Origin of the sequence: Magnetospirillum molischianum DSM 120, from assembly GCF_000294655.1 — a bacterium.
Lineage (GTDB): Bacteria > Pseudomonadota > Alphaproteobacteria > Rhodospirillales > Magnetospirillaceae > Phaeospirillum > Phaeospirillum molischianum.
Genome location: NZ_CAHP01000015.1, coordinates 55,809 through 113,479, shown reverse-complemented (window position 1 = coordinate 113,479; position 57,671 = coordinate 55,809). Strand labels below are relative to the sequence as shown.

Sequence of the window (57,671 nt, the reverse complement as noted above, 5' to 3'; positions counted from 1 at the left end):
GGGCCGAATGGCTTGTTGCGGTCCTTGTCCTTGGTAGACCACTCCTCGGTTTCGGGCACTCGCCACACGGCGGGATGGGCCAACAGCATCCGCCCAAGGCGGAATCGGGCCTCGACATCGCCGTGGAGAAGCGCGGCATTCCGATACCATTTCTCGGCCTCGGAGAACGAGGGCGCGACGCCGTTGCCGTGTTCGTAGGCTCCGGCGAGGGCTATTGCCGCTTTCTTGCTGCCGCTGTCGGCCAGTTCGGCGACCCAGCCAGCACCGTCGATACCGCCGACCGATGCGATTTGGCCCGAGACGAACAGATCGGTCCACCGCTTGCGCGCAGCCGTATCGCCCAGCTTGGCTGCGCGATACCACCATTGTCCCGCCAGTTCCAGGTCCTTGCGGACACCTTTGCCGTTTTCGCAGGCCTTGGCGGCCTCGGTTGCGGCGATGGCGCTGCCGTTGGCAGCGGCGAGGCTGAACCACGAAAACGCAGTCTTTTGGGCATCGACACCCCGACCCTTGCGGGCGGTGAGTCCAAGCTGATACTGCGCGTCGGCGTCACCACGAGACGCAGCGACGGCAAGTCCACCGCGTCCGCCGTCGGTGGCGGCCGGTGTCTTGCCGGTTTCGGCCGACGCCATCGTGGGAAGCGTGAAGGCGATCAACGCAGCGGCGAAGGCGGCGATCCTCATGAATGGCGACTTTCCATTGTCTTGGAACGGGGGCGCATGATTCCACTTCCCGAAGGTAATGGCAATCGGAGCTTGGCCGTGAAAACCGTATGGCTAGGGCACGACACACGTGCGTCTTTCATCCTTGGCCCGGTTAAGCCGAAAAATCCAGCCGATCCGGCATTCGTCGGTTTGCTAGAACAGGTCGGCAAGTTCAACCGGAGGAATCCCTCCCATTGACGGGAATAAAACCGAGGCGATCCGGGCGAAGCGGTCGGGGGCGTCCGTGGCGATCAGGGTCAGCCCACCAACTGCGCCTGCCGGGGCAGCCAACCCCGATGACAGCGCCTCGGCCAGCAATCCGGCGGTAGCCTCGGCGCAATCGACCAGCCGCACGTCCGGGCCTGCCAGACGTCCCAATGCCGGAGCCAGCAGGGGGAAATGGGTGCAGCCCAGCACCAGGCAGTCGGTCGCGGCGGCGTGGTCGAGCAGGGGGCCGAGGTAATGCCGGGCGACGGCCTCGACGATCGGACCATCGGTCAGTCCCTCTTCGGCCAGGGCGACGAACAGAGGGCAGGGGGTGCAGATCACATGTGCTCCGGCGCGTCGCCGGGCAATCGCCCGTTCATAGGCACCGGAGCGACAAGTTCCCTCGGTGGCGGCGACGACGATCCGCCCATGGGACGAGGCTAGGGCGGCCCCGGCGGCTCCGGCCTCGACAACGCCGATCACCGGAAGGCCGGGAAAGCGTGCGGCGATCGGCTCCAATGCGACCGCCGAAGCGGTGTTGCAGGCGACCACCAACGCCTTGATCCCGCGCCGGACAAGAAAATCGGCGGCCTTTAGGGCATAGCGCACCACTGTCTGCGGCGATTTTGTGCCATAGGGCTGACGGGCAAGATCGCCGATATACAGCAATTGCTCGCGTGGCATCCGTTGGCGGATCGCCGCTGCGACGGTCAGGCCGCCCACGCCGGAATCGAAAATGCCGACGGGAAGGGACGCCGTCTTGGCAACCGGAACCTGGGATATCATGGGAGCGATCCTGAAAACGGCGACAACGCGCGGTGCCGGAAGCGTTTACCTCGCTCCGGTACCGCTGCGCTACTGCTTCCTTAGGGCGTCAGGGTTGCGCCCCAGGCCCGACCGGCAAGACGATTGTGCCGGGGCAATTGTCGGAGCGGCTGGCCGAGTCCGGGCATGCGATCGGCGCTAGCGAGCGGTCGAGGCAGATGCGGACTTCGCTTATGGTCTTGCCCTTGCAGGTCGGAAAGATTGCCTGGGGCGGGGCCAAGAAATAACGCTTCAGGTCGGTGACGCGAATTTTGACCGGCGCGGTCGGGCGCAGATCGGCGGCGGTGCCGACGGTCTGGACTGCTTGGACGATTGAGGCGAAATAGTCGCGTGTCCGAGGGGTGGCGCAGACGCCGTGTTTGTTCCATTCATGGCGGCGCAGATCGGTTCCGATCATCAACTCGTCAAGTTGCGGCGGCACGGCGTCGGGTCGGAACGATTCGGCTCCGCTACAGCATTGCGGCCACAGCGCTCCGCCGCCCCGCGATGATGCCGAGCCAGGAAGGTATTGTGGCCATAATCCATGGACGACGAAGCCACGAGCGGGAGCGACGGTGCCGCACTGGTCTGGATTCTTCGCTCCGGCCGGGGTGGCGCAAAAGGACGGTGACCAGGACAAGCTGAGCAGATAATAATCGAACTGTCCGGTGCTGCCCCGCGCCGGGGCGCATGTTTCTGCTCTGACCTGCGGCGTTTGGCCCAGCAGCGCGGCCATGACGAAGACGAAGAGGAGAGTCCGTTTCATTGCTGTTCCTCTGGATGCCCTTCGTGGCAAGGTTAGCGGGTGGAAATAGATGAAGCGGGATCTTATACTGCATCCCTCTGGCGAGGAGAAAACCCCAATGGGGGAACAGGGTCCGGCCCATCTGCGCAAAATCACCAACGGTGTTCTCGACGCCTTGCTCCAGGCGGCGGAACGAACGTCCTCTGGGCGTCCGCTGTCGGTCGGTTTATTGGAGGAGATTGTCTCCGGACTGAAGGAGTCCGCGGCTTTCGACGATTTTTATCGTCGCTCCTATGCCGAGATCGCGGATATCGTTACCGCAGACGATCTGAATCAGCGCCGCGCCAACGCGTTCGGTCGCCTGATGATTCACTCGCTCGACCCGTTATTCGAGGCGGGGGAGATCGATCGGACGCTGATCGGCAACCTGTTTTCGTTTCTGCACATGGTGCTGGGGGAGGCGGCGGAAGCCAATGCCGCTCGCTGTCGCGATATCCTGAAGACGTTGCGGGACGAATCTGGTGCTTCATTCACTTGGGACTCGTTTTTCGACGATCCCGAGGTGCGGTTGGTCGAGTGGCAGGTTCTGCTGCACATCGCGGATCTGTTCAAACGGTTCGATGTTCGCAAGGAATGGTTCATCAAACTGATGCATCACAGGCAGAATACGGTCAGTGTCTCGTCGAACGCCTTTTACACCATCGAGCACGACGCGGTGGCCGAGCCAATCACGTTTGGCGAGCGAGAGTTCGGTCTGATCTTTCATGCTTGGTTCGATCCACTGGAAAACCTGTCTCCCCGCGACGATCAGGCCTTTCGCCGCGCCTTCGGTGCCGCGCCGCGCACCCGGATTGGTGCTTTCCTGACACATTTGGCAGGCTGCCCGGTTGCGCGCGCCGGGAGCGGGTGCTAACGTCCCGGCTCCGCCCGCCCTTCCGGAGTCGTCAAGGCCCATGTCCCTGGACATATCCGCCGTCCGTGCCATCGCCACCCTGGCTCGCATCGAGCTTGGCGAGGAGGAGCTTGCTCCTCTCGCCGGTGAGCTTTCCAATATCCTGAATTTCGTCGAGCAATTGTCGGAAGTAAACACCGACGGCATCGAGCCGATGAACTCGGTCGCCGATCTCGGTCTGCCGATGCGCGCCGATATCGTTACCGACGGTGACATCGCCGATCAAATTCTGGCCAATGCCCCCGAAGCAGCCGAGGGCTTTTTCACCGTACCGAAGGTGGTGGAATGAGCGAACTGACCCACCTGACACTGGCCCAGGCCCGCGACCGTCTGGTCAAGGGCGAAACCAGCGCCGTCGAACTGACCCGTGCCCATATCGCCCAGGTCGAAGCCAAACGGCATCTGAACGCCTTCATCACCGAGACGCCCGAACGGGCGCTGGCCGAGGCGGAAGCCTCAGACGCCCGTCGTCGGTCCGGCTCTGCCGGGGCGATGGAAGGGTTGCCGATCGGGATCAAGGATCTGTTTTGCACCGAGGGTGTCCGCACCACCGCTGCCAGCAAGATCCTTGACGGTTTCACCCCGCCTTACGAATCGACCGTCTCGGGTAATCTGAAGGCGGCAGGGGCGATCTCGCTCGGTAAGCTCAATCTCGACGAGTTCGCGATGNGGTCGTCGAACAAGACCAGCGCTTTCGGCCCGGCGATCAACCCGTGGACGCGCCGATCTGATCCTTCCGTTAAGCTGGTTCCCGGCGGTTCGTCCGGCGGTTCCGCCGCCGCCGTCGCGGCGCGGATGGTGCTGGGTGCCACCGGCACGGATACCGGCGGGTCGATCCGTCAGCCCGCCGCGTTCTGCGGCATTACCGGGATCAAGCCGACCTATGGTCGCTGTTCCCGTTACGGCATCGTCGCGTTCGCCAGTTCGCTCGATCAGGCCGGGCCGATGGCCCGCACCGTGCGCGATTGCGCGATCATGCTGGGCGCAATGGCGGGCTATGATCCCAAGGACTCCACCTCGGTCAATCTCAAGGTGCCGGATTTCGAGGCTGCTTTGACCGGCGACATTCGCGGTCTGAAGGTCGGCATTCCGCGCGAATACCGCCCCGATGGCTTGTCGGCCGAGATTTCCGAAGTATGGGAAAAGGGTATTGCGTGGCTGAAGGATGCGGGTGCCGAGCCGGTCGAGATCGGTCTGCCGCATACCAAATACGCTTTGCCGACCTATTATATCGTCGCTCCGGCCGAGGCGTCGTCCAATCTGGCCCGCTATGACGGACTGCGTTTCGGCCAGCGCGTGCCCGGCAAGACCCTCGACGAAATGTACGCGAAATCGCGTGCCGCTGGCTTCGGTCCCGAGGTGCGCCGCCGCATCCTGATCGGGACTTATGTGCTGTCGGCCGGTTATTACGACGCCTATTACGCCAAGGCGCAAAAGGTGCGGCGTCTGATCGCCGAGGATTTCCGCAAGGCGTTCGAAACCGTCGATGTGATCCTGACGCCGACTGCACCCAGCCCGGCCTTTGGCCTGGACGAAAATACCGACGATCCGGTGACGATGTGGCTGAATGACGTGTTCACCATCCCGACGTCGCTGGCTGGACTGCCGGGTCTGTCCTTGCCCGCCGGTCTGTCCGCCGATGGATTGCCGCTGGGATTGCAGTTGATCGGGCGTCCGTTCGACGAGGAAACCGTGTTCAAGGTCGCCGGGGTAATGGAATCCGCCGCCGGATTCGACCTGTCGCCGGAGGGCGTGTGATGGCTTACGTGATCCAGGGCGAAACCGGCGCGTGGGAAGTCGTCATCGGGCTGGAAGTCCATGCCCAGGTGATTTCCAACGCCAAGTTGTTTTCCGGTGCTGCCACCACTTTCGGGGCCGAACCGAATTCCCAGGTCAGCTTCGTCGATGCCGGGTTCCCCGGCATGCTGCCGGTGATCAACGCGGTCTGCGTCGAGCAGGCGGTTCGCACCGGTCTGGGGCTGAAGGCGAAGATCAACCTGACCAGCGTCTTCGCCCGCAAGAACTACTTCTATGCCGATCTGCCCCAGGGCTACCAGATCAGCCAGTTCGATAAGCCGATTGTCGGCGAGGGTGAGCTGGTCCTCGATCTGGCCGATGGTTCGACCAGCACTGTTGGAATCGAACGTCTGCATCTTGAGCAGGATGCCGGAAAGTCGATCCACGACATGCATCCGACCAAATCGTTCATCGATCTCAACCGTTCCGGCGTCGCGTTGATGGAGATCGTGTCGAAGCCCGATCTGCGGTCACCGGAAGAAGCGGGGCTGTATCTGACCAAGCTGCGCTCGATCTTGCGCTATCTCGGCACCTGCGACGGCAACATGCAGGAAGGCAGCATGCGCTGCGATGCCAATGTCAGCGTCCGGCCGGTTGGCTCGACCGAACTGCGCACCCGTTGCGAGATCAAGAATGTCAACTCGATCCGCTTCGTCCAGCAGGCCATCGAGTACGAAGCGCGTCGCCATGTCGAGGTTTATGAATCTGGCGGCGACATCCGCCAGGAAACCCGCCTGTTCGATTCCGGCCGGGGTGAGACCCGTTCGATGCGGTCGAAGGAACATGCCCACGATTACCGCTATTTCCCCGATCCTGATCTGCTGCCGCTGGTGATCGAGCAGGCGTTCGTCGATGGGATCAAGGCGGGCTTGCCCGAACTGCCCGACGAGAAGAAAGCCCGCTTCATGGCTGAATACGGCCTCAATGCCTACGATGCCGGGGTGTTGGTGGCGGAAAAGGCTTCGGCCGAGTTCTTCGAGACGGTGGCTAAGGGGCGCGATCCCAAGCTTGCCTGCAACTGGGTCATGGGGGATTTCTTTGCTGCCCTCAACGCCAGCGGTAAGACCATCGAAGATCCGCCGGTGACCGCCGCCAATCTGGGCGCGATGATCGATCTCATTACCGATGGCACCCTGTCCGGCCGTCTGGCAAAGGACGTTTTTGCCCTGATGGTCGAGACCGGGAAGGCTCCGGGTGTGCTGGTCGAAGAACGTGGCTTGAAGCAGGTTACCGATACCGGCGCGATCGAGGCCGCCATTGACGCGGTTTTGGCCGCCAACCCGGACAAGGTTCAGCAGGTCCGCGATGGCAAGACCACTCTTCTCGGTTGGTTCGTCGGTCAGGTGATGAAGGCCACCCAGGGTAAGGCCAACCCCGCCCTGGTTAACGAAATGCTGGCCAAGAAGGTTCAGGGTTAACCTGAATCGGTCAGAGTACGACGAGACGGGAACATCGGGCCGTAACGCCCGGTGTTCCCGTTTTTTTGATCAGGCCCGAACTCTGGAAAGGAAAGATTCGGCCTCGCCGGTCAGGTGATGGACCGCTTCGGTCAGGCTATCGGCGCTCCAGATGACCCTGACGGTGCCGGCACAGGCCATCGCGGAGGATTTCGATAGCGCGCCGACGCTTTTCGAGACGGTTTCGGCCTGACGGGCGACTTCATCGATATTGCCCGAGATTTCGCGAGTCGAAGCTTCCTGTTGTTGAACGGCGCTGGCAATCGCCGCCGACACTTCATCCAGGGTCCGAATGATTCCCACCACTCCTTCGATGCTTTGCCCCATGTGAAGAGACGATGCCTGGATCTCGGCGACCTGTCTGGCAATATCCTCGGTGGCCTTGGCGGTCTGATTGGCGAGGTGCTTGACCTCGCCGGCGACGACGGCAAAGCCCTTGCCCGCATCGCCTGCTCGTGCCGCCTCGATAGTGGCGTTCAAGGCCAACAGGTTGGTCTGAGCCGCAATATCGTTGATCAGCTTCACCACTTCGCCGATGGACTGTACCGATTGAGACAGTCCGGTCATTCGCTGCGCCGTCGAATCGACGCTGGCGACAGCCTGAGCCGATATTTGGTTTGATTGGGCAACCTGAACGGCGATTTCGTTGACAGCAGACGCGAGCTGACGAGTGGCCTCGGCGGCCATCGCGGCGCGTTCGTTGGTGACGCGGGCAGCCTCGCCGACAGCGAGAGAGGTGCCTCCAGTGCGTTCCGACCGATTGACCATTCTCTCGGCGATGACAAAGATACTGTCGGATGCGCCGCTGACCTCGGCGACCTTGGCATTGACGGTAGCCTCGAACGAGGCCGCCATCGCCCGCATTTCCTCGGCGCGTTGCTCTCTCTGCCGACGGTCGGTTTCTTTGGCCTCGGCTTCCATCCGGGCATTGGCGACCATCTTGTTCTTAAAGACATCAAGGGCGCGGGCGATTGCGCCGATCTCATCGGTACGACGGGTGCCGGAAACCTCGATTGCGGTGTCGCCATCGGAAAGCCGTTCCATCGTCGCGACGGTATCCGTGATCTGACCGCTGATCGAACGCCCAATCAAAGCAACGACGGTCAAGGCCAGCACGGCCAGAGTCGCAGTTGCCAAGATCACCGCCAGCTTAACCGAGGATTCCGTGGCGGCGGCATGCTCTTCGGTGGCTTTGCTCATGGTGTTCGCGGCGGTGACCACATCGTCGATCGCGGCGCGATGTTCGCGGTACAGCACGGTCATTTCGGCGAAAGTGTTCAAGGCTGCGGCGCGGTCGCCACGTTCCAGCGCGGGGAAGAAGTCGGCTTCGGCTCGTTCGAAGAAGCGTTGCGCGGGAACATAGGACCGTTTTAGCAGATCGTCGGCAATCTTGCTGTCCAGTCCGGCGCCTTTCCAGACGGCATGGCGCTCGTCGTAATCGCTGCGCAGGCGAACAAAATTGGCGTGAGATATCGTTAGATTTGGCGGCGGTATGTCCAGCGAGGTGGATGCCGTCAGATAGGCTTCGATGATGTATTCCGGCGGTGGAAGGATATCGGCCACCAGATCCTTGGCCAGCACGACGCGGGCATAGATCGGTCCGTTGACCTTGAGAATGTTGAAAGCGATCCACCATCCACCGGCAATTCCCGCCAGAGCGATGCTCATCACTGCGCCGAGAACGAACAGCTTCCCCCGGATGGACAGAGACATTTAGATTCCCCAGGCTGATCTATGTGGAGTGTGGTTTATACGAAATGTGTATCCCATTGTGGCAGAACAATAAGCATATTTCCGATTTTACCTATTCGGAACGGCTATCTCGAAATTGCTGGCGTGCGACCCAACGCGGCTATGGCTTCACCGGTGCGGTGAACCATTGACAGACGAGGAGGGCCGCAATCAAGGCTGACAGATCGGCCAGAAGTCCAACGGCTAAGGCGTGACGAATTCGTCTGATGCCGACAGCGCCAAAATAGACAGCAAGAACATAAAATGTGGTTTCGGTCGAGCCATATAAGGTGCCGAGCAATATCCCGAGATAGCCATCGGGGCCAATCGTCGGGTCCTTCATCTGGGCTGCCAGTAGTCCATAGGAACCTGACCCTGACAGCGTTCGCATCGCTGCCATCATCAGGGCTTCGGCGGGCAACCCCAGCGGCGCGGTGAGGCGGCCAAGCGGCTCCAGGATCGCGGCCAGCACGCCCGAGGCTCGGATCATCCCGACCGCCATCAGGATCGCCACGAGATAGGGAATGATTTTCACCGCCACGCCAAATCCGGCGCGGGCACCCGCGACAAAGGTTTCGTAAACCGCGACCCGCTTTATCGCGCCGTAGAGCAGAATCCCGGTCACCAGCCCCGGCAGCAGCCAGGGACCGATCACCTTGCCATACATTAGCAGCAGCGGAACCAGGGTGAGCACAATCGCGGCGGCGAGCGCGACCGGCCATATCCGTTCCGGGGCGAGCGCGGGCTGGGGCGGAGGAGGTCGGGAAAGATTGGCCGGAGAGGGCCAGAACCTTTGCAATCCGCGTGAGGCCAGTACCGCGATGATGGCGGCGACGATGGTTGCGGCAAGAGTTGGCCCGACCACAGCCGCCGGATCGGCCGCACCGGACGAGGCGCGCAGGGCGATAACCTTGGTCGGCAGCAGGGTAATTCCAGCCGTGTTGATCGCAAGAAACAGCACCTGGGCATTGCTGGCGGTGCCGGGATGGGGGTTCAGTCGCTCCAGATGCTCCATCGCACGGATGCCGAACGGCGTTGCGGCATTGCCGAGGCCGAGCAGATTGGCCGCGATGTTCATCACCATCGCCCCCATCGCCGGATGATCGGCGGGGATTTCGGGAAACAGTCGGGTCAGTAGGGGGCGTAATAGTCGGGCAGTGGAATCGAGCAGACCACCGACTTCAGCGACCTTCATCAGTCCAAGGAACAGCGCCATGATTCCGATCAGCCCTAGGGCGAGCGGAACAGACGCGGTTGCCGAATCGACGATCGCGGCAGACAGCGCTTCCATCGCGCCGCCCGCTCCGGTCGCTTCCGCCCAGGCGGCGGCGGCGAACGAAGCGGTGACCAGGGCGAGGAAGACGGCATTCATGGCGATCCGTCTTCCTCGCGTCGGACTCTGCTAACGGGTCAGCGGCTTGTACTTGAGCCGGTGCGGCTGATCGGCCTCGGTGCCGAGACGACGATGGCGGTCGGCTTCGTAATCCTGATAATTGCCTTCGAAGAAGACGACCTGAGAATCGCCCTCGAAGGCCAGGATGTGGGTGGCGATGCGGTCGAGGAACCAACGATCATGGCTGATGACCACCGCGCAGCCGGGGAATTCGGCCAGGGCGTCTTCGAGCGCCGACAGGGTTTCGACGTCGAGATCGTTGGTCGGTTCGTCAAGCAGGATGACGTTGGCTGGCCGCGACAGCATTTTGGCGAGGTGAACGCGGTTGCGCTCACCGCCCGACAGAACGCCGACCTTCTTCTGCTGATCGGGGCCTTTGAAATTGAACAATCCGGCATAGGCGCGGGCGTTGATCTTGCGCCGTCCGACGTCGATTTCTTCCTGACCGTCCGAAATTTCCTGGAACACCGTCTTTTCTGGGTCGAGCGAATCGCGGCTCTGATCGACATAGCCCAGCACGACGGTCTCGCCGACGGTAAAGGTACCGGCATCGGGCTTTTCCTGCCCGGTGATCATGCGGAACAGGGTGGTCTTACCGGCACCGTTGGGGCCGATCACGCCGACGATGCCGCCCGGCGGCAGACGGAAGGACAGGTTTTCATAGAGCAGGCGGTCGCCGAATCCCTTCGACACGCCTTCGACCTCGATGACCTTGCCACCCAGACGCGGGCCGGGGGGGATCGAAATCTGCGCCGCGCCGGTGGCCTTTTCTTGCGACTTGGCAACCAAATCTTCGAAGGCGGTGATGCGGGCCTTGCTCTTGGTCTGGCGTGCCTTCGGGCTGGCCCGGACCCATTCCAGTTCGTCACGGATCGAACGCTGGCGCGCGCTTTCCTCACGCTCTTCCTGCTGGAGCCGCTTTTCCTTCTGCTCCAGCCAGCCGGTGTAATTGCCCTCGTAGGGGATGCCGTGGCCGCGTTCGAGTTCGAGAATCCAGCCGGTCACGTTGTCGAGGAAGTAACGGTCGTGGGTCACGATCACCACGGTGCCGGAATAATCCTCAAGATAGCGTTCCAGCCACGCCACCGATTCCGCGTCCAAATGGTTGGTCGGTTCGTCGAGCAGCAGCATGTCTGGATGCGACATCAGCAAGCGGCACAGGGCAACGCGGCGACGTTCACCACCCGACAGCGTGGTAACATCGGCGTCGCCGGGCGGGCAGCGCAGCGCGTCCATCGCGATTTCGATGGTGCGTTGCAGATCCCATGCGTTGAGGTGATCGATTTTTTCCTGAAGCTCGCCTTGTTCGGCGATCAGGGCGTTCATCTCGTCGTCGGTCAGTTCCTCGGCGAAACGGGCCGAAACCTCGTCAAAGCGATCCAGCAGCGCTTTGGTCTCGGCGACGGCTTCCATGACGTTGCCCATCACGTCCTTTGCGGGGTCAAGTTGCGGCTCCTGCGCGAGGTAGCCGATCTTGACGCCCTCGGCGGCCCAGGCTTCGCCGCCATATTCCTTGTCGATCCCGGCCATGATCTTGAGCAGGGTCGATTTACCGGCGCCGTTCGCGCCCAGCACGCCGATCTTGGCACCGGGCAGGAAGCTCAGGTAAAGCCCCTTCATGATCTCCTTGCCGCCCGGATAGGCCTTGGTCAGGTTCTTCATTACATAGACGTACTGATAGGCGGCCATCGGCGCTCTCCGGTCGAGGACTAAGATATCGAGTTTGGGAAACAGTCAGTAGACAAGCCAGACCGCCCCGTCAAGCGTCGGGGCGGTCTGGAAGGTGCGTCCAGCTAAGGCGTGTCCAGCCCGACCAGCGAGTTGGCGAAGGCGCGGGCCTCGAACGGGCGCAAATCGGCGGCCTGCTCGCCGACACCGATGGCGTGGACCGGCAATCCGAACTTTTCAGCCAGGGCGACCAGGACGCCGCCGCGTGCAGTGCCGTCCAGCTTGGTCAGGACCAACCCGGTGACGTTGACCATCTCGCCGAAGGTCTCGACCTGGGAATGGGCGTTCTGGCCGACGGTGGAGTCCAGTACCAGCAGCACAGAATGCGGCGCGGTTTCGTCTACTTTCTTGATCGAGCGGACCACTTTGCCCAGCTCGGCCATCAGATCGGTCTTGTTCTGAAGACGTCCGGCAGTGTCGATGAACAGCAAGTCGTCGCCCTGCTGGCGCGATTGAGTCACCGCGTCGAAGGCGAGGGCAGCAGGATCGGACCCGGTATCGCGGGCGATCACCGGGCAGCCGGTGCGTTCCCCCCAAACCTTCAACTGCTCGACGGCAGCGGCGCGGAACGTGTCGCCAGCGGCAAGGGTCACGGTTCGCCCCGCCTGCTTGTGCTGCATCGCCAGTTTGCCGATGGTGGTGGTCTTGCCCGCGCCGTTGACACCGACCACCAGCACCACATGCGGCTTGCGCGCCGGGTCGATTTCCAGCGGCTTGGCCACTGGTTCGAGGATGCGGGTGATCTCATCGGCCAGAATGGTCTTGATCTCGTCGGCGGTAATGTCCTGGCCCAGGCGGGTCTTTGACAGTAATCCGGTAACCTTGGCTGCGGTGTTGACCCCCAGATCGGCGGTGATCAGCAGATCTTCGAGGTCCTCCAACGCTTCGTCGTCAAGCTTTCGCTTGGTGAAGAGGTCGCCCAATCCCTGGGTCAGCCGCGACGAGGATTTGGCCAGTCCGGCTTTCATCCGCCCGAACCAACCGTCGCCTTCGTCCGATGCGGGGGCGGGCGCTGTCGCCAATAATTCGTCGAGCAATTCCGGACGCAGAATGTCCGCACTCGCCGCGACCGTCCGATCGCTTGGCGCGGTCAGTTCCGGGGTCAAATCGTTCAGCAGCAGCAGATCGACCGGAACGCGGGCTTCGCTGCGGCTGGGGCGCAGGCCGACGACCCGGATGCGGCGATTGCCGTCGCGCAGGCAAAGATCCATCTCGAACGCCAGACCTTCGCCACGCAACCGACGCACCGCCAGATCGAGACGGGCGGAATCCTGGGGCGTCAGCCGGGCCAGCACGGCGGCGAAGCCGGGCAGGGTGGCGTCGGACAGATCAAGCAGAGTGTTCAGGCCGCGCGAACGGACCTCGCGCTCACCGATCCATGCCTGGATACCATCGGGTTCAGCCAGAACACCCTTCAGCAGGCGTTCGGTGCTGTCGCCTAATTGGGACAATTCGGATAGAGCGCGACCCAGCATCCGTCGGGTCGAGACCACCTGGAGCACCATCGGCAGCAGCGCCAGAACCGCACCCAGCGCCAGCGACAGCGGGTCGAGACGTCCAGGCTCGGCCAGCCTGGCCAGATCGGTCACAAGCTGGGCCAGCCGATCCGGGGCTGGTGCCGCGGCTTCTTGCGCCAGCGCGGCTCCCGGCAGCGCCAACAGCAACAGGCCCGCAACATATCCGCTCCACCGGCCCCCCGCCGGGTGGGAGTCCTCAATCCTATTGGTCATCTCACTTCCTCAGCGTTCAGAACGCCGCCTTCCACTCCGGTGATTCGTGTCCGCAGGACGGCTCCCGGCGCGGCGGTCGTCCCCCCCACGCGGACCGGCAGATAATACTCGCAATGCCCTTTGCCGTCGCGTTCGATCACTACGGATGCCTCGGCACCGACACGCGCGTGCAGAAGAGCGTCCATCGCCGCCTCGCCACGGCGGCGCAGGGCGGCGGCGCGTGCCTTGACCACCGGTCCGCTCACTCGCTTCATCGTGGCCGCCGGAGTACTGGGACGGGGAGAGAACGGGAAAACATGCAGGTGGGTGAGCCCGATCTCGTCGATGAGGGCCAACGAGGTGGCGGCCATCGTGTCGTCTTCGCCGGGGAAGCCCGCGATCATGTCGGCACCCAGCACGATGTCGGGGCGGACGGCGCGCAGGCGCGCGGCCAGGAGCAGGATATCGGCGCGGCGGTGACGTCGTGCCATCCGTTTCAGTACGGTATCGTCGCCCGCCTGAATCGACAGATGGGCATGAGGTAGCAATCGAGGCTCGCTGGCAAAGGCTTCAATCAGATCGTCATCGACCTCGACCGGATCGAGCGAGGACAGCCGCAGCCGGGGCAGGTCGGGCACGGCCGCCAGCAATTGCCTTACCAATTGCCCCAGCGGTGGACGTCCCGGCAGATCGGCGCCATAGGCGGTGACGTCAACTCCGGTCAGCACCAGCTCAGGCGTTCCAGCGGCGACCAGTTCCCGTGCCTGCTCGATCACCCGCTCGACCGGGACCGAGCGGTTGGGGCCGCGTCCAAACGGAATAATGCAGAAGGTGCAGCGGTGATCGCAGCCCTGTTGCACTTCGACAAACGCGCGCGCCCGTCCTTCGAAACCTGACACCAGATGCGATGCGACCTCTCGCAATTTCATGATGTCGCCGACGACGATCCGCTCTGGCGGTGGTTCCGCGAAGATATCCGGCTTCAACTTTTCGGCATTACCGAGAATCTGGTCGATCTCGGCCATCTCGCCATACACCTCAGGATGAGCCTGGGCGGCGCAGCCGGTCACAACGATACGTGCGCCGGGGTTCTCGCGCCGGGCCTTGCGGATGGCTTGGCGGGCCTGACGTTCGGCCTCGGCCGTGACGGCGCAGGTGTTGATGATGATCGTCTCGACACCGCTGTCGATGGCGCGCGCATGCTCTCGCATCACTTCGGATTCATAGGCGTTCAGCCGACAACCGAAGGTGAGAATGGTGGGGGGCTTGGCAGTCATGAAAGCAGGGCAGGGTCCAGAAGGCCGGTGAAGCTGGTCGCCACCGGTCCAGTCATCAGAACATGATCGTCGGGCAGCCATTCGATCTCCAGCGTCCCGCCGTCCAGGATCAGTTCAGCCCGGCGGGGCGAAAGACCGCGCCGTGCCGCCGCGACCAGGGTGGCGCAGGCTCCGGTACCGCAGGCTGGAGTGATACCGGCACCACGTTCCCATACCCGCATCCGAATACGCCCGCGCCCCGCTTCGGTGGTGGGAAGAATCGAGGCGACTTCTATATTGGCGCGTTCGGGGAATATCGGATGATGTTCCAGATCCGGCCCTACCGCAGCCAGATCAATTGCCTCGGAATCCTCGACGAAGAACACCGCGTGCGGGTTTCCCATGCTGACCGCGACCGGGTCCGATAGCGGGCCGACGCTCAGGCCGAGGTGAAGGGTATCGACCGCTTCGTTTAACGGAATTTCGCGCCAGTCCAGCCGGGCCGCTCCCATATCAACCGCAACCAGCGATGTCCCGCGCGATTCGGCATCCAGTAGCCCGGCGCGGGTCTCGATCACCACGCTGTCCCGGCCGCTTTCCGTCATCGCCAACCAGGCAACGCAACGGGTGGCGTTACCGCAGGCGGCGACTTCTGACCCGTCGGCGTTGAAGATCAACATCCGCACGTCGGCGGTGTTGTCACTTGGCGTCGCGATCACGATCAATTGGTCACAGCCGATTCCGGCGCGGCGGTCGGCAATGGCGCGGACCCGCGCCGGATCAAGGGCGAGGGGACGGGGATCGATCCGGCCGTCGAGAACGACGAAATCGTTCCCGAGGCCGTGCATCTTGCGGAAGGGGAGGGTGGCTGAGTCTGACATGATGCTCGGTTATATGTGGCCGAAGCCTTTAAAGTCCATCCCCTCAGCGTAGCGCCTTCATTCGTCCGTCGATCCGGGGCATGACGCGATGATTTGCCGCGAGGTAATCACCGACCACATTGGCAAGCAGCGGCCCGCCGCTGGCGTCAACGATGACGCGGGCTTGTTTCAGTCCGCTATACCCGTCACCGCCATGGCCGAGATAGTCGGAGGTGGCAAGGCGATAAGTCTTATCGTCTTGCAATGCCATTCCGCCGATGAAAATAGACACGATCCGCTGTCCCACGGGGCGGGACGGAGCATATTCAACCGATATTCCCGAGACCTGGGGGAAGCGTCCAGCTTTGGTCTCGATGCCGGACAGGCCATGTTCGAGGGCGGCTCGCAATTGGGTACCGCTCAGTTCAAGCAGCATTACCGCATTGCCGAACGGCATCTCGGTCAGAACGTCGCGCCGACTGAGGGTGGCTCCGGTCGGATAGTGCCGGTTTCCGCGCAATCCACCGCCATTGATCAGGGCGGCATCGGCCTCGAAATGGGCGCGTAGCGCGTCGGCGAACAGGTTGCCGATTGCCGCCTCACCGCCGCGCACGGTTCCGGTCCGACTGTCGAGCGGTTGATCCAGAACCGCCAGGGGTTGGTCCAGCGCCTGGCTTAACAGGGTGTCGGTAGCCGAGATCAGCGGAGCCAGAGCCGGATCGGGCGCAATGTCCCGCACCGCCTCGAAACGCCAACCCTGCGGGTAGACGCGGGTTCGGCCAGTCTGGCCGGGATCGGGTCGCTCGACCACCATCTCGACTTCGCCCAGCCATTGGGCATCCTGACCGGCTTTTAGCACCAGTGCGCCGCTTTCGCGGATCGCGATCGGATCGTGATCGTGCCCACCCAAGATGAGGTCGATTTCCGGCACGGCCAGGGCCAGAGCGCGGTCTTGCTCGATATCAAGATGGGTCAGAGCCACCACGATCTCGGCCCCCTGGGCGCGCAGGCGGCGGGCGGTGGTGCGGGCGGTCTCGGTCTCGTTGCTGAACACAACGCCGTCCGTCAGTGACAGTTCCCCGGTGCGGGCGGTCAGGATGCCGAGGAACCCGACCTTGATCCCGCCGCTTTCGACGATCCGGCTTGCCGTCATTCCGCCAAATGGGGCGCCATCGGCACCCAGCACGTTCGACCCGATCCAGGGGAAGCGTGATTCGCCGATTCGATCGGCAAAGACAGCCGGTCCGAAATCAAATTCATGATTTCCCGGAACCGCAGCGACTGGCTCCAGACGATTGAACAGTGCGATCAGGTGGGCACCCTTGGTCAGGTTCGATGCCAGCGACGGCGAAATCAGGTCTCCACCGAATGTGAAGAGCGGATTCGGGGCTTCGGCGCGGCGCTGTTTCAGACGGGTCGAAAGTTCGGCTAATCCTCCGACACCATCGCTCGAATGGTATTCGTAGATGTCATTGACATGCAGGAATGTCAGCCGCACCTGCTCTGCCGCAGCGCTTCCAGACCAAAGCAAACCCGCCAGTATCAGCCCCAATATCGCCCGCATTTGCGGTCTCTCCGTTCTCGTCAAGGATCGCGGTCCAGTGTGACGCGAAGTGGCGGCAGACGGAAGAGGCCGAGACACTTCCCCCGAGACTTCGTGTTCTCTACCCGCTATCCTGGTCGTAGACGTGAAGGGGGTCTGGATGAGTGATGAGTGGGAGAATGGCGGTCCCGGTCTGTTCGATGCGCTGGCGGCGGCGCGCCGTATCGCCAAGGTTAACAGCCTGACCCGAGTGTTGCGTGGACTCGACCCAATGACCGCCGCCAAGAAGGGCGTTGCTCCCAGTGAGCTGGATGCGATCATGAATATGCGTTTGTCCGAGCTTGATCCGACTCGCCTCGATCACCTTGCCGAGACGTTGTTGAAAGAACCGGAACGCCCTTGAACACGACTTGTTTCACAACGTGCGTTAAGGGGGTTGCGCACCTCGGTTCCCTCGTGTAGCTTCCCCCCTCGCTGCGGCCCGAGGGGCTTGTTCCCCCGCCGCAGCATGGAGGGGTGGCCGAGTGGTTGAAGGCGCACGCCTGGAAAGTGTGTATACGGTGTTGAGCCGTATCGAGGGTTCGAATCCCTCTCCCTCCGCCAATTCAAAAAATCATAGACATATCAATAACTTGGGCGCAGATCAGGGCGCCCGCGGGGTAGATGTGCGTAACAGTCCCGTGTGTCCGTCAGGCGGGGTATGACCAGCCCGGATCAGGGAGTCGTCGCCGCCTGTCCCACGTTGAGGCGATGACCTTCGCCAGACTCGCTGGAAAGCCCCAGGACGGCCGTAAGGCGCTGGGCCTGGGTATCAGGCCGCCGGGGTAAACGGCCTCCTGTGGTCGTCCTGGCGAGTCTGGCGAACCCCGATCAGCTCGACCTTGCCGTTCGGCCCTGGGCAGAGCGCTTGACCTATCCTATGGCGTCGGCGGAACGGTTCACTGAAGCTCGAACCGGGTCAGCTTGATCTTGCCGTTCGACCCTTCGCACTCCACGTCGTAGCTGACCTTCTTATCAACAATTTGGCCGAACAGAGTCATTAAAACTGAGATTAATCCTTCGACCTCAACTGGGGTGGAACGCAGCGTTCTAGAGCATCATCCACTCATATGGAATCATTGGGGATTCCCAATTAGGGAAAAGTATGATTCAAGATTTGGGCTGGTGAAGGAGGCCAGCCCTGATGGCGACATCCCTTTCCCGCGATCTCCGAGAGCGTGTGATCTGGGCGGTCGAAAGCGGGCAATCGTGCCGGGCCGCCGCGAAGCGATTCGGGGTTGCCGCCTCGACGGCGATCAAATGGGTGAGCCGCTGGCGATCGGAAGGACACGCCGTGTCGAGGCCGCGTGGCGGCGACCGTCATTCGCACCGGATGGAGGCGTTGGCCGAAGAGATCCTGGGGCTGGTAGAGCAGACTCCCGACATCACCCTGGCCGAGATCGCGGCCCACCTGGAAGCGGTACACGGGGGCAAGATCGCCCCGAGCAGCGTATGGCGCCTGCTGGACCGCCACGACATGACCTTCAAAAAAAACGGCGCACGCCAGCGAGCAGCAACGGCCCGACGTTCTGCGGCGGCGACATGAGTGGTTCGATCTCCAGCCGGAGCTTGATCCCGAGCGCCTAGTCTTCATCGACGAGACCGGAGCCTCGACCAAGATGGCGAGGCTCCGCGGGCGTGCCCCTCGCGGCGAGCGGTGCCGGGCGCCGGTGCCGCATGGGCATTGGAAAACTACCACCTTCGTCGGCGGTCTTCGTCTGAGCGCATGACCGCGCCGATGATTCTCGACGGCGCGATGAACGGCCAAGCCTTCCTGGCCTATGTCGAGCAGGTGCTGGCGCCGACCCTGACCCGAGGTGACATCGTGGTCATGGACAATCTGCCCGCTCACAAGCTCGCCGGGGTCCGCGCCGCCATCGAGGCCGTCGGCGCCCAAGTCATGTACCTCCCGCCTTACAGCCCCGACTTCAACCCCATCGAGATGGCCTTCTCGAAGCTGAAGGCTTTCCTCAAGAAGGTCGCAGCCAGGACCAAGGAGGGTCTCTGGGCGGCGATAGGCGACGGCATCGGCACCTTCACACCAGACGAGTGCATCAAATATTTCGCAGCCGCAGGTTATGACCGCGATTGAACGGAAAATGCTCTAGGTTGCCCGATCTGCTCGACAAGACCAACACGGCCAGCGGCGTCTGGGCCGACACCGCCTATCGCTCGGAAAAGAACGAGGCGTTCATGGCGAAGAACGGCTTCGTCTCGAAGGTGCATCGCAAGAAGCCTAAGGGCAAGCCGATGCCGGAGAGAACCCGCAAGGCCAATGCCCTCAAATCCATGGTGCGCTCCAAGATCGAGCACGTCTTTGCCCATCAGAAGGGGCCGATGGCTGCCATCGTCCGCACCATCGGAAAGGCCCGGGCCGAGACCAAGATCGGCCTGATCAATCTGGCCTACAACATGCGGCGATTCATGTGGCTTGAGAGGAGACGTGCGCCCGCTTGAGGCCAAAATCACCGAAATCAGACTTCCAACCATCAACCCCAGGCTAAAATCGGGGATGACAAGAGCACGTCGGCTCCGATTGCACGCTGAATCGGCATAAAATTCCTTCGTGAATCAGGTTTTTGGAGGTGTCCAGCTGCCATTGTTTTGGTGGTCAGCAACCGAGAATACTTTCGCCCCCGATGGCCGTCGGATCGCATTTGGGTCAGTGATCAGGTCTCATTGAGATTGTACTGGCATACCTGCGCTCCGCTCACGACTCGAAGATTGATCTTCGCGTGAGGACTGAGACGGGGTGCAGGGGCCGGTGCGAGAGGCTCTGTGGTCGGAATAGCGCATACCAGCGCCAAATTTCATGTGTGCATCTTCCGAGCAAGCTTCTTGTTCTTCACATAAAGGCTTGGCTTGATCGCAATGCGGCTACCCTTCCTAACCGCACACAGGGACGTGCGACAAGGAACAGCCCAACTGCCGTGTTTCGTCAGATGAACCTCACGGGTTGGGTCAATGGCCACTACCACCGCTGCGGGACAGTTCACAACACCTAGTCCCGCAGATCCCTCCATCGAAGCAGGTCCAGGAGCCGCTGGATCCTGGCGGGTGTGGACAGCGCCCGTATTTTTTCCTTTGTTCCCCGGGCCGTTACCGTGACCACGTCGCTCCGAGGCGGTGGAGGCGGTCCAAGGCTCGGCTCAGGTCGGCGCGGCTTGGCGGCGGCGGTCAGGCTGATCCGTATCCGCTGCGGCGGCTCGCGCGTCACCGCGAAGGTTGCCGCAGGCACCACCTCCAGTCCGGCCCGGCGGCAGAGGGCGGCCGGGTCGGGGTCCTCGGTCGGCAGGGTCAGCCAGGCATGCGGGCTAGGGCGGGGATCGCCCTCGGGGCGGCCGGAGAGGGCGCGGCGGGCCAGCCGGTAGCGGGCGGCGATCTCCTCGCGTTGCCAGCGGACCCGCCGCAGCGCGGTGCCGTCCTCCAGCCAGCGGCAGGCGATCTCGACCATCAGCGGCGCCAGCGGCCACAGCGTGGTCTGCTGTTCGGCCGCCACCGCGCCCGCACCGCCGCGCTGGTACCGGCGATCACGCCGAAGCGCAGGCCGCCGGCGACGCACTTCGACAGGCTGGTCACTACGGTGCAGGTCTCGGGCAGCAGCCGGGCCAGCGGCGGGGTCTCGGCCAGCATCCCGTAGACATCGTCCTCGATCACCTGGAGGCCGCGTTGGCGGGCGATTTCGGCCACCGCCTGCTGGTGGGCCGCGCCCATCGTCGCCCCGGTCGGGTTCTGCAACGCCGGCACCAGCACCACCACCCGGGCCGAGGTGGCGCGGGCGGCGCGGTCGAGCGCGTCGGGCAGGATGCCCTCGCCATCGGTCGCCACGCCAGTTCGCGATGGGTCGGCAGGCGGTCGCCCGGCCGCAAGGCACCCCGCGCGATGGCCTCGGCCAGGGCTTCGACGATGGCGAGGTAGCGAACCGGATGGCGGTTTCTCAGGTCGGGAAGCCACATTGTTTGCCACACAATGTTTTCATTGATTCGGACAATATGGCTGATTGATAGTCAAATCAACGTGCAGATCAATCGAAGGATGTCGTTGGCCGGTTTTCCGGCGCGCGTTTTCCCCCGGGAAGGAGCGAAGATTGAGTCCCTCCGACAGTTCGTCGTCCGCCGCCGTGATCGAGCCGGCCTCTCCCGACGCGATCGCGGTGGCGGGGGTGATCCTGGCGGTGTGTTTCCTCGCCACCGGCGGGATCTTCGTCAAGCTCAGCCCGCTCGACCCGATCGCCACCGGGGCGTGGCGGATCCTGCTGGCCCTGCCGCTGGTCTATGGCTGGGACGCGCTGGAACGGAGACGGGCGCCCCGGGTCGTCTCCCGGCTGGAGCGGCGCGATCTGGTGGTGCTGTGGGCGGCGGGGGCGCTGCTCGGGCTGGACCTGACCTTCTGGAATATCTCGTTCCATTACACCACGGTGGCCAATGCCAACCTGCTGGCCAATCTGGTGCCGTTCGTCGTCGTGCCGCTGTCGGTGCTGCTCTATCGCGAGCGGATCCGCCGTTCGTTCCTGGTGGGGCTGGCGCTGACCCTGTGCGGGGTCACTCTGCTGTTGTCGGCCTCGCTGCAGGCCTCGCTAGCCTCGGCGCTGGGGGACGGGCTGGCGCTGCTGACGGCGGTGTTCTACGGCCTGTATCTGCTGCTGGTCAGCCGACTGCGCCGCCGCTTCGGCCCGGGGCGGATCCTGTATCTCAGCAGCCTCGGCTGCCTGTCTACCCTGGTGCCGCTGGCGCTGCTGCTGGAACAGCGGCTGGTGCCGACCGGGCTGGAGGATCTGGCGCCGCTGGTCGGGCTCGCGGTGCTGTCGCATGTGGTCGGGCAGGGGATGCTGGCGCAATGCCTGCGCCCGGTGCCGGTCGCGCTGTCGTCGGTGCTGGTGCTGATGCAGCCGGTGGTGGCGGCGATCTATGCCTGGATCCTGTTCCACGAGACCCTGACCGTCCGCCAGATCGTCGGAATCACGATTTGTCTGGTCGGGCTCTATTTCGCCAAACGAGGCCAATAACGTCTGGAGCGCCTGTCATGGAAAAACTCGTCAGAAAGAATCATGACGTCGTCAGAATGGAAATGCTCCGGCTGGCTCATGCCTGCCTCACCGACGGGCGGGAATATGCCGACCGGCTGTCCTCGGCGGCCTTCATGGAGACCGGCATCGACATTCACCCGGCGGCGCGGATCGGCGCCCGGCTGGTGATCGACCATGGCTGGGGATCGGTGATCGGCGAAGATTGCTACATCCTCGGCTGCGCGATCCTGGGGGCGCGGGGCATTTCCAACAATCCCGACGGCAAGCGCCCCCCGACGGTGCGGCTGGACCGCTTCCGGCGCGGGCTGTCGCTCGAATCGTCGTTCTACCTCAAGCTCGAACAGATGAATCCGGGCGGCAGCCACAAGGTCCGGATCGCGGTCAACATGATCCTGGACGCCGAACGGCGCGGCCTGCTGCGCCGGGGGGGGAAGCCAGACCATCATCGAGGGGACCGGCTGCAATACCGGGCTGGGGCTGGGGCTGGCGCTGGCGGCCAATCTGTTCGGCTACCGGCTGGTGCTGGTCGTCCCCGACAATTACAGCCCGCGCAAGATCCGGCTGCTGGAGGCCTATGGCGCCGAGGTCCGGCTGGCCGATTCGCGCCGTGGGCGGGATACCCATTTCGTGCTGGCGCGTGAATTGCTGCGGCAAAATCCCGGCTGGTTCATGCCGGACCAACTCGTCAACGCGGTCAACGTCGAATTTGCGCCACCGCAGCCGCCAAGGCCGCCCGCATTGGGGAATTGCGGGTCATCGCCCCTCCTGCGGAGGGCGTGGATCACGACAGTATAAAATAGGACGAGCCGACCAGTTCGGAAAAAATGGTTTTCCGTTGACACTACAACCTGCCTCTCGGTAAGAAAGTAGTTATCAGACACACTTTCTTTCCGACGAAGTAGGCCGTTAATTATCTGGATTGGCGGCCTTTTTTCTTATATCATTGGTCTTCCACGCCTTTCCCTCCACAAGATCTTCCTTGTCGATGCCACTTTGGGTGTGCTATTAACACACTCAGGATTCGGCAGGTTCAATCCAAGTGGCATCACGGAAACAAGCGGTTGGTATAATATCAGCGAACCCTAGATGTAATATATTCGTCGGCATTCAAGGAAGGCGTGCGATGTCCAAGACCCTGATACTGCTGCCTGGCTTGTTGTGCGATTTTCGGCTGTGGGCGCGCCAGTCCCAAGCTCTGTCGTCGCGTATCGGTGTCGTGGTGCCCGATCTGGCGCGGGATGACAGCCTGGAGGCGATGGCGGAACGGGTTCTGGCGGCGGCCCCACCGCGCTTTGCGTTGGGCGGGCTGTCGATGGGCGGTTATCTGTCGCTTGAGATCATGCGCCGGGCACCGGAGCGAGTCGAACGGCTGGCTCTGCTCTGCACGAACGCTCAGGCTGATCCGCCGGAGCAGAAGCAGCGCCGCCTCGATGCGATTGCCTTGGCCGCTTCGCCCGAAGGATTTGATCAGGTGGTGGCAGCTCAGGCTGCGGCTCTACTGGCTCCCGATTCCGCCGCCGATCCCGCCATCGCCGGTTTGTTCCGCGCTATGGCCTCTTCGGTGGGTTCCGAAGGGTTCGCCCGTCAGCAGCGCGCCATCATGGCCCGACCGGATTCGCGTCCGGGTCTGTCTGCGATCGCCTGTCCGACCCTGATCCTCTGTGGTGCGTTGGATACACTGACTCCCCCCGATCTTCACCGCGGTTTGGCGGCGGCGATCTCGGGGGCGCGGTTGGAGATCGTGCCCGACAGCGGCCATCTCGCTCCAATCGAGCGTCCTGACGCTGTTTCGCTCGCGCTGGCATCCTGGTTGAGCGACTTGTAAAAATAAAATGGGGCGTCCGTGAATAACCCGAAGCCCGGCTTGCCGCCTGGGTTTTGGGCTGTAGCGACGTAATCGAGTTTGCCACGAATCTGTGTCGTGTCTCTCCGATTCCTGCACCACCTTGTGGGAAAGCGAAAGAGACAACGCCGGGCCGCTGCTGTCCAGCAGTTGACTGTGGCTTATTCCGGTGGGCGCGGTGCCCAGAGTAACGTGGCACTTTCCCCTTGATTGCACAATTCGGCGAGCCTTGCTGCCGAAACCCGCATCGGGGTGACGCCGTTGATGGTCAGAACCCCTCTCCGCACCAGCTTCCACCCGACCGATACGCACAGCGACGGAGGAACGTTTTCTGCCGTCACCAGCGTCACGCCACCTTTCCGCTCGGTCCGAAGCGAGCCTTGGAAAACGCTGGTTACAATAGGCTTTCCGGCAGCGGCCTGCTGCATCTGAGCGAAAAAGGTGTCCGCTGCTCCAGACGGTAAACCCGGTGGTGAGCTGGGGCTGAGGGCAATCCAGGCGCCAATCGCCGCAATCAGAGCGGCACCGCCAATCGAGGCCGCGATCAGTATCCCTCGCTTGCGTTTTTGTGGGGGGCGGTGTTTCGCGGTCGAAGATGGTGTGTGGTGGGCCGGATGACCGACCATTGTCTTTTCCCTGCTGAAAAAGGGTAGGAGAGTTTAACAAAGATGATGTCAGTAAAATTTTAGCACATTCTTACCCCATCGGGTAACAAGACCGATCACCTGTCGTCTTGCCGAGAGAAAATCTCATGGTACGATAGGTCGTTTCTGGTGGCTGAAGGCCACCTCCGGTCGACCGGCCATGCCGGAGATTGTTTTGGAGAAGGATGATGGATATCCGCCGCTTTGCCATTCCCCTTGCTACCTCGTTGGTGGTTGGGGGCGTCGTTTATGGCTTGTCCCTGGCCGGTCAGCAGTCGTTGCGTTCCGAACTGGAACAGCTCAACACCCTGCGGAGCGATATCGACAAGCGCTTTGCTGCGGTCGAGGATCTGGCTAGCCGTCTTGAATCGCTTGACCATCGTGTTGTCGCGGTCGAGAAGACGCTGCCTGCCGCTCCCGTCGTCGAGGCTGCTCCTCCCCCCGCTGTTGCAGAACCCACGCCTGCCGCCCCTGCGCAGCCCTAAGGTTGGGGGGCGAGAATCTGAAAAGCCGTTCCGTAGGAGGGAAACCTTCCGACGGAACGGCTTTTATTTTTCAGACAGCGAAACAGACGACGTGCGTTTAAGAGCGGTTCGGCAGGGAAATCGTGAAGGTTGTTGCCTGATTCGGAATTGACTCGACCCAAATCCGCCCTTGATGCTGCTCCACGACCTTCTTGCAGATAGCAAGTCCGATCCCAGTTCCTTCGTACTTGTCCGGTGTGTGCAGGCGCTGGAAGATCCGAAAAATCGTCTCGAAATAATCGGGTTCAATGCCGATACCGTTGTCGCTAACCGAAATGTGATGTTCAGTAGCGGTGCTTATTGAACTCACTTTGATGATCGGGGGACGGTCTGGAGCACGATACTTTATCGCGTTGCCGATCAGATTCTGGAACAGCCGAACCAGATCGGTGAAATCTCCACGGACGGTGGGAAGGTCAGGCGCAACTTCAATAATTCCTTCGGCCTCGATCAGCGCGGCACTGAGATTTGCGGTTGCTTGGGCGACCGCAAGGGACAGATCAACCGCATCGACCGGCTTGGTGTTGCGGCCAATGCGAGAATATTCCAGAAGATCGACGATCAGGTGGTCCATTCTTACCGCGCCATCATGGGCGAAGGCGATGAACTCGCGAGCCGTATCGTCCAGATGATCACCGTAACGGCGTTGCAGGAGTGAAACGTAGCTTGAGACCTGACGCAGCGGTTGGCGCAGGTCGTGGCTGGCGACGTAGGCGAATTGTTCTAATTCGGCATTCGATTGAGCCAAGTCTCTGCGATTTTCGTCTTGTTCAAGCACCGAACCAACCAAGCGTGCCAGCAGGCGCATGAACTCGATGTCGCCTTCGTCAAAACCGCGAGGCGACGGTTGCGACGAGTAGAATGCGATCGTTCCGTAATAGCGCCCTCGTTGCCGAATCGGTGCACCGAGATAGCTTTCGACGCCATGCCGGTGATGGGCGGGGTGGTTGGCGTAGGGCGATCGGTGCAGATCGGGCAGGGCAAGGACATTGCCGGTTTCGATCACCAGGGAGCAGAGCATCTCGGAAAGATCGATCCGGGTTCCATCGACGATTTTTGCCTCGGGAGGGGCGCTGTGATGCTCGATGGTCGAGATCCCCTCTTCGATTCGAGTGATCTGGCCGACCGTCAGACAAAGATGACGCCGCCCAAGGTCCAGCGCGGCAGTTAATTGCTGCGCCGCGCCAAAGGCGCTGGGTAGGGCGGCAATTTCGCTCAATGCTCGTAAGTTGTTATACTGCCGTTGTAGCCGTTCGGTGTGCTCCTTGAGGTCGATCTCGATCCGCTTACGATCAGTGATGTCCTCGTGCACCACGACGACCTCGGGAATGATGTTGCCGCCCCCTTGAATTGGGTAGATGTGGGCATGAACCCAGCGTTCGGGCGTGTCGCGTCCTTGGGCGGGGACGTGTACGGCAGGCACATCAATGCTTTGGCCGTCCAGAGCCTGTCCAAGATGCGTGTCCATTCCCAGAGCCTTTGGAATGGATGCACCGCCAGAGAACGGATACGCCAGACCTCGACCCCATAACCGGGTCCAGGCGCGATTGGACATTCGGGGCGTTCCCTCGGCGTCAACGATCTGAACCGCCATCGGATTTTGCTCGAAAATCGCGCGGAAGCGGGCTTCGGACTCACGCAAAGCCTGCTCGGCCGCTTTGCGGTCGGTGATATCGAGTGCCGTCGTAAGGCAACGCCAACTTTCGCCCCAGGACGATCCCAACGGCACGCTTTGCAAAATTACCGGGAAGGGTGGGCGTTGCTCGGGGAGAAGCCACAGTTCAGTCCTGGCACCACCATTGCGAACCTGAAGGAAGTGATCGTCAAGGGTGCGACGGCTTGACCCTTCGACGAAAAGAAGAAAAGGCTTTGAAATTATTCTTCCTTTTGTTCGCCCAAGCATCTCCATCCCGGCGACATTGACCTCCTGGACGGAGAAGTTTGTATCGATGATGAAATAGCCCGCAGGAGAATTTTCAAACAGATCGTGATATTTCTGACTTGTCTGTTCAAGGCTGGCCTGAGTTAAGCGCAATTGCTCGTTTTGCGCTTTTAGTTCTTCCTGGTGAACTTGGAGGGAATGCAGAGTCTCCGTCATCTTTTCCTGGACGGTGGAGTCGATTGGCTCTCTATCACGTAAGACCTGAAGTTCTGCCTCGACGGCAGACAGCTCCAATTCGATTTGCGCTTTGGTCTTTCGCGAAGTATCTGCTTTTCTCATTGGTAGAGTTTAACGGGAACAACCCGCGTGGAACACCGAACTGATATATATCTTATAGCATATATCTTGGGTATTGTTTCGCGTCCGATTTCATCTGGCATTTTTAAACTCTTGAGATAGCCTGTTCCTGAAAAATAAGGGGAAGTCCCCGTAATAATCAGTTCGTGGGGGGGGTGTTGAAAAAGCCAAGGGAAGATGGTGTGCCTGCCAAAGCTCCACGCACTGCAACCTCGTCGTCGGCGGCACCGATTTCGTCCAATGCGTCTGGACGCAAGACCCGTGGACGGCGGAACGATCTTTTTGTCGTCGGCATTGGCGCTTCGGCCGGTGGGTTGGAAGCGTTGCGCCCGTTCGTTGCCAATTTGCCCCAGGCGTCAACGATGGCCTACGTCATCGTCCAGCATCTGTCGCCGCAATATCGCAGCATGATGGTGCAGCTTCTCGGGCGCGAGACTCGGCTTCCGGTCGAAGAGATCAAGGACGGGTTGGTGATGGAACCCAACACCATCTACATCACCCCACCAAACAAGGACGTTCGGGTCAAGAACGCGACCCTGTGGTTGCGTGAACCATCGGCACCGCTGGGACCGAAGCCGTCGGTCGATGTGTTTTTCTCCTCTCTGGCCGAGGATCTGGGGCAGCAGGCGATAGGGGTAATCCTGTCCGGTACTGGCAGCGACGGCGCGCACGGGATGCGCGCTATCAAGGCGTGTGCCGGGTTGACCGTGGCCCAAGATCCTGAAACCGCCAAATATGACGGGATGCCGAAAGCGGCTATCGATTCTGGCTGTGTCGATCTGGTGATGCCGCCCGATGCGATCGGGCCGGAACTGGCCTCGATCTCTCGTTTTCCCCGTCCGGTGGTGGTGCAAAAGTCGGAGCATACCGAGGCTCGTGATACCATCAACGAAATCTTCCTGCTGGTTCGCAAGCGCACCGATGTGGATTTTACCCAGTACAAAACCAATACGGTTCGCCGCAGGCTTGAGCGAAGGATGGCCGCCAATCGGATTGAGACACTCGATTCCTACCTTGAGTTCGTTCAGCGGCATCCGGCTGAATTGGATTTGCTGTGTAAGGATATCTTGATCTCGGTCACGTCTTTCTTCCGCGATACCAAGGCGTTCGACGACCTCAAAGCGACATTGGGTGAGCTTCTGGCGACCAAGAAGCCGGGGGATAGCATCCGTGTCTGGGTTCCGGCCTGTGCCACCGGCGAGGAAGCCTATTCTTTCGCTATGATGCTGAACGACCAGTTAGGCGAATCGATCGGCCAGTACAAGGTCCAGGTGTTTGCCACCGACATCGATCTTGATGCGATGCGGCATGCGCGCAAGGGGGCGTATTCAGCAACCACCGTGGAGACATTAGATAAGGCGTATCTGTCTAAATATTTTGATGCGATGGGACAGATATATCAGGTAAAGAAGCCAATTCGCGAAATGGTTGTTTTTGCTAGGCAGGATTTGATTAAGGATCCGCCCTTTGTAAAAGTTGATTTAATTAGTTGCCGTAATGTTCTGATATACTTTAATCCCGATCTTCAGGATCGCATTTTTCAGATGTTCCACTATGCTCTGTCGCTTCAGGGATATCTGTTTCTCGGGAAATCTGAATCGGTCGGACATTGCGCCGATCTGTTTCGGCCGGTCAAGGCCACCTCGAAAATCTTTCAGAAGCGGATTGTCGCGCCGCGCTCGACCAATCCGGTGTTCGGTGCATTCCGTATCAAGCCGCCGGAATCGATCGAAGCCAGTCGGGCTAGCAGCGCTTCCTCGATCGAGTCGATTGTCCGCGACGGTTTCATCGAATCCTGCATGCCGCCCAGCGTTGCGGTGAACGAAAATCTCGACATCCTCTACTATCACGGTGATGTCGATGGCTTTATCCGTTTTCCTCAAGGCTTGCCCAATCAGAGTCTGGGCAAGCTGATCATTGAGGATTTTCGCATCGATTTGCGCGCCCTGGTTCACCACGCCCGAGAGAAAGGGGCGGTGGCAATGGGGCCGAAGCGTCAGCTTAAAGTCCGCGACGGCGACATTTGCGCCCGTCTAGTGGTTCGTCCGCTTAAAGGCGAGGGCGGACATGAGACTCTGTTCCTCATCAGCTGCGACAAGGTCGATCCTCCGACCCAGGGGGGAGACGAGGAAGCTCTGTTGCCCTCTGGCAACGAGGCTCGCCTGATCGAGTTAGAGCAGGAACTGACGGCAACTCGCGAGCATCTTCAGACGGTGGTCGAGGAACTAGAGACCTCGAACGAAGAGCTTCAGGCTCTTAATGAGGAATTGCAGGCGGCCAACGAAGAGTTGCAATCCTCAAACGAAGAACTGGAGACCTCGAACGAAGAGTTGCAATCGACGAACGAGGAATTAACGACCGTCAATGAGGAGTTGCAGGTCCGTACCGCCGAATTGGCTGGAGCGAATGCCGACCTACAGAACATTCAGGACAATATCGGCTTCCCTCTTTTGGTTGTCGATAAATCGTTGCGAATTACCCGTTTTACCCCGCAAGCGGCACGGATGTTCGGGTTGCTGCCCTCGGATGCCGGGCAGATGATCACAGCGGTTCCCAGTCAGTTCCATGTTCGCGATCTGAAAGCGCTTCTGGTCACCGTCATCGCCAGCAGCACCTCTCATGAGGAAATCATTGAAGTCGATGGTCGTTTCTATCGCATGGGGGTCTATCCCTATCGCGACCTGCGCGATCAGACAGCCGGTTCGATTATGAGTTTCATCGACGAAACCGAGCTGCGCACCACCCAGCGGGAGTTCGAGGCCACCATCTCGAACCTGCGCGAGACCCAGATCGAATTGCGCGAGGCGAAAGAGGCGGCCGAGGCCGCCAATAATGCTAAGTCCGATTTCTTAGCCAATATGAGTCACGAATTGCGCACACCGTTGAACGCGGTGCTCGGCTTCGCGCAATTGATGGCAGACGAGATGTGGGGGCCGCTGGGTGATGAACGCTATCGCGAGTATGCCAATATCATCGTCGATAGCGGGCAGCATCTGCTGTCGCTGATCAGTCAGGTTCTCGACATGTCGGTGATCGAGGCGGGCCGTACCATCCTTCACGAGGGCACGGTGCGAATGAATGAGGTGATCGCCGCTACCCAACGGTTGATGTCATCTCAGGCCGAGCGCCGTGATATTCATCTTGCAACCGATTTACCCGACGACTTGCCCTGGGTTCATGGTGATCTGACCGCGATCCAGCGGGTTCTGTTCAACTTGGTCGGAAACGCTCTGAAGTTTACTCAACCGGGCGGTTCTGTGACGGTATCGGCTCGGGTCGAACCCCAGGGAATGCTGGTGCGGGTGAGCGATACCGGCATCGGTATCAAGCCAGCCGATCTTTCTCGGGTGCTGATGCCGTTCGAGCAGGGAGGGTTGCGCACCGTCCGCGAACGTGAGGGGGTCGGGCTTGGTCTGCCGATCTCGAAATCGCTGATCGAACTGCATGGCGGATGCCTGTCGATCGAGAGCGAAGAGGGGGTTGGGACAACCGTCAGTATACTCATCCCCACCGAACGGTTGCTTCATCGCGCCTGATCTGCTGTTGAGGAGGCTCTGCCTCCGATTGCCCGTTGACAAGCCGCGGAACTGCCCGGAAAACTCTCCCCGTTCCGGGGCCTTGGGGGCGTGCCGGAGGGAGTCCTCTGTCTCCATCGAGTAGAAGGGGTGTAGGCGATGCGTCTTGGCTTTACCGGTCTCGTAGCTCTGGCAGCTACGGCTTCGATTTTGTCCTTCTCCGCGCGCGCTGAGGAGGAAAAAGTCCTGAACGTGTACAACTGGTCGGACTATGTTGCGCCAGACACGTTGGCGAAATTCACCCAGGCCACCGGAATTAAGGTTAATTACGACGTTTATGATGGCAACGAGATTCTATCGACCAAGCTTCAGGCTGGCCGCTCGGGTTATGACGTCGTGTTCCCGTCTGCCTCGCCGTTCCTGGCTCAGCAGATTAAGGCGGGAACTTACCGTAAGCTCGATAAGTCGAAGCTAACCCACTACGGCAACCTCGATCCGGCGGTGATGAAGACGCTCGACAGCGTGTCCGATCCCGGCAACCTGTACGCGGTTCCATACATGATTGCCGCGACCGGCATTGCCTATAACGTCGATAAGCTGGCTAAGGTCGCTCCTGGCTTCAAGCCCGATAGCTGGTCCGTGCTGTTCGATCCGGCGATCGTGTCGAAGGCGAAGAGCTGTGGCGTCAGCCTGCTCGACACGCCGACCGAAGCGTTCGCCGCGGCTCTGTTGTATCGCGGCCGTGATGGCGCAAGCCTCGCCACCGACGATTTGAAGCTGGCCGCCGAAACGGTCAAGGCTATCCGCCCGTCGCTGAAATATTTCCACTCATCGAAGTACATCAACGACATGGCCAATGGTGACACCTGCTTGGCCCAAGGCTATGTCGGCGATTTGGTTCAGGCGCGCAACCGCGCCAATGAGGCTAACAAGGGCGTCCATCTTGCCATCTTTATTCCCAAGGAAGGGGCGGTCGTGAATATCGACGCCGCGGCAATCCCGGCCGATGCTCCGCATCCCGATAACGCTCATAAGTTCATCGATTTCCTGTTGCAGCCTGAAATCATCGCGGCGGTTAGCGATACCACCGGCTACGCCAATGCCGTGCCTGCCTCTAAGCCGTTGATGAGGAAGGAGATCGCCGCCGATCCGGTTATCTATCCGCCGGCCGAAGTGGTCGCAAAAGAGTTTCAGGTTCCGCCCGCCGATCTGGTGAAGGAACGTGAGCGCACCCGTCTTTGGACCAGTGTCAAGACCGGCCGCTGAGGCCGATCGAGACGCGGAAGCTAAGAGCATGACCCAGACGGTTGCCCAACGCCCGACCTTCTCCCCCTGGACCGATCCGGAATCGGTGCCGCTGATCCGTTTCGAGGGTGTCTCGAAACGGTTCGGCGACTTCGTTGCGGTCGATCAGGTCGATCTTTCCATCCATGCCGGCGAGTTCTTCTCGCTGCTCGGTGCGTCCGGCTGCGGCAAGACGACGTTGCTGCGGATGCTGGCCGGGTTTGAAACCCCGACATCGGGGCGGATTTTTATCGACGGAACTGACGTTTCGGCGATCCCGCCCTATGAGCGGCCGGTCAACATGATGTTCCAGTCTTACGCGCTGTTCCCCCATATGACGGTGGAACAGAACGTCGCGTTCGGGCTGAAACAAGATGGATTGCCCAAGGCACAAATCCGCGAGAAGGTTCGTGACGTTCTCGATTTGGTGCAGATGAGCCGTTTCGGCGGCCGTAAGCCGCACCAATTGTCGGGTGGCCAGCGCCAGCGCGTTGCGCTGGCGCGCTGTCTGGCCAAAGAACCCAAGGTGCTTCTGCTCGATGAGCCTCTGGCGGCACTTGACCGTCAGTTGCGTGAGCGGACTCAGCTTGAATTGGTTGGCATTCAGGAGCGGGTTGGCATCACCTTCGTCATGGTTACCCATGACCAGGGCGAGGCGATGACGATGTCCAGTCGTATCGCGGTGATGAATTCAGGATGTCTGGAGCAGGTTGGTACTCCGGTCGAAATCTATGAATATCCCGGCACCCGCTTCGTCGCCGATTTCATTGGTGCCGCAAACATGTTCGAAGGGGTGGTGGCGTCGGATAGTGACGATCTTCTGGTTGTCACGTGCCCCGAACTGGAAAGCGACCTGACTATTTCTCACGGTGGTTCGGTTCCTGTGGGAGCGCCGGTTACGGTGATGGTTCGTCCAGAGAAAATGGTCGTCCAGCGTGACCGGCCGTCCGAAGGGATGAATGGTGTTAAGGGTATCGTCGCCGATATCGCTTATCTCGGTGACGTGTCGATTTATCATATCAGTCTGCCTTCTGGCCGAAGGGTTGAAGTCCTTCGCACTAATTTGCGCCATACCGGCGAACAGGAACTAACCTGGGAAGATGAGGTTCATCTGGCGTGGCATCCCGCCAATGCCATGGTGTTGACCCGATGACGGCGCTCGACCGGGTGGCTCGTCGGTGGGGGCGACTGATCGTCGGATTTCCCCCCTATGTCTGGCTGCTGATTTTCTTCCTGGTTCCGTTCCTGATCGTAATCAAGATCAGCCTATCCCAGGCGGTTATGGGGATTCCGCCCTATACCCCGTTGCTGGAGTGGGGTGAAGGTGCGGTTCTGACAATCCGTATCGCTTTGGGTAGTTTCGGTACGCTGTTCAGCGACGAACTTTACGCCTTCGCTTATCTCAATTCGTTGCGCTTGGCTGCGATCGCCACGTTCTGCTGTTTGTTGCTGGGCTATCCGGCCGCCTATGCGATTGCTCGGTCATCGCACTCGGTTCGTAACTTACTGCTGCTGTTGGTGGCGTTGCCGTTTTGGACCTCCTTCCTGATCCGGGTTTACGCCTGGATCGGTATCTTGAAGACCGAAGGATTGCTGAACGGGCTGCTGTTGTGGCTCGGGATTATCGATACTCCGTTGCAGATTCTCGAAACCGATCTGGCCGTACTGATCGGCATGGTCTACTCGTATCTGCCCTTCATGGTGTTGCCGCTGTTTGCGACCCTGGAAAAGATGGACTTGTCGTTGTTGGAAGCGGCGGCCGATTTGGGATGCCGCCCCTTTCAGGCTTTCATCTCGGTGACCTTGCCGCTGTCATTGCCGGGAATCGTTGCCGGATCTTTATTGGTCTTCATTCCCGCAGTGGGTGAGTTCGTTATTCCCGATCTGCTCGGCGGTCCCGATACCCTGATGATCGGTAAAATTTTGTGGGCGGAGTTCTTCGACAATCGTGACTGGCCGGTCGCTTCGGCGGTGGCGGTGGCGATGCTGATTTTGCTGGTGGTGCCGGTGATGGTCTTTCAGCGGCTCCAGGGGCGAGCGACGGAGGGAACGCGATGAGCACCGGCTGGGGTCGCAACCGGGCATTGCTGCTGTATGGTCTGCTGTCGCTGGCCTATGCCTTTCTGTACGTTCCGATCGTCGTTATGATCATTTATTCGTTCAATGCCTCGCGCCTTGTGACGGTCTGGGGCGGGTTTTCGATTAAGTGGTACGGCGAATTGCTTCAGGACGAGAAAGTCCTTGATGCTGCTTGGCTCAGTCTTCAGGTGGCCGTGGCTAACGCGACCATCGCCACCATCCTCGGCACTTTGGCGGCTGTGGTTCTGGTTCGTTTCCGCCGGTTCCGTGGCCGGACCTTGTTTACGGGAATGATCGCGGCCCCCCTGGTGATGCCGGAAATCATTACCGGTCTTGCCATGCTGCTTCTGTTCGTGGCGATGGAACAGGCAATCGGATGGCCTGAAGGGCGCTCGATCACCACGATCGTCATTGCGCACGTTACCTTTAGTCTGTCTTTCGTCACCGTGGTTGTGCAGTCGCGGCTGGCGCAGATGGATGCTTCTCTGGAAGAAGCTGCCATGGATTTAGGGGCACGGCCGACCAAGGTGTTCCTGGTCATTACCTTACCGATCATTGCCCCGGCGCTGCTGGCTGGCTGGCTTCTGGCGTTCACCCTGTCAATCGATGACGTGGTGATTTCGGCCTTCGTCTCTGGGCCGGGGGCAACGCCGTTGCCGATCGTAATTTTCTCGAAGGTGCGACTGGGCGTCAGTCCCGAAATCAATGCGTTGGCGACCATCGTCGTCGCCTTGGTCGGGGTGGCTATGGCGATTGCCGGGCGGGTGATGTTGAGCCGGGACCGTGACGAACGTCAGCATTCCACAACGTCACCGCAATCGGTCTGAGATCTTAGGCGTATCTAAAACGAACTGTAACTCTGTCCCCGACTAGCCCGGTCGTGTTGTACGACCGGGCTTTGCGGCAAGATATTCCCCCGGATATGAAATCGCCCCCCGAAATCAATGCGGGGGGCGCTGCCGGGGTAGCCGGGACGTTCTCGACGGCATTAGCCGTTGACGGCGTCCTTCAGACCCTTACCAGCAGTGAATTTCGGCGCCTTCGAGGCGGCAATATTGATCGTCGCGCCAGTACGAGGATTGCGGCCTTCCTTGGCTGCGCGTTCGCTTACCGAAAACGTCCCGAATCCGACCAGTCGGACTTCATCCCCACTCTTCAGTGCTTCGGTGATGGAATTGAATGTCGCATACACTACTGTTTCCGCGACAGCCTTGGATAGACCGCTCAGTTCAGCGACCTTGCTCACCAGATCCTGCTTGTTCATGAGACCCCCATTCATGTGTCGTGGCCGTTCAAAGATGAGATGTCGAGGGAGGGGTATAGGCTTGATGCCAGATATGTTACCCGTCCCCCCATCTGCGACGGGCAACACTGTGTCGACTTTTCCACGACAATACAACCGTCTACGCCATGCTCCATAAGGGTTTCCCACAGAAAAACAACGGGTCAGACCCTTCGTTCATAGCCAGGGTGTCTTCCTTGCGGGGATTTTAAATCATTCGGTTCCCAAATGACGGACGCCTCGCTCCGACTGCTATCCCGGCAATCTGACCCGCCGCAATACCAGAGTCAGAGCTGCGCCGGTCAGGGTGACGCCTGCCAGCAGAGGAGCGGCGGCGCTCCATCCCCACCATGCCACGGCGGCTCCGACGACGACAGGTCCGGTCACTTGACCAATATTGCTGCCCTGCATGATCAGTCCCAGGGTTACGGGCACCAGCCGTGAGTCGGGCGCGTAAGGTGGCGCGCCACCCAGCACGCAGCCGGGTAGTAATCCGCCAACGGCGGAAAACACCAGGCATAGCGCGTAGGCGAGCGGCACCGGAGTCGCGGGGGAGAAAATACCAATGGCGGAGGCGGCGATGGTGATATTGGCCAGGATGATCGGAACCCAGCGTGGGACGCCCCAACGCAGGAGCGGTCCGGTGGCGAGATTGCCCACGATGTTTGCCGCCGCCACCGCAGCCGTCATCATGCCAGCCTGCCCCGGAGTTACCCCCATTCGTTCGATCAGCAGAGTCGGGAGGAAACCGGTAAGGGCGATATAGGCCGTAGTGTAGCAGGCGAAAATTACGGCCAGAAGAACCGGTCCCGGAGATGAAACAGTTCGAAGCAGATCGTGCCAAAGTCGAGAGGGGGATGAGCCGCCGTGCCCTGTGGAGGCGGGTAGTCGTATCCAGGCCAATAGGGCGTAGCAGGCCAGAAACGCAGCCATTCCCAGCCACAATCCGCGCCAGCCGATTAACGGTAATAGCGGAGCCGCCATCATTGATACCGCCATGCCGAACGGCATGAAGCAGGCCCATAGGCCAAAAGCGGTGTGGCGATCTTGGGGGCTGGTTGCAACAGTGATCAGGGCTGGAGCCGCGATCACGACCACGGTCAGGCCGATTCCTTCTGCCACTCGACTGGCAAGCAGGAATCCCTGGCTGGGGGCCAGTCCCCCGGCAAGGCTGCCGAAAGCGATCAGGGCAAGGCCGGCGGGCAAAAGTCGCCGTGGCCCTAGCCTCGTAACAACGCTGCCCATCGCGCCGCCCGCGATGGCCCCCATCAGAGCCAGCATCGACAATATCCACGATGCAGCCGAAAGATCGAGCCCTAACTCTGCCCGTATGAAAGGAAGAGCAATCGGGGCCTTGCCGACTTGGAAGGCGGCGGCCACGCCGGCACCGACCGCCAGCAAAACTGCGGGCCAGTCGGTCCGAACAGGGGGCGTCATCACAGTACGTCCATCAAGAGTTAATTGCTGTCTGATCAAGAATTCCGGAACGCTGTTATTCAGCGTATACGGCTTTTCCATTTTTCCAGCTGTACATCACATAACTCGGAGCGACGATATCGCCCTTGGCATCGAATCCAATCCGACCGAGAACGGTGTCGAAGCTATTCGACTTCAAGGTAGCCGCGACTTTCTTTGTATCTGTTGTGCCAGCTTTCTCTACCGCTTGAGCCCATGCTTGGATAGATCCGTAAGTATAAAGTGTGTACGCTTCGGGTTCGTAATTATGGTCACGGAAGAATTTTACCAGTTCGGCATTGTCAGGGTTCTTGCGCGGGTCGGGGCTGAAGGTCATCAGGGTGCCTTCTCCGACGGGGCCGGTGATGGCCCAATATTCCTCGGTGACCAGGGCATCGCCACCCATCAGAATGGTCTTTAGCCCCTGGTCGCGCATCTGACGGACGATCATTCCACCTTCAGTGTAGTAGCCGCCAAGGAAGAGCAGGTCTACTTTTTCGGCTTTAAGCCGGGTGACGAGAGCGGAAAAATCCTTGTCGCCGACTGAAATCGCTTCGTACATCACTTCCTTGATACCCACTCGGTGAAGTTCGTCCCGAGTGCGGTCGGCCAGTCCCTTGCCGTAGGCTGAACGGTCGTGAATGATGGCGACGGTTTTGCCCTTTTGGGTGCGGGCAATGTATTCGGCGGCGGTTCGGCCCTGCTGATCGTCACGGCCGCAGGTGCGGAAAATGTAGGGCAGACCCCGCTCGGTGTAGACGGGGCTGGTGGTTCCTGGTGAGATTTCCAGGATGCCGGTTTCAGCATAGACATCCGAGGCCGGAATCGACGAACCGGAGCAGAAGTGACCGGCAACGAACGGAACATTTTTTGAGGCCATCTCGTTGGCGACCGCGACCGCCTGCTTCGGTTCACAGGAATCGTCACCGTAAATCGCGATAAGCTTTTGGCCGAGTACTCCACCCTTGGCGTTGATGTCTGCGACCACTTTTTCTGCACCACGCCGAAATTGTTCGCCAAAAGCGGCCTTGGGTCCGGTCATCGGAGCCGCTACGCCGATGGTGATATCTGCGCGTGCTGGAGCCGAAGCGGCCAAAAAAGTCAGAACAATCGCCGCAGTGGAGAAATATGACCTTTGCATTAGTTATGCTCCTGTCTATCTGGCCGTCATCGAAAAGCCACTTTAGCAGGGGTTTTCCGCTTCTCCATGCCGGAAATAGGGTCATCTCTCTCGGTCCGGCCAAGTCGGTGAGGGTGCTTGGCGATTGTCTTTTACTAAAGTGCTAATGACGATAGGATGTATGGGTGGGCTTTTGAGTGTGCCCTGTCGTACCGCTCTGATCCGCAGGTTGCTGGAGACCGTCCATGCCGATGCGCGACGCCTCGATCAACGCCCGTCTGGTTATCGGTTTCGTCCTGGTTCTGCTTATGACCGTGGCGATCGGGGCATTCGCCATCCTGCGCATCAATCAATTATCTAAGCTTACAGAGCAGCTATACGACCATCCATTCATCGTCAGCACCGAAGCGCTGCAAGCCAGGATCGCATTTGCAAGGATTGAGCGATCTCTTGCGGATCTGATCTATAACACTCGTCCTGAGCAGCAAGAAGAAACTGTTCGTAAAATTGCGGGCCTGGACGCCGATATCTTCCGCCGAGTGAGCCTGATCCGCGAGCGTTATCTCGGTCCACCCGCCGACGTGGTTCGGATCGAGCGCGCGTTGGCGGAGTGGCGGGGGTATCGCGACCTGATCCTGGATCTGTCGCGTGCGCGAAAATTAGACCAGATAGAAAACAGCCTGAACGGTCCTGGCCGTGAATATGCCCAATCCGTCGAACGAGAGATCGACGTCGTTATCTATTTTGCGCTCAACCGTGCGCGCGCGTTCGAAGCTCAGTCTCGCCGCGAGAGAGGCGATGTCATCATCCATCTAACCGTTTTGCTGGCTATTCTGGTTCTGCTGGGGGCGGTGCTGTCAGTACTGATTACTCGCGGGATTGTTCGTCCGCTCGATTCGCTTCGCCACGCGATGCTTAATCTCGCCGATGGTAAACTCGACACGCCGATTCCCAACACAATCGGAGCCAGCGAAGTGCGGGCCATGGCGGTCGCAGTCAGTGGCTTCAAAGAATCGTTACAGCGTTTGAGTGCCCAAAGCTGGGTCAAGAGTCGGTTGGCAGAGTTGACCGCCGTAATGCAGCGGGCGGAAACCCCCAGGGACTTTGCGGAATCTCTGATTCGTGTCCTGGTGCCACTGGTCGGCGGGGGAGCCGGTTTGTTTCATGTCCGACAGGAAGAAGGCGGCCGCTTCTTACCTCTTGGCGGCTATGGAATTGGAGAAAAAGCCGCTTCATTTGCCACAATCCGCCAGGGCGAGGGGTTGGTTGGTCAGTGCGCCCGGCAACGTATGTCGATCATATTGACTGACATCCCCGAGGATTATTGCCATATCGCTTCGGGATTGGGCGGGGCCAAGCCGCGGACGATTCAGCTTGTGCCGGTCTTTGCTCGGGGCGAGGTGTTTGCGGTGATCGAAATCGCTTCCTTTTCACCGTTCACGGCAGCAGAGCAATCGTTGATCGATGCGGTCGTTCCGGTTGCCGCTCTGACCCTCGAAGTTCTAGAGCGTAATATCTCTACCAAGGAATTGTTGGAGGAGACTCGTCAGCAGGCAGAAGAGTTGCGCGCCTCGCAGGAAGAATTGCAGATTCAAAGCGAGGAGCTTGCTTCTATCAATGAAGAGCTGAAGATAAAGTCTGATCATTTGATTAATCAGGCCGAGACCTTGCGCAGTTCAGAGACGGAATTGCAGGCGGCCAACGAGGCACTGATCGAGAAGGGGCGGGCGCTGGAGGTTGCTCGACGGGAATCCGAACATCGGGCCGGAGAACTGGGCGAAGCCAGCCGGTACAAGTCTGAATTTCTCGCCAACATGTCACATGAATTGCGCACCCCCCTCAATAGTCTGCTGATCCTTTCGCGGGGGCTGGCTGACAACGAGAAAGGCAATCTCAGCAGCGATCAGATCGAATCCGCCCGGATCATCCATGAGAGTGGAAGCCATTTGCTCGATTTGATTAACGACATTCTCGATTTGTCGAAGGTTGAGGCGGGCAAGATGGATGTGTGCGAGGACGAGGTTCATCCCGTTGAGATTGCCTCAGCCATTCGCCGTTGCTTTGCCTCGATGGTCGATGAAAAGGGGCTGGGGCTGACGGTCGAAATTGATCCGGATTTACCGGATTCGTTTTATGCCGATGGAGGCAAAATTGAACAAATCATCACAAATCTAGTAAGTAATGCGATCAAGTTCACCCATCAGGGTGGGGTCTGTGTACGTCTGCACCGACTGGCTCCTGAGTTGGATGATCGTAATGATAGCAATGATCGGATTGCAATTGAGGTGTCCGACACCGGAATCGGGGTGCCCGCCGACAAACTGGAGGATATCTTCCATGCATTCGAACAGGCCGATGGCACGACCAGCCGTCAGTATGGAGGGACTGGTCTAGGCCTTAGCATCTGCCGACGTCTGGCTGAATTGATCGGGGCAACCATTCACGTTGAAAGTGTCGAAGGGCAGGGCAGCACCTTTACCCTCAATATGCCGCTGATAGCGATGCCAAAGGCAGCATCGCCGTCAATCGTTGCGACAGAAGACCCCCTGACTCCTCCCGCCATTCCCGACGATCGTGATGCGCTGGAGGCAGGAGATCAGGTGATTCTCGTCATTGAGGATGACGATTCTGTTTCGCTCGTCCTGTGCGATCTGGCCCGTAGCCGTGGGTTCAAATGCGTTCGTTCCGGCGATGGGATCGAAGGTCTTGGCTTGGCCCGACGGTTGCTTCCGACCGGAATCCTTCTTGATATTGGCTTGCCCGGTCTGGATGGGTGGTCGGTGATGACGGCGTTGAAGCACGATTCGCTCACCCGAGCGATTCCTGTTCATTTCATCTCCGCGAACAACGATCACGTGCGCGGCCTGCGGATGGGGGCTGCCGGTTTCCTGACCAAACCGGTTGACCGTGATCGGCTAAATGAGGTGTTCGACCGTTTGAGCCACCTCCCCGCTGAAGCGAAGCGGCGGGTATTGATCGTTGATGATGATTCCGTCTCCAGTGGGGCCACCGCGAGTCTGGTCCAGGATGGCACCGTCGAAATCCGGGAAGCCTCGACGGGGGCGGCCGCGCTGGACCTGCTTCGTACCGAGCAATTCGATTGCTTAGTCCTCGATTTGATTTTGCCCGATATCAGCGGGTTCGATCTTCTTGACCGCGCCCGCGCTGATGGCCTGCGGCTGCCTCCGGTCGTAATCCATTCCGCTAAGGATCTGAGCTATGACGAGACGCTGCGGCTGCGCGACTATACCGACAGCATCGTCATCAAGAGCGCCCGTTCGCCCGAACGGCTGCTTGATGAAGTTACCCTGTTCCTGCACAGCGTTCGTGCCGTGCCGCCAATAGAGCAGCCCCCACGACGCGAAGAGGATCTGGCTGGACGTAAAATCCTGTTGGTTGACGACGATATGCGCAATGCCTTCGCACTGTCCAAGACCTTGCGCAATCGTGGGTTATCTGTGCTGGTCGCCGAGGACGGGATCAAGGCCGTGGCTCATGTCGATCTCCATCCCGATCTGGATATGGTGTTGATGGACATCATGATGCCGGGAATGGATGGCTATACCGCCATCGCCGAGATCCGCCGTCGGCCGGGTCGGGCTGGTTTACCGATCCTGGCGCTGACGGCCAAGGCGATGCCGGGTGATCGTGAACGGTGTCTTGCGGCGGGAGCCAACGATCATGTGCCAAAACCGATCGACATCGACCGGCTTCTCGAACTGATCCGTCATTGGTTACGTCCGCGCGAGGATGAGGGCACATGACCCCGGAAGAGGTGCAGGATATAGAAATCGGCCTATTCCTTGAGGCGTTGCAACAACGCCACGGATATGATTTCCGCCATTACGCCCGACCGTCAATGCGACGGCGGTTATTGGCCTTTGCAAGTTCGTTGGGCCATTCCTCTCTGTCCGAGTTGATTCCTCGTCTGCTGCATGACAATGACTTTCTGCCGCAAATTTTGACCAGCCTGTCAGTGCCGGTGACCTCAATGTTTCGTGATCCCGAGGTTTTCCTGGCGCTCCGCCGCACGGTCCTGCCGGTTCTGGAGAGCTATCCGCGTATTTCGATCTGGCAGGCCGGATGCGCTACTGGCGAGGAAGCCTATTCCTTGGCGATCCTGCTGAAGGAAGAAGGGTTGCTGCCAAAAACTCAGATCTTCGCCACCGATATCAACGACGGCGCCCTGGCCAGAGCCGAGGAGGGGATCTATTCCGCTAAAACGGTGTTGTCGGCCTGCTCCGTCGGGTATCGCGCGGCCGGTGGAACTGGAGCTTTGGAAGATCATCTTCACTTTGCCTATGGCTATGCCAAATTCAATGATGAATTGCGTTCGAAAATCGTCTTCGCTCACCATAATTTAGTCGCCGATGGCGTGTTCTGCGAGGTCCACATGGTGGTCTGCCGCAACGTCCTGATCTATTTCGACCGCGTTTTACAGCAACAGGTTCTGTCGCTGTTCTCCGATGCCCTGATCCGTGGGGGGTTCCTGTGCCTGGGAACACGGGAAACCCTGGAATCCTCCGAATCCACGGCCCGCTTTCGGACGGTGAACGAGAGGTGCCGCATCTTCAGGAAAGCGGAGGCGCACCAATGATTTCGTCTGAAAGCGATCTCGTCTTGCCACGATCCAAGTTGCTGATCGTCGACGATCAGCCTAGCAATTTGGCTGCGCTGAGAAATCTGCTTATGAAAGTCGATGTCGAAGTGATGACGGCAAGTTCGGGTAACGAGGCTCTGAAACTCTGCCTGAATCACGATTTCGCTCTGGTGTTACTTGATGTGCAGATGCCTGAAATCGACGGTTATGAAGTCGCCGAACTGATGCGGGGCGAGGAGCAAACCTGCGATATTCCAATTATCTTCCTGACTGCCGTCTACCGTGACGACGTGCATCGCCGCCGAGGCTACGGTGTCGGCGCGGTCGATTACATCGAGAAACCAATCGACGAAATGGTGTTGCTGTCGAAGGTAAGGGTGTTTATCGAGCTACATCGCTCTCATGCCGAATCGAAGCGGTTGCTAGGCCTACTGACCGAGGCCAACCGGAGCCTAAGTCTTGAAGTCGATGCCCGCCGTCGCAGCGAAGCCGATAACGTCCGCCTTGCCGGAACCATTTTCGATTCATCCGCCGAAGCCATCATGGTGTGCGATTCTCTGTCGCGGGTGATCGCGGTTAACCCCGCTTTTTGTCTGATCACTGGTTTTTCTTCGGCAGAGATCGAGGGACGCAACCCGCGAGTAATGGGGTCCGGCCGCCAGAATCGCGAATTTTATACTGCGATGTGGATTGAATTAGAAAAGGATGGAAAATGGCAGGGAGAGCTGTGGAACCGGCGTAAGAATGGGGAGGTCTATCCGGTCTGGCTGTCGATCGTGTTGATTCGTGGTGAGGGGGGCGCGATCGACAAATATGTCGGGATCTTCTCCGACATTACCGAGCGGAAGAAAGCCGAGCGCGAATTGATGGAAAGCCGCCTCGTCGCCGAAGAAGCTAACCGTGCTAAATCTCACTTTCTCGCCAATGTCAGTCATGAATTTCGCACGCCACTTAACGCAATCCTGGGGTTTTCAGAATTGCTGATGATTGAAGGTGAAACAAACGGATTTGTCTCCCGTCATCGCGAATATGCTGCCAGCATTCATGATAGCGGGCAACATTTGCTCGAACTGGTCAACGATCTACTTGATTTGTCGAAGATCGAAGCGGGCAAGTGGGTGTTGCATCCCGGTCTGTTCGCCGTCGCTCCGTTAGTTCACGAGTGCGCGCGTCTGCTTCAGGCCGATGCGGAAACTGTTGGAATCCGGATAGGCATTAAGACGGAACGGGCTCCACCCGCTCTATTCGCCGACAAGCGTGCGGTGCGGCAAAGCCTTATCAACCTTTTGTCGAATGCAGTTAAATTTACGCCGGCTGGAGGCGTGGTCACCGTGGAGGTGGACGCCGATGGTCCGATGACGGTGATCCGGGTTAGCGATACCGGTATTGGGATTGATGCGACGGATGTTCCCCGCCTCATGCGTCCATTCGAGCAAGCTGATTCAAGCCAGGCGCGTCCCAGCAAAGGCGGAGGACTTGGTTTGGCGGTTGTACGTTCTCTGGTCGATTTACACAGAGGGTGGATGAGAATCGAAAGCGTCGTGGGAAAGGGAACTACCGTTACGATAGCGTTTCCAACCGCTTGGGCGGAATATACATAACTCTCCCTTCAGGTCGGACCCTACCCGGTCGGGGTGGGAAAACGCGAGACATCGTTATAGTCATAGACTATATAAAGATGATCGCAGACCGTGAACGGAGTTGTTCGGCATGCCCAGGACTCGTCTGATCGCCGCACTGTTCGGCCTTGTTTTCACCTTTTTCTCCGCTTCGGCGATGGCTGCCGAGGTGCGGGTGTTCGCCGCTGCCTCGCTGACCAATGCCTTGAATGATATCGGTGAGCTTTATACCGCTCGAACCGGTGACAAGATGGTGGCGTCCTATGCCGCGTCTTCGGCATTGGCCCGCCAGATCGAGCAGGGCGCTCCGGCCGATGTTTTCGTTTCCGCCGACCTGAAGTGGATGAACTACATGGTCGAACACAAACTGGTCGATCCGGAAACCCGCTTCAATCTTCTCGGCAATCTGCTGGTTCTGATCGCCCCGGCTAATTCGGCCCAGGATAAGATTGATTTGACCGCGAAAACCAATATCGCCGCTCTGGCCGGTGAAGGGCGGATTGCGACGGGGAACCCGGATTCAGTTCCGGTTGGACTCTATTTCAAACAGGCGATGGAGCGGGCCGGGCAGTGGGCCGCCGTTGCTCCCAAGGTTGCCGGTGCCGACAGCGTTCGCGCCGCCCTGTCTCTGGTCGAACGTGGGGAGGTCCCTCTGGGCGTGGTCTATGCCACTGACGCCGCAGTCAGCGCGAAGGTCAAAGTCGTTGGTGTGTTCCCAGAAAGCATGCACGACCCGATCGTCTATCCTTTCGCTCTGGTCGCGGGTAAGGATTCTGCGGCGGCGCGGTCTTTCCTCGACTTCGTTCGTAGTCCTGAGGCAAAGGGGGTGTTCACCCGCTACGGCTTTAAGGTCAACTAGCCCAGGGCAGGGGTCGGCACGATGTGGTTTACTCTGACCCCGCTTGAGCGCGAGGCCCTGTCGCTGTCTCTGCTGGTTTCCGGCTGGGCAGTGGTGGGGTCTCTGCCGTTCGGCATCTTCTCCGCCTGGGTTCTGGCTCGGCGCGATTTTCCCGGCAAGTCGCTGTTCGATGGGCTGATACATTTGCCCCTGGTCTTGCCGCCGGTGGTTGTCGGCTATGCCCTGTTGGTTCTGCTAGGGCGCAAGGGTGTCGTGGGGGCGTGGCTGTACGACTGGTTCGGGATAACGCTGGCCTTTACCTGGAAGGGGGCTGCGATCGCATCGGCGGTGGTAGCGTTTCCCCTGATGGTTCGGGCAATCCGGCTGGCGCTCGAAGGTGTTGATCGCGGATTGGAGCAGGCAGCCAGGACACTGGGCTGTGGTCCGATTCGAACCTTCTTTTCCGTCACCATGCCGCTGGCGATGCCTGGTGTGCTGGCTGGAGTGATTTTAGCCTTCGCCCGCTCGCTGTCCGAATTTGGCGCTACTATCACCTTTGTTTCGAACATTCCTGGCGAAACCCGGACGCTTCCGATTGCTCTATACGCTCTGACTCAGGTGCCGGGGAGCGACGAGCCGGCGCTTCGGTTGTGTATCATCTCGGTCGTCGTGGCTTTTGCCGCATTGCTGGCTTCGGAAATCCTCGCCCATCGAATGCGGGTCAGGATGGAAGGGTGAGCGCGATGCTGGAGATTGACGTTACCCGTCGCCAGGGAGACTTTACCCTGGAGATTGCGTTTACCGCCGGGTCTGGGGTTACCGCTCTGTTCGGCCAGTCCGGTTCAGGCAAAACCTCTCTGATCAATATGGTCGCTGGATTGTCACAGCCCGACCGGGGGCGGATCGCAGTTGATGGCAAGGTGCTGTTCGATAGTGGCCGTGGTGTGAACCTGCCGCCCGAATCCCGCCGCCTGGGCTACGTCTTTCAGGAACACCGGCTGTTTCCGCATCTTTCAGTGCACGATAATCTGTGCTTCGGGATGAAGCGATTGCCGCCTGCGGAGCGCAGGATTTCCGTCGATCATGTCGTGTCTGTACTGGGGATTGGCCCCTTGCTCGATCGCCGCCCGACCGGACTGTCTGGCGGCGAGAAGCAGCGCGTCGCGATCGGCCGCGCGCTGTTGGCCTCTCCCCGCATCCTGCTGATGGACGAACCTCTGGCCTCGCTTGACGGCGGGCGCAAGAACGAGTTGCTCCCCTTCATCGCGGGACTATCGCGCCAGTTCGATATTCCAATCGTCTATGTCAGTCACTCGATGGAAGAGGTTCTGCGGCTGGCCGATACTCTGGCTCTGATCGATGCGGGGCGATTGGCCGCAATCGGTTCTGTCGAGGATTTACTTTCCTCGCCCAATTATGCGGCCCTAACCGGCCATGGTGAGGCCGGATCTGTCATTGCCGCTACTCTGACCGGCGAAGAATCGGCGTTTGGCATCAGTACCCTGGCTTTTCCCGGTGGTGAATTGAAGGTTAGCCAGATCGCTTCGCCGTCTGGAACTCTGGTGCGCGTTCGTATCCATGCCCAAGATGTCGCTATTGCGCTGGCACCACCTGTCGGTCTCAGTGTCCGCAATCAATTATCGGCCGTCGTTCGTTCGGTGACGCCGCTCGACTTTTATCTGGTTGACGTCATCCTTGATTGTGGCGGTTGTGCCCTGTGGTCACGGATTACCGCCGAGGCTCAGTCTGAACTTTCGCTCCGGCCGGGTATGTCGGTAACCGCTCTGATTAAGTCACTCACTATTGCTCGTGGCGACGTTGCCGACCGTCCGTTCGGTCTGGTGGACACGCTGCCCGGATGATTACGCTTTTGCGAATCGGCTGCGTGGGGCAGGTAGGGCGCGGGCGGGGCGGGAAAGATCTTTCATCAGACCTGGACCGTTGATAAGGCTGTAGCCTCCCATTACGGTTCCGGTGACAAGGGCACGGCGGCGGAGTCCCCAGGCATAAACCCCGAGTCCCGCCGCATCGGCCTTTTGATGCAGTCCTGCCAGGGCGTCGAGGAGGGTGTCGTCGTCGGCTTGGCCAGTGACGAACAACTCGTCGAGATCGACGCCAATAGCGCTGGCGTGGCAATCCGCGGCGCGGGCGGCACGGGGCTGGTCGATAGAAACCCGGATCATCACTTCGCGGCAGAGCGGACGCAGAGCTTGAATCGTGTCGTTCAGATCTCGGGTGGCAAGATCGTCGGGCATGCCGAACAACTCGAAGATAATTCGACCGCCGCGCTGACCTTCAATCAAGTCGGCAAGCGGGGCCAACAACGATAGTCGGCGCGCAGAGCTGACCGAAGCCCAATGTAGCGGCAGGATCAATGCGGCGCGTGGTATCGGGGTGTCGGCCGCGCACAATTCCCGCACGGCATTGGTAATGATGGTGCGGTCAAGAGCCAGTGCGGTATCGCCCCCCTCCGATGGATAAGCACGGCTGCCGTCGCGAGGCGTCTGCCCCGGCTGATCGACGCGGCTGATTCGTGCCTGGTAGGCACCCAGGGTTTCGGTTGAACCCATCCAGGTCGGCCGCCAAGTTAGCGTCAAGACGGCATCGGCAGGCATCGGTGGAGCTGAATCCGGGTGGCCTTCTGGGAGTCTCCGGGCGGTCTCCAGTGGCTTCCAGTCCGGCTCGGTCTTGGTGCGTTTCTTCTCTGTCTCCAGCGGTTTCCACTCGGGTTCAGTCTGGGGTCGCGGAGCCGCTGTTCGCATCGCTTTCCAGCGCGGATCGACCGGTTCGCCATCGCGATACTCGGTGTGGCCCGCCCATGCTGTTTCGGCCGTCCGATCCACCGCCTCGCCATTATCGCCCGACTGGCCAGGCATGAGCGAGCGTCTGATTCCGCCATTGAGGTCGGTTACCAGATTCGGTTCACGTCGAGTGCCTTCTTTCGCGGTCTCATGGGCAATCTCGGCTCGCGTTGCGTCGATCGCACTGGCGAGAGCTGACGGGTTCAATCGTCCATCGGGGCCAATCGCGTCGGCCAGATCAAGTTCAGCGGCAAGAGCCAGCGGTTGATCTCCGGCAATGAACTGGTTACCGAGCAACCGGGTTCCCAATTCCTGGGCAATCAGGATCGAGCGTCGTCGTCCCTCGGCATGAGGCACGGTACGAAAGAGCAGGACGAAGAAATCCTGGCCCTGGCGGCCGCTGACATTGCCGGCACCAAGATGTTGGGCGATTACACCTTCGGCGATCAGCATCACTTTTTCCGAAAGCCGTGCCCATTTATCACCGACCGCCTCTCGAAACTGGACCAGGGAGATAATCTGGAGCTTTACCTGGAAGCGCCCAGCATCCTCGGTCAGCATTTCTTCGAGAGTCAGTGAGAAGGTGTCTTCGACCAGACGGTCGTCGAACGGTTCGGCAGACGTGGCTGTCTGCTCCGCTTCGTTCTCCTCACGGGTGGTCAGACGGCGGCCAATCGCGGCCAGAGGCCGCGTCAATCGGTTCAGCAGTCCTTTGGCAGTTTGTTTCGCGTTCATCTTGGCGTTGCGTTCGTAGGGCTACTCAACCGAGATTGTCACGGTAATGTCGGCTAAGTTCGGTGTAATTGGCTGCCGAGATCGGGAAATGAGCCCGATCCTGCTCGGTCAATGGACGCAGCAGGCGGGCCGGATTGCCGCCCCATAACTCACCTGTCCTGATCCGCTTGCCCGGTGTTACTACTGCACCCGCAGCAATCATCGCCTCACGTTCCACGACCACGCCGTCGAGCAAGACCGCCCCCATCCCGATGAAGCAGCAATCTTCCAGAGTACAACCATGAAGCACTGCTGCATGGCCGATCGTGATGTCAGAGCCGATATTGGTGCCGAAAGTCCGGCGGGTGACGTGAATCACGGTACCGTCTTGAATGTTGGTCCGCGCCCCAATGCGGATTTCATTGACGTCGCCGCGCAGGATGCAGCCGAACCAGATGCTTGATTCGGCTCCAATCGTCACATCGCCTATTACTGTGGCGTTGGGTGCGATAAACGCGGTTGCGTCGATCTCGGGCAATCTGCCCTGCCAGGGAAGGATCAAACCGCTCATGTTTCGCCTCAGGGGAACAGGGGTTGCAGATCAAGACCCATGGTCTCGGGCAGTCCGAACATCAGGTTCATGTTTTGGAGAGCTTGACCGGATGCTCCCTTGACCAGATTGTCGATTGCCGAGACAAGGATTGCACGGCCGGGAACGCGGTCGGCAAATACTCCGATCAGACACAGATTCGAACCGCGCACATTGCGGGTGGCCGGCACTCCTCCATCGGGCAGCACCCGCACGAACGGTTCGTCCCGATAAATCTCGGACAGAGCTGAGCGCAGCGCTGCGGCATCGACGCCAGCAGCGGGGCGGACATGGATCGTCGATAGCATCCCCCGGTTCATCGGCATCAGGTGCGGGGTGAAGCTGACATCGACCGTCCGTCCAGCGGCATCGGACAAGCCCTGTTCGATCTCGGGGGCGTGGCGGTGGCCTGCGATGCCATAGGGGTGGATACCCTCGGCGACCTCAGTATAAAGATTAGCTTCCTTGGCGGCGCGGCCTGCTCCCGACACGCCAGACATTGCGTCGATGATAATGTCGTCGGCCTTGATCAACCCGGCCCGCAACAGCGGAATCAGCGGCAATTGCGCCGAGGTCGGATAGCATCCGGGATTGGCGACCAGCCGAGCCTTGCGGATTTCCGGGCGAGCCAGCTCAGTCAGACCATAAACTGCGGTTTTCTGAAGCTCTGGCGCTTGATGCGGATGACCGTACCAGCGTGCATAGGTCTCGACGTCACGCAGCCGGAAATCGGCCGACAGATCGCAGACCTTGACCGAAGCGGGCAGGGTGGAGATCACGTCCTGGGTAGTGCCGTGAGGCAAGCAGCAGAACACTGCGTCGATCCCCGAGAAGTCAACCTGATCGATCGATACCAGATCGGGGAGGGTCAGGGCGGCAAAATGCGGGAAGACGTGCGCCATCGCCTGACCGGCTTTGCGATCAGCTGTCAACGCTGTAACGCGAAAGGCGGGGTGTCCGGCCAAAAAGCGCAACAATTCGGCACCGGTATAGCCGCTGGCTCCCAGGATCGCCGTCTTGATTTCGTCCATCTCGTTCCCCAATCATATAACGTCCGGTTCGGCTATTCGGTACGAACCGGCCTGGACGATACCAGCCGCTGTCACAGCCGACAACCCGCCCATATGGGGCTGCTTGCCGGGGGCAGCCTTAGGGGAGCACATCCTCTGTTGGCGTAAATGCCTTAGGCGGTTGTTCTTAGGCCGTGGCAGAATTAACGTGCCGTGTCCCGCCGGATCTTACAATGCTAGATGTCCGCACCCTGCTTGTGCCTCTTGTCCTTACCGCGATTTTCTCCGCTGGAGCACTCTGTCTGGTGAACAGGCAGAACCTGCCCGTTCCGGGCGTTGCCCGCTGGGCGATCGGCAACGCAATCGGTGCGGTCGGGATGTTTTTTTCTGCCGCGCGTGAAGTCTTGCCGGATTTCCTGGGCGTCGTCGCTTCCAACTCTTTGATCGTGTTGGCGCTGGTGTTTCTGCTCACCGGGTTCCAGCAATTCGTGGGAAGACCGAGCAGTTTGCGCCCAGGTCTTGTATTGACTGTTATTGTTGCTGTTGCTCTATCCTATTTCGTTTATATTGACCCATCAATTTCAGCGCGCGTAATGATAATGTCGGCGATATCGTCTATTTTTTCTGCGATTTCAGCTTGGTTTCTGTTGCGTCCAGGCCCGTCGCCCATTCTTGTTCGTCGAATATGTGGTATGGTAAATCTTAGCCTTTCTTTTTTCTATGCGATACGTTTTTATGTGTCTTCAGGGGAAACCATTACAGATTTCTTCTCGGGAGCTACATTTATTGTCGGCGTTCATTTGTTCGGATTTATCCATATTCTGATTAACACCTTTGCCCAGTTGATTCTGATCTCGGAATGGCTCAATGCCGACCTGAAACGGCAGGCCAGCGCCGATCCGCTGACAGGGGCTTTGAATCGGCGGTCTTTCGGTCTGGCCGCATGTAAATCCCTTGCCCATGCAGAACGCTCAAACGAGCCTCTCACTGTGCTGCTGTTCGACCTCGATCATTTCAAGCGGGCCAATGACACGCGTGGACACGCCTTCGGCGACGAATTGCTGTGCCGCTTTGCCGCCTTGGCTCAGTCATCGCTGCGGACCGAGGACAGCTTTTGCCGCTTTGGTGGCGAGGAATTTGTTGCCCTGCTGCCCAATACAGATGCCAAAGAGGCTGTGGTTGTGGCCGACCGGTTACGTCGTACCTATGCACAGGACGAATCCGCGCGTTGTGTGAACGGGACGGTTAGTATTGGAATTGCCTCTTTTATCAAAGGCGATTCTCTGGATTCGTTAATGCGGCGGGCCGATTCTGCTCTCTATCAAGCGAAGGCGGCTGGACGCGATTGCTGTATCCTGGCCCCGAACGATGCGGGGATTGCCTTTGTTCCCGCACGGGAGGTAGTGTCTCCAGCATGAGTTCTACAACCGATCCACGCTCGATCCCCTATGGCGTCGGTTTGCCCGCGCCCTTCGCGTGCCGTCCCGAGCAGACGCGCGGGCGGCTCTATGATGAGGCGGACAGCCCAACCCGCTCGCCATTCCAACGCGACCGCGACCGAATCATCCATTCTGCCGCCTTCCGCCGCCTGCAATACAAGACCCAGGTTTTCGTCTATCATGAGGGCGAAAACTACCGTACCCGGCTGACCCACTCTCTTGAAGTGTCGCAGATTGCCCGGTCTGTCAGCCGGATGCTGGGGCTGAACGAAGATCTGGCCGAGGCGCTGGCCCTGGCGCACGATCTCGGTCACACCCCGTTCGGCCATGCCGGCGAGGATGCCCTGGAAGAGGTTCTTCATGAATTCGGTGGTTTTGACCACAATGCCCAATCGCTGCGGATCGTCACGCGACTGGAGCGCCGCTACATCTCTTTCGATGGGCTGAACCTGACCTGGGAGACGCTGGAGGGGTTGGTCAAACATAATGGCCCACTGACCGGCCCCCTAGCCCAAGGCAAGGAGCGGCCGCTACCACGCGCCATTGCCGAATACGCCGAACTGCACGATCTCGGTCTCGACAGCTATGCCAGTGCCGAAGCTCAGGTTGCGTCGCTGGCCGACGATATCGCCTACAATAACCATGATCTTGACGATGGATTGCGAGCCGGTTTGTTCTCGATCCGCGATCTGGATGACCTGCCTCTGGTTGGTCCGCTGTTCCATCAGGTTCGCGCCGATTTCCCCGACGCCGAACCGTCGCTGTACATCCACGAGGTGGTGCGGCGGATGATTGGAATTATGATTCTCGATCTGACCGAGGAGACACGCCGCCGCATTGCCGAGTTTCGGCCTGCTTGCGCCGACGACGTTCGCCATCTTGGGCGTCCGCTGGTGGCATTTTCGGAAGAGATGCGCGCTAACGATGCCGCCCTACGCGGCTTTCTGTTCACCCATATGTATCGGCATTTCAGTGTCAACCGGATGACCAGCAAAGGGCGGCGGGTAGTCAAGGAACTGTTCCGCCTGATGTGGGCCGAGCCGGAATGCCTGCCCCCGGAATGGCATCGCCTGACCGATGGCGAGGGAACCCCCCGGACCGCACGCGTTGTAGGCGATTATATCGCCGGAATGACCGACCTTTTCGCTCTCGATGAGCATCGGCGGATGTTCGACCTCCAGGAAAAGCCTTAAAAGAGCGCCATATCAGGCCCTGAACGCTTCTTCATCCCCCTCGCGAAGTGACGGGGATGGACAGGACCGGGCGGTGGTGGCACGATCCTGGCCCCCAACCTTTCCCAGCGAAATCGACACCATGAATCTGTTCCGGTACTTTCACGACGAAATCGTTGCTGCTCTCGACCGTTTGACCGCTGCCGGCGCGTTGCCGTCCGGCCTCGATACCAGCCGCGTCACGGCCGAGCCGCCGCGCGAGACGTCGCATGGCGATGTTGCCACCAATGCGGCGATGGTTCTGGCCAAGCCCGCTGGGGTTAAGCCGCGAGATCTGGCTGAGAAGCTGGCCGCCGAACTGCGCGTCCATCCGGCAGTGATGGCGGCCGAGATCGCCGGTCCCGGTTTCATCAATCTGCGTCTGTCCGACGATTTCTGGGCCGAGCGGCTGGGTGACGTTCTGCGCGAGGGAATCGGCTACGGCGAATCCGACATCGGCCATTCGCTCCGCGTCAATGTCGAATATGTTTCGGCCAATCCGACCGGCCCGATGCATGTTGGCCATGCCCGTGGCGCTGTGGTCGGTGATGCTCTGGCTTCGCTGTTAAGCAAGGCCGGTCACGACGTTGCCCGCGAATATTATATTAACGATGCCGGGTCGCAGGTCGATGTGCTAGCGCGTTCGGTTCACCTGCGTTACCGCGAGGCACTGGGCGAGGATATCGGCGCAATCCCAGAAGGTCTGTATCCTGGCGAGTATTTGAAGGCCTCGGGCGAGGAATTGGCCCGGCTGTATGGCCCTCGTTTCCAGACCGCGCCCGAGTCGGAGTGGCTTCCGCTGTTCCGCGATTTTGCCGTCAATGCAATGATGGGAATGATCAAGAGCGATTTGGCTGCTCTGGGTGTCCGTCACGACGTTTTCATCTCGGAACGCGGTCTGGTTGATGCGGGCAAGGTTACGGCGGCTGAACAGTTCCTGACCGGAAAGGAACTGATCTACGAAGGCGTGCTTGAGCCGCCGAAGGGTAAATTGCCCGACGATTGGGAGCCCCGTCCTCAGACTCTGTTCCGTGCCACTCAATTCGGCGATGATGTTGACCGTCCGCTGAAGAAGTCTGACGGGTCCTGGACCTATTTTGCGTCTGACATCGCTTATCACCTCGACAAATACCGTCGTGGCTTCAACGTCATGATCGACGTCTGGGGAGCCGACCACGGCGGCTACGTCAAGCGGATGCAGGCGGCTGTTGCGGCGATGACCGGCGGTCATGGCGCTCTGGACGTCAAGTTGTGCCAGATGGTCAATCTCCTCAAGGGCGGCGAGCCCTATAAGATGAGCAAGCGGGCAGGGACCTTCGTCACACTGCGTGATTTGGTCGATGCTGTGGGGCGCGACGTTGTTCGCTTCATCATGCTGACTCGCAAGAACGACGCTCATCTCGATTTCGATCTCGATAAGGTGCTGGAACAAAGCCGCGATAACCCGGTGTTCTATGTTCAGTACGCTCACGCCCGCTGTTACTCGGTGATGCGCCATGCTTCCGAGATGTGGCCCGAGATTGATCCGCTTACGCTGGTTCCGGAACCCGGTGTTTTGCGGCGCTTGACCGACCCGGCCGAGCTTGCTTTGATCAGGCTGCTTGCGGGATGGCCCCGCGTGGTGGAAAGCGCCGCCGAAGCGCACGAGCCGCATAGGATCGCGTTCTACCTTTACGATCTTGCCGCCGCGTTCCACGGTCTGTGGAATAAGGGCAAGGATGATTCCCGGTTGCGCTTCCTGATTGAGGCCGACCGCGAGCTTTCCGTGGCCCGGCTTGGATTGTTGCGGGCGGTGACTCTGGTGATTGCCTCGGGTCTCGGCATCATCGGTGTTGAGCCCATGGAGGAAATGCGCTGACATGGTCTTGCGTCCCAGCGACGATTACGATCGCGACATTCTGGACATCATCCCGGAACGTTACGACGCCGATGCCGATTCTCACGAAGCCCGCGCAGGTCATCGCCTGCGCGGGATCGTCACGATTGTGGCGGCTGTGGTGGCGGTTGGTGCGATCGTCGCGGTCGGGCTGCACTTTATCGGTGGGCGCAAGGGAGCGGGGGACGGCGTTCCGGTAATCAAGGCCGAAGACCGTCCGTTCAAAATGCGTCCTGACGATCGTGGTGGAATGCAGGTTCCCAACCAGGACAAGCTGGTCTACGAGCGGATGGAATCTGGTTCGGAAACCGATGGACGGGTCGAGCGGCTGTTACCGCCGCCCGAAAGCCCCAAGGCGCCCCCTCGTCCTTCGGCAGTTCCAACTGAAACTCTGACCTTGCCGCAGGCTCCAGTCGCTAATTCTCAACCCATTGCTCAGGCAATTCCTTCGGTAGCTCCTCCGGTTCAGGCTGTTGCTCCAGCAGCGGCTCCCGTGGCAATAGCACCAGCACCGACATCGCCGCTTCCTGCGACCTCGGCACTGGCCCCGCCGCCGCCAGCCTCGTCTTATCAGCCGGTTCAGACCCGCGCCGCTCCGGCCGTTCCTGCCGCACCTGTTGCCGCTGCCCCCGCGCCTGTCGCCAAGGCACCGCCGCCCGTGCCTGCCTCGAAGCCTCAGGTCATTACTCCGGCACAGGTTGCCAATGTCGTTCCGGCTCCCGCCCCTGTCCGTCGTACTGGCGGGGGAGATTTCGTCGTCCAGCTGGGGGCTGTTCGCGCTGCCGATCTTGCCGATAAGGAATGGGCGCGCATTCAAAAAACCTATGCCGATCTTCTTGGGGGGCTGAAGTCGGACATCGTTCGTGTTGAACTGGAAGGCAAGGGCGTGTATTGGCGCATCCGAGCTGGTGGTCTCGACGAACAATCCGCCCGCCAGATATGTGCAGACCTTACCCGTCGTAACCAGGGGTGTATCGTTGCCCGAAAATAGACAGCCCCCGGCTTCCTTGATTCTCGGTTGTGCCGGACTGGCGATCACCGAGGCTGAACGCCGCCTCTTCGCCGCGACCAATCCGTTGGGATTTATCCTGTTTGGTCGCAATATTGACACGCCGGATCAGGTTCGTGCGCTGGTCGAGTCGTTGCGCGATTCGGTCGGTCGTGCCGACGCACCGGTCCTGATCGATCAGGAAGGGGGGCGGGTGCAACGGCTAAAGCCCCCCCATTGGCGCAAGGCGCCACCGGGCGCGCCGTTTGCCGCGCTGGCGGAAAGCGACATCGTTGCAGCGAAAGAAGCGTTGCGACTCAATTTCCGTCTGATCGGCCGCGAATTGGCCGATCTCGGCATTGATGTCGATTGCGCCCCGGTGCTCGATGTGCCCGTTCTGGGGGCTCATGATGTGATCGGCGATCGTGCTTATGGCACCGATCCGGCGATGGTGGCCGATCTGGCCCGCGAGGTGGCGGACGGATTGCTGGACGAGGGAGTGCTGCCAGTCGTCAAGCACATTCCCGGTCATGGTCGGGCCACCGTCGATAGCCATGTCGATCTGCCGGTCGTTGATGAGTCGGCCGAGAGTTTGGAAGCTAACGATTTCATCCCATTCCGCGCTTTATCCGATGCGCCTTGGGGGATGACGGCTCATGTTGTTTATACCGCATTCGATCGCGATCGCCCGGCGACGACCTCGCCTATCGTGATCGGCGAAGTCATTCGTCGCCGTCTGGGCTTTGATGGTGTCCTCTTATCGGACGATCTGTCGATGAAGGCGTTAGGTGGGCGGTTCGAGGATCGCTCCGACGACAGTCTCGATGCGGGGTGTGACATTGTTCTTCACTGTAATGGCGTGATGAGCGAGATGCAGGCGGTGGCCAGCGTGGCCCGACCGCTGACTGACCGGGCGTTGGAGCGACTGGCGCGGGCAGAGGCCCGTCGGCGGACACCGAAGCCGTTCGACACAGCCCTTGCCGCACATCGGATTGAAGCTCTTCTGGCACGAGCCGCCCAATGAACGATGTTCTGTCGGGGATCGCCGTCTGGGCTTTGCCGGTGATCCTGGCGGTAACATTGCACGAGGCTGCGCACGGCTACGCCGCTCGGGCTATGGGCGACGACACCGCCGAACGTATGGGGCGGATTTCGCTCAACCCGTTGCGCCACGTTGATCCTTTTGGAACGGTGATCCTTCCCGCGTTTCTTGTGATCGTCGGAGGAATCATGTTCGGCTGGGCCAAGCCGGTGCCAATCGATTTTTCCCGGTTGCGGCCATTGCGGCTGGGAATGATCGTTGTCGCCGCCGCTGGTCCTGCTGCCAATATTCTGTTGGCGGCCCTGGCGGTGGTCGGATTTTGGATGATCCCGTTCGTGCCAGATCCAGCCCAGGTCTGGCTGTTTGAAAATCTTAAAAATGCAATTTATATCAATCTCTTGCTGGCCGTCTTCAATATGCTTCCGATCCCGCCGCTTGATGGTGGGCGGGTGCTGACCGGATTGCTCCCATGGCCGCTTGCGGTGCAATTGGCGCGATTGGAGCGGTTTGGTATCCTCCTGGTGCTTGGCTTTCTGTTCCTGTTGCCGATGCTGGGTAATGCTGTGGGGATTGATCTCGATCTACTCGGGTGGCTGGTTGACGGCCCGGTTCGGGCGATTGCCAAGGGATTGCTGGGGGTTCTGGGGCCGGAGGGGTGACGTCGGATGGAGTCATTCGCCGTCGAAGAGGAGGTCGATGCAGAGCGCCCCGTGGCAGAGCGCTTGCTACTCGATATCGATGGCTGGGAAGGCCCGCTTGATCTTCTTCTTCAGTTGGCGCGCGAGCAAAAAGTCGATATCAGCCGGATGTCGATTCTAAAGCTTGCTGATCAGTACCTTGATTTCATTCATAATATCCGTAAAAACCAGCTTGATCTGGCTGCGGAATATCTGGTTATGGCGGCTTGGCTGGCCTATCTGAAATCGCGGCTTCTGCTTCCCGAGCCTGACCCCGATCCCGGCGATGAATCAAGTCCTGAAGAACAGGCCGAGGCACTGTCTTTTCGCC

49 protein-coding genes, 1 tRNA gene and 1 pseudogene (2 of these 51 cut by a window edge) are annotated in these 57,671 nt (G+C 60.0%); 31 read left to right on the top strand and 20 right to left on the bottom strand.

What is annotated here, in order from left to right:
• The 3 genes from PHAMO_RS06760 to PHAMO_RS06750 form a co-directional block, all read right to left on the bottom strand.
• Positions 1–683, bottom strand: partial view of a tetratricopeptide repeat protein gene (locus PHAMO_RS06760; protein ID WP_002727717.1) — the 5' portion only. Its footprint begins 430 nt before the window's first position; only the first 683 of its 1,113 coding nucleotides appear in the window; its start codon is at positions 681–683; its stop codon lies off the left edge, out of view.
• Between the two features lie 174 nt (positions 684–857).
• Complete coding sequence (gene murI / locus PHAMO_RS06755) at positions 858–1,697, bottom strand: glutamate racemase (RefSeq protein ID WP_002727715.1); 840 nt, start codon at positions 1,695–1,697, stop codon at positions 858–860.
• Positions 1,698–1,785: 88 nt separating this feature from the next.
• The gene (locus PHAMO_RS06750; RefSeq protein WP_002727713.1) at positions 1,786–2,481 is read right to left on the bottom strand and encodes a ribonuclease T2 family protein; all 696 of its coding nucleotides are present in this window, start codon (positions 2,479–2,481) and stop codon (positions 1,786–1,788) included.
• Between the two features lie 97 nt (positions 2,482–2,578).
• Between PHAMO_RS06750 and PHAMO_RS06745 the strand changes: the two genes are divergently transcribed.
• The 4 genes from PHAMO_RS06745 to gatB all read left to right on the top strand — a co-directional run bounded on the left by PHAMO_RS06745 (position 2,579) and on the right by gatB (position 6,627).
• Complete coding sequence (locus tag PHAMO_RS06745) at positions 2,579–3,373, top strand: hypothetical protein (protein WP_002727711.1); 795 nt, start codon at positions 2,579–2,581, stop codon at positions 3,371–3,373.
• 40 nt (positions 3,374–3,413) lie between these two features.
• Positions 3,414–3,701 (top strand): Asp-tRNA(Asn)/Glu-tRNA(Gln) amidotransferase subunit GatC, encoded by a 288-nt coding sequence (gene gatC, locus PHAMO_RS06740; RefSeq protein WP_002727709.1) that lies wholly within the window; start codon positions 3,414–3,416, stop codon positions 3,699–3,701.
• Positions 3,698–5,170 (top strand): Asp-tRNA(Asn)/Glu-tRNA(Gln) amidotransferase subunit GatA, encoded by a 1,473-nt coding sequence (gatA, locus tag PHAMO_RS06735; RefSeq protein ID WP_002727707.1) that lies wholly within the window; start codon positions 3,698–3,700, stop codon positions 5,168–5,170. Before gatC ends, gatA begins: the two co-directional genes overlap by 4 nt.
• Positions 5,170–6,627 (top strand): Asp-tRNA(Asn)/Glu-tRNA(Gln) amidotransferase subunit GatB, encoded by a 1,458-nt coding sequence (gatB, locus tag PHAMO_RS06730; RefSeq protein ID WP_002727705.1) that lies wholly within the window; start codon positions 5,170–5,172, stop codon positions 6,625–6,627. The genes gatA and gatB overlap by 1 nt, the downstream gene beginning before the upstream one ends.
• Positions 6,628–6,696: 69 nt before the next feature.
• Here the strand turns inward: gatB and PHAMO_RS18415 are convergent, their stop codons facing one another.
• The 7 genes from PHAMO_RS18415 to PHAMO_RS06695 all read right to left on the bottom strand — a co-directional run bounded on the left by PHAMO_RS18415 (position 6,697) and on the right by PHAMO_RS06695 (position 16,907).
• A complete protein-coding gene (locus PHAMO_RS18415) occupies positions 6,697–8,379 on the bottom strand; it encodes a methyl-accepting chemotaxis protein (RefSeq protein WP_002727703.1) in 1,683 nt (560 codons plus the stop codon).
• Positions 8,380–8,518: 139 nt separating this feature from the next.
• The gene (locus PHAMO_RS06720; RefSeq protein ID WP_002727701.1) at positions 8,519–9,769 is read right to left on the bottom strand and encodes a nucleoside recognition domain-containing protein; all 1,251 of its coding nucleotides are present in this window, start codon (positions 9,767–9,769) and stop codon (positions 8,519–8,521) included.
• 30 nt (positions 9,770–9,799) lie between these two features.
• Complete coding sequence (ettA, locus tag PHAMO_RS06715) at positions 9,800–11,479, bottom strand: energy-dependent translational throttle protein EttA (protein ID WP_002727699.1); 1,680 nt, start codon at positions 11,477–11,479, stop codon at positions 9,800–9,802.
• Between the two features lie 104 nt (positions 11,480–11,583).
• Complete coding sequence (gene ftsY / locus PHAMO_RS20380; RefSeq protein ID WP_002727697.1) at positions 11,584–13,248, bottom strand: signal recognition particle-docking protein FtsY; 1,665 nt, start codon at positions 13,246–13,248, stop codon at positions 11,584–11,586.
• On the bottom strand, positions 13,245–14,504 hold the full coding sequence (mtaB, locus tag PHAMO_RS06705) for a tRNA (N(6)-L-threonylcarbamoyladenosine(37)-C(2))-methylthiotransferase MtaB (RefSeq protein ID WP_002727695.1): 1,260 nt from the start codon (positions 14,502–14,504) through the stop codon (positions 13,245–13,247). Before mtaB ends, ftsY begins: the two co-directional genes overlap by 4 nt.
• Positions 14,501–15,364, bottom strand: a complete 864-nt coding sequence (gene dapF / locus PHAMO_RS06700; RefSeq protein ID WP_002727694.1) for a diaminopimelate epimerase — start codon at positions 15,362–15,364, stop codon at positions 14,501–14,503. Before dapF ends, mtaB begins: the two co-directional genes overlap by 4 nt.
• Before the next feature lie 43 nt (positions 15,365–15,407).
• The gene (locus PHAMO_RS06695; RefSeq protein WP_002727691.1) at positions 15,408–16,907 is read right to left on the bottom strand and encodes a bifunctional metallophosphatase/5'-nucleotidase; all 1,500 of its coding nucleotides are present in this window, start codon (positions 16,905–16,907) and stop codon (positions 15,408–15,410) included.
• A 139-nt stretch (positions 16,908–17,046) separates the two neighbouring features.
• On the opposite strand from PHAMO_RS06695, the gene PHAMO_RS06690 reads away from it, so the two are divergent.
• The 5 genes and pseudogenes from PHAMO_RS06690 to PHAMO_RS06670 all read left to right on the top strand — a co-directional run.
• The gene (locus tag PHAMO_RS06690) at positions 17,047–17,289 is read left to right on the top strand and encodes a hypothetical protein (RefSeq protein WP_002727689.1); all 243 of its coding nucleotides are present in this window, start codon (positions 17,047–17,049) and stop codon (positions 17,287–17,289) included.
• 107 nt (positions 17,290–17,396) lie between these two features.
• Positions 17,397–17,489 (top strand) — tRNA-Ser (locus PHAMO_RS06685).
• 580 nt (positions 17,490–18,069) lie between these two features.
• Positions 18,070–18,471 (top strand): helix-turn-helix domain-containing protein, encoded by a 402-nt coding sequence (locus tag PHAMO_RS20190; RefSeq protein ID WP_002727683.1) that lies wholly within the window; start codon positions 18,070–18,072, stop codon positions 18,469–18,471.
• 180 nt (positions 18,472–18,651) lie between these two features.
• Complete coding sequence (locus tag PHAMO_RS20185) at positions 18,652–19,017, top strand: transposase (protein WP_002727681.1); 366 nt, start codon at positions 18,652–18,654, stop codon at positions 19,015–19,017.
• Between the two features lie 11 nt (positions 19,018–19,028).
• Positions 19,029–19,382 (top strand): annotated as a pseudogene (locus tag PHAMO_RS06670) (transposase); the annotation flags it as partial.
• 544 nt (positions 19,383–19,926) lie between these two features.
• Here the strand turns inward: PHAMO_RS06670 and PHAMO_RS19860 are convergent.
• Both PHAMO_RS19860 and PHAMO_RS19855 read right to left on the bottom strand, forming a co-directional pair.
• Positions 19,927–20,424 carry an aminotransferase-like domain-containing protein gene (locus tag PHAMO_RS19860; protein WP_002727673.1) on the bottom strand — a complete coding sequence of 166 codons (498 nt, stop codon included), beginning with the start codon at positions 20,422–20,424 and terminating at the stop codon, positions 19,927–19,929.
• Positions 20,379–20,879, bottom strand: a complete 501-nt coding sequence (locus PHAMO_RS19855) for an aminotransferase class I/II-fold pyridoxal phosphate-dependent enzyme (RefSeq protein ID WP_235720806.1) — start codon at positions 20,877–20,879, stop codon at positions 20,379–20,381. The genes PHAMO_RS19860 and PHAMO_RS19855 overlap by 46 nt, the downstream gene beginning before the upstream one ends.
• Positions 20,880–21,012: 133 nt before the next feature.
• Between PHAMO_RS19855 and PHAMO_RS06660 the strand changes: the two genes are divergently transcribed.
• The 3 genes from PHAMO_RS06660 (at position 21,013) to PHAMO_RS06650 (ending at position 23,776) form a co-directional block, all read left to right on the top strand.
• A complete protein-coding gene (locus PHAMO_RS06660) occupies positions 21,013–21,930 on the top strand; it encodes a DMT family transporter (protein ID WP_002727666.1) in 918 nt (305 codons plus the stop codon).
• Between the two features lie 462 nt (positions 21,931–22,392).
• Positions 22,393–22,746 carry a pyridoxal-phosphate dependent enzyme gene (locus PHAMO_RS20375; protein ID WP_202801563.1) on the top strand — a complete coding sequence of 118 codons (354 nt, stop codon included), beginning with the start codon at positions 22,393–22,395 and terminating at the stop codon, positions 22,744–22,746.
• Positions 22,747–23,074: 328 nt separating this feature from the next.
• Complete coding sequence (locus tag PHAMO_RS06650) at positions 23,075–23,776, top strand: alpha/beta fold hydrolase (protein ID WP_002727660.1); 702 nt, start codon at positions 23,075–23,077, stop codon at positions 23,774–23,776.
• A gap of 179 nt (positions 23,777–23,955) precedes the next feature.
• Here the strand turns inward: PHAMO_RS06650 and PHAMO_RS06645 are convergent, their stop codons facing one another.
• Positions 23,956–24,420 (bottom strand): hypothetical protein, encoded by a 465-nt coding sequence (locus PHAMO_RS06645; RefSeq protein WP_002727659.1) that lies wholly within the window; start codon positions 24,418–24,420, stop codon positions 23,956–23,958.
• Positions 24,421–24,623: 203 nt separating this feature from the next.
• On the opposite strand from PHAMO_RS06645, the gene PHAMO_RS06640 reads away from it, so the two are divergent.
• Positions 24,624–24,923: a hypothetical protein gene (locus PHAMO_RS06640; RefSeq protein ID WP_155801588.1), complete on the top strand. Its 300-nt coding sequence runs from the start codon at positions 24,624–24,626 to the stop codon at positions 24,921–24,923.
• Positions 24,924–25,020: 97 nt separating this feature from the next.
• Here PHAMO_RS06640 and PHAMO_RS18395 read toward each other — a convergent pair whose 3' ends face one another.
• Positions 25,021–27,060 (bottom strand): PAS domain-containing sensor histidine kinase, encoded by a 2,040-nt coding sequence (locus tag PHAMO_RS18395; protein ID WP_162136951.1) that lies wholly within the window; start codon positions 27,058–27,060, stop codon positions 25,021–25,023.
• Positions 27,061–27,383: 323 nt separating this feature from the next.
• On the opposite strand from PHAMO_RS18395, the gene PHAMO_RS06630 reads away from it, so the two are divergent.
• From PHAMO_RS06630 to PHAMO_RS06610, 5 genes are all read left to right on the top strand, one after another.
• Entirely contained in the window at positions 27,384–30,737 is a 3,354-nt protein-coding gene (locus tag PHAMO_RS06630) for a chemotaxis protein CheB (RefSeq protein ID WP_002727653.1), read from the top strand.
• Between the two features lie 138 nt (positions 30,738–30,875).
• Entirely contained in the window at positions 30,876–31,982 is a 1,107-nt protein-coding gene (locus PHAMO_RS06625; RefSeq protein ID WP_002727651.1) for an extracellular solute-binding protein, read from the top strand.
• Between the two features lie 28 nt (positions 31,983–32,010).
• Positions 32,011–33,153, top strand: a complete 1,143-nt coding sequence (locus PHAMO_RS06620; RefSeq protein ID WP_002727650.1) for an ABC transporter ATP-binding protein — start codon at positions 32,011–32,013, stop codon at positions 33,151–33,153.
• A complete protein-coding gene (locus PHAMO_RS06615; RefSeq protein WP_002727649.1) occupies positions 33,150–34,058 on the top strand; it encodes an ABC transporter permease subunit in 909 nt (302 codons plus the stop codon). Before PHAMO_RS06620 ends, PHAMO_RS06615 begins: the two co-directional genes overlap by 4 nt.
• Entirely contained in the window at positions 34,055–34,906 is an 852-nt protein-coding gene (locus tag PHAMO_RS06610) for an ABC transporter permease subunit (RefSeq protein WP_002727648.1), read from the top strand. The genes PHAMO_RS06615 and PHAMO_RS06610 overlap by 4 nt, the downstream gene beginning before the upstream one ends.
• A 161-nt stretch (positions 34,907–35,067) precedes the next feature.
• Here the strand turns inward: PHAMO_RS06610 and PHAMO_RS06605 are convergent, their stop codons facing one another.
• From PHAMO_RS06605 to PHAMO_RS06595, 3 genes are all read right to left on the bottom strand, one after another.
• Positions 35,068–35,358 carry an HU family DNA-binding protein gene (locus PHAMO_RS06605; protein ID WP_162136950.1) on the bottom strand — a complete coding sequence of 97 codons (291 nt, stop codon included), beginning with the start codon at positions 35,356–35,358 and terminating at the stop codon, positions 35,068–35,070.
• 255 nt (positions 35,359–35,613) lie between these two features.
• Entirely contained in the window at positions 35,614–36,798 is a 1,185-nt protein-coding gene (locus PHAMO_RS06600) for an MFS transporter (protein WP_040566340.1), read from the bottom strand.
• A 55-nt stretch (positions 36,799–36,853) separates the two neighbouring features.
• The gene (locus PHAMO_RS06595) at positions 36,854–37,957 is read right to left on the bottom strand and encodes a branched-chain amino acid ABC transporter substrate-binding protein (protein ID WP_002727645.1); all 1,104 of its coding nucleotides are present in this window, start codon (positions 37,955–37,957) and stop codon (positions 36,854–36,856) included.
• A 224-nt stretch (positions 37,958–38,181) separates the two neighbouring features.
• Here PHAMO_RS06595 and PHAMO_RS06590 point away from each other — a divergent pair, with 224 nt between their 5' ends.
• From PHAMO_RS06590 to modC, 6 genes are all read left to right on the top strand, one after another.
• Positions 38,182–41,700, top strand: coding sequence for a response regulator (locus tag PHAMO_RS06590; protein ID WP_002727644.1), 3,519 nt, complete (start codon positions 38,182–38,184; stop codon positions 41,698–41,700).
• Entirely contained in the window at positions 41,697–42,533 is an 837-nt protein-coding gene (locus PHAMO_RS06585) for a CheR family methyltransferase (protein ID WP_002727643.1), read from the top strand. Before PHAMO_RS06590 ends, PHAMO_RS06585 begins: the two co-directional genes overlap by 4 nt.
• Positions 42,530–44,137 (top strand): hybrid sensor histidine kinase/response regulator, encoded by a 1,608-nt coding sequence (locus tag PHAMO_RS06580; RefSeq protein WP_040566338.1) that lies wholly within the window; start codon positions 42,530–42,532, stop codon positions 44,135–44,137. Before PHAMO_RS06585 ends, PHAMO_RS06580 begins: the two co-directional genes overlap by 4 nt.
• A 109-nt stretch (positions 44,138–44,246) precedes the next feature.
• Positions 44,247–45,014, top strand: a complete 768-nt coding sequence (gene modA / locus PHAMO_RS06575) for a molybdate ABC transporter substrate-binding protein (RefSeq protein WP_002727635.1) — start codon at positions 44,247–44,249, stop codon at positions 45,012–45,014.
• A 21-nt stretch (positions 45,015–45,035) separates the two neighbouring features.
• Positions 45,036–45,731, top strand: coding sequence for a molybdate ABC transporter permease subunit (gene modB / locus PHAMO_RS06570; RefSeq protein ID WP_002727632.1), 696 nt, complete (start codon positions 45,036–45,038; stop codon positions 45,729–45,731).
• Positions 45,732–45,736: 5 nt separating this feature from the next.
• Complete coding sequence (gene modC, locus PHAMO_RS06565; RefSeq protein ID WP_040566336.1) at positions 45,737–46,855, top strand: molybdenum ABC transporter ATP-binding protein; 1,119 nt, start codon at positions 45,737–45,739, stop codon at positions 46,853–46,855.
• Here modC and PHAMO_RS06560 read toward each other — a convergent pair whose 3' ends face one another.
• The 3 genes from PHAMO_RS06560 to argC are packed head-to-tail and all read right to left on the bottom strand — an operon-like array spanning position 46,856 to position 50,128.
• On the bottom strand, positions 46,856–48,529 hold the full coding sequence (locus PHAMO_RS06560) for a hypothetical protein (protein WP_002727629.1): 1,674 nt from the start codon (positions 48,527–48,529) through the stop codon (positions 46,856–46,858).
• Between the two features lie 25 nt (positions 48,530–48,554).
• On the bottom strand, positions 48,555–49,079 hold the full coding sequence (locus PHAMO_RS06555; RefSeq protein ID WP_002727628.1) for a gamma carbonic anhydrase family protein: 525 nt from the start codon (positions 49,077–49,079) through the stop codon (positions 48,555–48,557).
• Positions 49,080–49,087: 8 nt separating this feature from the next.
• Positions 49,088–50,128, bottom strand: a complete 1,041-nt coding sequence (gene argC / locus PHAMO_RS06550) for an N-acetyl-gamma-glutamyl-phosphate reductase (RefSeq protein ID WP_002727625.1) — start codon at positions 50,126–50,128, stop codon at positions 49,088–49,090.
• Positions 50,129–50,340: 212 nt separating this feature from the next.
• On the opposite strand from argC, the gene PHAMO_RS18390 reads away from it, so the two are divergent.
• The 7 genes from PHAMO_RS18390 to PHAMO_RS06515 form a co-directional block, all read left to right on the top strand.
• Positions 50,341–51,525 (top strand): GGDEF domain-containing protein, encoded by a 1,185-nt coding sequence (locus PHAMO_RS18390; protein WP_002727623.1) that lies wholly within the window; start codon positions 50,341–50,343, stop codon positions 51,523–51,525.
• Positions 51,522–52,739, top strand: coding sequence for a deoxyguanosinetriphosphate triphosphohydrolase (locus PHAMO_RS06540; RefSeq protein ID WP_002727621.1), 1,218 nt, complete (start codon positions 51,522–51,524; stop codon positions 52,737–52,739). Before PHAMO_RS18390 ends, PHAMO_RS06540 begins: the two co-directional genes overlap by 4 nt.
• 121 nt (positions 52,740–52,860) lie before the next feature.
• Positions 52,861–54,615, top strand: a complete 1,755-nt coding sequence (gene argS, locus PHAMO_RS06535; protein ID WP_040566334.1) for an arginine--tRNA ligase — start codon at positions 52,861–52,863, stop codon at positions 54,613–54,615.
• Between the two features lies 1 nt (position 54,616).
• Complete coding sequence (locus PHAMO_RS06530; protein WP_002727616.1) at positions 54,617–55,624, top strand: SPOR domain-containing protein; 1,008 nt, start codon at positions 54,617–54,619, stop codon at positions 55,622–55,624.
• Positions 55,611–56,645 (top strand): beta-N-acetylhexosaminidase, encoded by a 1,035-nt coding sequence (gene nagZ / locus PHAMO_RS06525; RefSeq protein WP_002727615.1) that lies wholly within the window; start codon positions 55,611–55,613, stop codon positions 56,643–56,645. The genes PHAMO_RS06530 and nagZ overlap by 14 nt, the downstream gene beginning before the upstream one ends.
• A complete protein-coding gene (locus PHAMO_RS06520; protein ID WP_002727614.1) occupies positions 56,642–57,322 on the top strand; it encodes a site-2 protease family protein in 681 nt (226 codons plus the stop codon). Before nagZ ends, PHAMO_RS06520 begins: the two co-directional genes overlap by 4 nt.
• A gap of 6 nt (positions 57,323–57,328) precedes the next feature.
• Positions 57,329–57,671 carry the beginning of a segregation and condensation protein A gene (locus PHAMO_RS06515; protein WP_002727613.1) on the top strand. The gene runs 482 nt beyond the window's last position, so the window shows 343 of its 825 coding nt (coding positions 1–343); its start codon is at positions 57,329–57,331; its stop codon lies beyond the right edge, outside the window.

Bases quoted from the DNA above. Each gene is read 5' to 3' on its own strand.
- murI (WP_002727715.1), bottom strand. From the start codon at position 1,697: ATGATATCCCAGGTTCCGGTTGCCAAGACGGCGTCCCTTCCCGTCGGC.
- PHAMO_RS06750 (WP_002727713.1), bottom strand. From the start codon at position 2,481: ATGAAACGGACTCTCCTCTTCGTCTTCGTCATGGCCGCGCTGCTGGGC.
- PHAMO_RS06745 (WP_002727711.1), top strand. From the start codon at position 2,579: ATGGGGGAACAGGGTCCGGCCCATCTGCGCAAAATCACCAACGGTGTT.
- gatC (WP_002727709.1), top strand. From the start codon at position 3,414: ATGTCCCTGGACATATCCGCCGTCCGTGCCATCGCCACCCTGGCTCGC.
- gatB (WP_002727705.1), top strand. From the start codon at position 5,170: ATGGCTTACGTGATCCAGGGCGAAACCGGCGCGTGGGAAGTCGTCATC.
- PHAMO_RS18415 (WP_002727703.1), bottom strand. From the start codon at position 8,379: ATGTCTCTGTCCATCCGGGGGAAGCTGTTCGTTCTCGGCGCAGTGATG.
- PHAMO_RS06720 (WP_002727701.1), bottom strand. From the start codon at position 9,769: ATGAATGCCGTCTTCCTCGCCCTGGTCACCGCTTCGTTCGCCGCCGCC.
- ettA (WP_002727699.1), bottom strand. From the start codon at position 11,479: ATGGCCGCCTATCAGTACGTCTATGTAATGAAGAACCTGACCAAGGCC.
- ftsY (WP_002727697.1), bottom strand. From the start codon at position 13,248: ATGACCAATAGGATTGAGGACTCCCACCCGGCGGGGGGCCGGTGGAGC.
- mtaB (WP_002727695.1), bottom strand. From the start codon at position 14,504: ATGACTGCCAAGCCCCCCACCATTCTCACCTTCGGTTGTCGGCTGAAC.
- dapF (WP_002727694.1), bottom strand. From the start codon at position 15,364: ATGTCAGACTCAGCCACCCTCCCCTTCCGCAAGATGCACGGCCTCGGG.
- PHAMO_RS06695 (WP_002727691.1), bottom strand. From the start codon at position 16,907: ATGCGGGCGATATTGGGGCTGATACTGGCGGGTTTGCTTTGGTCTGGA.
- PHAMO_RS06690 (WP_002727689.1), top strand. From the start codon at position 17,047: ATGAGTGATGAGTGGGAGAATGGCGGTCCCGGTCTGTTCGATGCGCTG.
- PHAMO_RS20190 (WP_002727683.1), top strand. From the start codon at position 18,070: ATGGCGACATCCCTTTCCCGCGATCTCCGAGAGCGTGTGATCTGGGCG.
- PHAMO_RS20185 (WP_002727681.1), top strand. From the start codon at position 18,652: ATGACCGCGCCGATGATTCTCGACGGCGCGATGAACGGCCAAGCCTTC.
- PHAMO_RS06650 (WP_002727660.1), top strand. From the start codon at position 23,075: ATGTCCAAGACCCTGATACTGCTGCCTGGCTTGTTGTGCGATTTTCGG.
- PHAMO_RS06645 (WP_002727659.1), bottom strand. From the start codon at position 24,420: ATGGTCGGTCATCCGGCCCACCACACACCATCTTCGACCGCGAAACAC.
- PHAMO_RS06640 (WP_155801588.1), top strand. From the start codon at position 24,624: ATGATGGATATCCGCCGCTTTGCCATTCCCCTTGCTACCTCGTTGGTG.
- PHAMO_RS18395 (WP_162136951.1), bottom strand. From the start codon at position 27,060: ATGACGGAGACTCTGCATTCCCTCCAAGTTCACCAGGAAGAACTAAAA.
- PHAMO_RS06625 (WP_002727651.1), top strand. From the start codon at position 30,876: ATGCGTCTTGGCTTTACCGGTCTCGTAGCTCTGGCAGCTACGGCTTCG.
- PHAMO_RS06620 (WP_002727650.1), top strand. From the start codon at position 32,011: ATGACCCAGACGGTTGCCCAACGCCCGACCTTCTCCCCCTGGACCGAT.
- PHAMO_RS06615 (WP_002727649.1), top strand. From the start codon at position 33,150: ATGACGGCGCTCGACCGGGTGGCTCGTCGGTGGGGGCGACTGATCGTC.
- PHAMO_RS06610 (WP_002727648.1), top strand. From the start codon at position 34,055: ATGAGCACCGGCTGGGGTCGCAACCGGGCATTGCTGCTGTATGGTCTG.
- PHAMO_RS06605 (WP_162136950.1), bottom strand. From the start codon at position 35,358: ATGAATGGGGGTCTCATGAACAAGCAGGATCTGGTGAGCAAGGTCGCT.
- PHAMO_RS06600 (WP_040566340.1), bottom strand. From the start codon at position 36,798: ATGACGCCCCCTGTTCGGACCGACTGGCCCGCAGTTTTGCTGGCGGTC.
- PHAMO_RS06595 (WP_002727645.1), bottom strand. From the start codon at position 37,957: ATGCAAAGGTCATATTTCTCCACTGCGGCGATTGTTCTGACTTTTTTG.
- PHAMO_RS06590 (WP_002727644.1), top strand. From the start codon at position 38,182: ATGCCGATGCGCGACGCCTCGATCAACGCCCGTCTGGTTATCGGTTTC.
- PHAMO_RS06585 (WP_002727643.1), top strand. From the start codon at position 41,697: ATGACCCCGGAAGAGGTGCAGGATATAGAAATCGGCCTATTCCTTGAG.
- PHAMO_RS06580 (WP_040566338.1), top strand. From the start codon at position 42,530: ATGATTTCGTCTGAAAGCGATCTCGTCTTGCCACGATCCAAGTTGCTG.
- modA (WP_002727635.1), top strand. From the start codon at position 44,247: ATGCCCAGGACTCGTCTGATCGCCGCACTGTTCGGCCTTGTTTTCACC.
- modB (WP_002727632.1), top strand. From the start codon at position 45,036: ATGTGGTTTACTCTGACCCCGCTTGAGCGCGAGGCCCTGTCGCTGTCT.
- modC (WP_040566336.1), top strand. From the start codon at position 45,737: ATGCTGGAGATTGACGTTACCCGTCGCCAGGGAGACTTTACCCTGGAG.
- PHAMO_RS06560 (WP_002727629.1), bottom strand. From the start codon at position 48,529: ATGAACGCGAAACAAACTGCCAAAGGACTGCTGAACCGATTGACGCGG.
- PHAMO_RS06555 (WP_002727628.1), bottom strand. From the start codon at position 49,079: ATGAGCGGTTTGATCCTTCCCTGGCAGGGCAGATTGCCCGAGATCGAC.
- argC (WP_002727625.1), bottom strand. From the start codon at position 50,128: ATGGACGAAATCAAGACGGCGATCCTGGGAGCCAGCGGCTATACCGGT.
- PHAMO_RS18390 (WP_002727623.1), top strand. From the start codon at position 50,341: ATGCTAGATGTCCGCACCCTGCTTGTGCCTCTTGTCCTTACCGCGATT.
- PHAMO_RS06540 (WP_002727621.1), top strand. From the start codon at position 51,522: ATGAGTTCTACAACCGATCCACGCTCGATCCCCTATGGCGTCGGTTTG.
- argS (WP_040566334.1), top strand. From the start codon at position 52,861: ATGAATCTGTTCCGGTACTTTCACGACGAAATCGTTGCTGCTCTCGAC.
- PHAMO_RS06530 (WP_002727616.1), top strand. From the start codon at position 54,617: ATGGTCTTGCGTCCCAGCGACGATTACGATCGCGACATTCTGGACATC.
- PHAMO_RS06520 (WP_002727614.1), top strand. From the start codon at position 56,642: ATGAACGATGTTCTGTCGGGGATCGCCGTCTGGGCTTTGCCGGTGATC.